The sequence below is a fragment of the Burkholderia reimsis genome, from assembly GCF_003294055.1.
GTDB lineage: Bacteria > Pseudomonadota > Gammaproteobacteria > Burkholderiales > Burkholderiaceae > Burkholderia > Burkholderia cepacia.
The window spans coordinates 57,672-115,342 of the sequence record NZ_QMFZ01000011.1; the positions used below are offsets into that span (position 1 = coordinate 57,672).

46 protein-coding genes and 1 pseudogene (2 of these 47 cut by a window edge) are annotated in these 57,671 nt (G+C 67.2%); 35 read left to right on the forward strand and 12 right to left on the reverse strand.

Going from position 1 to position 57,671, the window contains the following annotated elements; all coding sequences use genetic code 11:
• Positions 1-486 carry the 5' end (the start) of a cation:proton antiporter gene (locus DPV79_RS15095; RefSeq protein ID WP_113045781.1) on the reverse strand. 1,095 nt of this gene lie to the left of the window's left edge, so 486 of the gene's 1,581 nt are visible here — the first part of the coding sequence; it begins with the start codon at positions 484-486; its stop codon lies beyond the left edge, outside the window.
• A 10-nt stretch (positions 487-496) separates the two neighbouring features.
• A complete protein-coding gene (locus DPV79_RS15100; RefSeq protein ID WP_069253404.1) occupies positions 497-757 on the reverse strand; it encodes a DUF1427 family protein in 261 nt (86 codons plus the stop codon).
• Here DPV79_RS15100 and DPV79_RS42070 point away from each other — a divergent pair.
• Together DPV79_RS42070 and DPV79_RS15105 are read left to right on the forward strand one after the other, a co-directional pair.
• Complete coding sequence (locus tag DPV79_RS42070; RefSeq protein WP_133295647.1) at positions 756-1,031, forward strand: hypothetical protein; 276 nt, start codon at positions 756-758, stop codon at positions 1,029-1,031. The genes DPV79_RS15100 and DPV79_RS42070 overlap by 2 nt on opposite strands.
• Before the next feature lie 8 nt (positions 1,032-1,039).
• Positions 1,040-1,726, forward strand: a complete 687-nt coding sequence (locus DPV79_RS15105) for a hydrolase (protein ID WP_021160828.1) — start codon at positions 1,040-1,042, stop codon at positions 1,724-1,726.
• 22 nt (positions 1,727-1,748) lie between these two features.
• Here DPV79_RS15105 and DPV79_RS15110 read toward each other — a convergent pair whose 3' ends face one another.
• Complete coding sequence (locus DPV79_RS15110; RefSeq protein ID WP_113045782.1) at positions 1,749-2,672, reverse strand: LysR family transcriptional regulator; 924 nt, start codon at positions 2,670-2,672, stop codon at positions 1,749-1,751.
• Between the two features lie 118 nt (positions 2,673-2,790).
• Here DPV79_RS15110 and DPV79_RS15115 point away from each other — a divergent pair, with 118 nt between their 5' ends.
• The 5 genes and pseudogenes from DPV79_RS15115 to DPV79_RS43645 all read left to right on the forward strand — a co-directional run bounded on the left by DPV79_RS15115 (position 2,791) and on the right by DPV79_RS43645 (position 5,136).
• On the forward strand, positions 2,791-2,958 hold the full coding sequence (locus DPV79_RS15115) for a DUF1427 family protein (protein ID WP_021160826.1): 168 nt from the start codon (positions 2,791-2,793) through the stop codon (positions 2,956-2,958).
• A 19-nt stretch (positions 2,959-2,977) separates the two neighbouring features.
• Positions 2,978-3,178 (forward strand): annotated as a pseudogene (locus tag DPV79_RS15120) (hypothetical protein); the annotation flags it as partial.
• A gap of 227 nt (positions 3,179-3,405) precedes the next feature.
• The gene (locus DPV79_RS15130) at positions 3,406-4,320 is read left to right on the forward strand and encodes a VOC family protein (protein WP_113045783.1); all 915 of its coding nucleotides are present in this window, start codon (positions 3,406-3,408) and stop codon (positions 4,318-4,320) included.
• On the forward strand, positions 4,317-5,012 hold the full coding sequence (locus DPV79_RS15135) for a YoaK family protein (RefSeq protein WP_048025922.1): 696 nt from the start codon (positions 4,317-4,319) through the stop codon (positions 5,010-5,012). Before DPV79_RS15130 ends, DPV79_RS15135 begins: the two co-directional genes overlap by 4 nt.
• Positions 5,005-5,136: a hypothetical protein gene (locus DPV79_RS43645; RefSeq protein ID WP_279636563.1), complete on the forward strand. Its 132-nt coding sequence runs from the start codon at positions 5,005-5,007 to the stop codon at positions 5,134-5,136. The genes DPV79_RS15135 and DPV79_RS43645 overlap by 8 nt, the downstream gene beginning before the upstream one ends.
• 91 nt (positions 5,137-5,227) lie before the next feature.
• Here the strand turns inward: DPV79_RS43645 and DPV79_RS15140 are convergent, their stop codons facing one another.
• Positions 5,228-6,814: an acid phosphatase gene (locus tag DPV79_RS15140; RefSeq protein WP_060218203.1), complete on the reverse strand. Its 1,587-nt coding sequence runs from the start codon at positions 6,812-6,814 to the stop codon at positions 5,228-5,230.
• 224 nt (positions 6,815-7,038) lie between these two features.
• Here DPV79_RS15140 and DPV79_RS15145 point away from each other — a divergent pair, with 224 nt between their 5' ends.
• The 8 genes from DPV79_RS15145 to DPV79_RS15180 all read left to right on the forward strand — a co-directional run bounded on the left by DPV79_RS15145 (position 7,039) and on the right by DPV79_RS15180 (position 16,975).
• A complete protein-coding gene (locus DPV79_RS15145) occupies positions 7,039-8,424 on the forward strand; it encodes a cytochrome-c peroxidase (RefSeq protein ID WP_113045784.1) in 1,386 nt (461 codons plus the stop codon).
• A 128-nt stretch (positions 8,425-8,552) separates the two neighbouring features.
• Complete coding sequence (locus DPV79_RS15150) at positions 8,553-8,939, forward strand: hypothetical protein (protein WP_113045785.1); 387 nt, start codon at positions 8,553-8,555, stop codon at positions 8,937-8,939.
• A gap of 11 nt (positions 8,940-8,950) precedes the next feature.
• Entirely contained in the window at positions 8,951-9,421 is a 471-nt protein-coding gene (locus tag DPV79_RS15155) for an NUDIX domain-containing protein (protein WP_027787759.1), read from the forward strand.
• A gap of 468 nt (positions 9,422-9,889) precedes the next feature.
• A complete protein-coding gene (locus DPV79_RS15160; protein ID WP_113045786.1) occupies positions 9,890-11,995 on the forward strand; it encodes a type VI secretion system Vgr family protein in 2,106 nt (701 codons plus the stop codon).
• Entirely contained in the window at positions 11,992-12,867 is an 876-nt protein-coding gene (locus tag DPV79_RS15165; RefSeq protein ID WP_113045787.1) for a DUF4123 domain-containing protein, read from the forward strand. Before DPV79_RS15160 ends, DPV79_RS15165 begins: the two co-directional genes overlap by 4 nt.
• A 21-nt stretch (positions 12,868-12,888) precedes the next feature.
• Entirely contained in the window at positions 12,889-15,537 is a 2,649-nt protein-coding gene (locus tag DPV79_RS15170; protein ID WP_133295648.1) for a T6SS effector BTH_I2691 family protein, read from the forward strand.
• Entirely contained in the window at positions 15,538-16,707 is a 1,170-nt protein-coding gene (locus DPV79_RS15175) for a DUF6708 domain-containing protein (protein ID WP_113045789.1), read from the forward strand.
• 4 nt (positions 16,708-16,711) lie between these two features.
• Complete coding sequence (locus DPV79_RS15180; protein WP_081052722.1) at positions 16,712-16,975, forward strand: PAAR domain-containing protein; 264 nt, start codon at positions 16,712-16,714, stop codon at positions 16,973-16,975.
• 281 nt (positions 16,976-17,256) lie between these two features.
• On the opposite strand, the gene DPV79_RS15185 is transcribed toward DPV79_RS15180, so the two are convergent.
• Positions 17,257-18,966, reverse strand: coding sequence for a glutamine--tRNA ligase/YqeY domain fusion protein (locus DPV79_RS15185; protein WP_113045790.1), 1,710 nt, complete (start codon positions 18,964-18,966; stop codon positions 17,257-17,259).
• A gap of 244 nt (positions 18,967-19,210) precedes the next feature.
• On the opposite strand from DPV79_RS15185, the gene DPV79_RS15190 reads away from it, so the two are divergent.
• Positions 19,211-19,420: an ornithine acetyltransferase gene (locus tag DPV79_RS15190; protein WP_011351716.1), complete on the forward strand. Its 210-nt coding sequence runs from the start codon at positions 19,211-19,213 to the stop codon at positions 19,418-19,420.
• 178 nt (positions 19,421-19,598) lie between these two features.
• Positions 19,599-20,153: an RBBP9/YdeN family alpha/beta hydrolase gene (locus DPV79_RS15195; RefSeq protein ID WP_059486866.1), complete on the forward strand. Its 555-nt coding sequence runs from the start codon at positions 19,599-19,601 to the stop codon at positions 20,151-20,153.
• A gap of 84 nt (positions 20,154-20,237) precedes the next feature.
• On the opposite strand, the gene DPV79_RS15200 is transcribed toward DPV79_RS15195, so the two are convergent.
• The gene (locus DPV79_RS15200) at positions 20,238-21,458 is read right to left on the reverse strand and encodes a CaiB/BaiF CoA transferase family protein (RefSeq protein WP_059687267.1); all 1,221 of its coding nucleotides are present in this window, start codon (positions 21,456-21,458) and stop codon (positions 20,238-20,240) included.
• Between the two features lie 249 nt (positions 21,459-21,707).
• On the opposite strand from DPV79_RS15200, the gene alaS reads away from it, so the two are divergent.
• Positions 21,708-24,332: an alanine--tRNA ligase gene (alaS, locus tag DPV79_RS15210; protein WP_059816000.1), complete on the forward strand. Its 2,625-nt coding sequence runs from the start codon at positions 21,708-21,710 to the stop codon at positions 24,330-24,332.
• 232 nt (positions 24,333-24,564) lie between these two features.
• On the opposite strand, the gene DPV79_RS15215 is transcribed toward alaS, so the two are convergent.
• Entirely contained in the window at positions 24,565-25,479 is a 915-nt protein-coding gene (locus DPV79_RS15215) for a LysR family transcriptional regulator (RefSeq protein WP_059816003.1), read from the reverse strand.
• Between the two features lie 124 nt (positions 25,480-25,603).
• Here DPV79_RS15215 and DPV79_RS15220 point away from each other — a divergent pair, with 124 nt between their 5' ends.
• From DPV79_RS15220 to DPV79_RS15275, 12 genes are all read left to right on the forward strand, one after another.
• The gene (locus DPV79_RS15220) at positions 25,604-26,854 is read left to right on the forward strand and encodes a YbfB/YjiJ family MFS transporter (protein ID WP_113045791.1); all 1,251 of its coding nucleotides are present in this window, start codon (positions 25,604-25,606) and stop codon (positions 26,852-26,854) included.
• Between the two features lie 377 nt (positions 26,855-27,231).
• A complete protein-coding gene (locus DPV79_RS15225) occupies positions 27,232-28,896 on the forward strand; it encodes a ShlB/FhaC/HecB family hemolysin secretion/activation protein (protein WP_341867604.1) in 1,665 nt (554 codons plus the stop codon).
• 64 nt (positions 28,897-28,960) lie between these two features.
• The gene (locus tag DPV79_RS15230; protein ID WP_113045792.1) at positions 28,961-32,107 is read left to right on the forward strand and encodes a two-partner secretion domain-containing protein; all 3,147 of its coding nucleotides are present in this window, start codon (positions 28,961-28,963) and stop codon (positions 32,105-32,107) included.
• Positions 32,108-32,388: 281 nt separating this feature from the next.
• Entirely contained in the window at positions 32,389-35,547 is a 3,159-nt protein-coding gene (locus DPV79_RS15235; protein WP_113045793.1) for a two-partner secretion domain-containing protein, read from the forward strand.
• Between the two features lie 395 nt (positions 35,548-35,942).
• The gene (locus DPV79_RS15240; RefSeq protein WP_113045794.1) at positions 35,943-39,392 is read left to right on the forward strand and encodes a two-partner secretion domain-containing protein; all 3,450 of its coding nucleotides are present in this window, start codon (positions 35,943-35,945) and stop codon (positions 39,390-39,392) included.
• 349 nt (positions 39,393-39,741) lie between these two features.
• Positions 39,742-40,278, forward strand: a complete 537-nt coding sequence (locus tag DPV79_RS15245) for an NUDIX domain-containing protein (RefSeq protein ID WP_059620638.1) — start codon at positions 39,742-39,744, stop codon at positions 40,276-40,278.
• A gap of 139 nt (positions 40,279-40,417) precedes the next feature.
• Positions 40,418-40,855, forward strand: coding sequence for an acyl-CoA thioesterase (locus tag DPV79_RS15250; protein ID WP_021157113.1), 438 nt, complete (start codon positions 40,418-40,420; stop codon positions 40,853-40,855).
• A 9-nt stretch (positions 40,856-40,864) separates the two neighbouring features.
• On the forward strand, positions 40,865-41,800 hold the full coding sequence (locus DPV79_RS15255) for a branched-chain amino acid ABC transporter permease (protein WP_113045795.1): 936 nt from the start codon (positions 40,865-40,867) through the stop codon (positions 41,798-41,800).
• Complete coding sequence (locus tag DPV79_RS15260) at positions 41,793-43,022, forward strand: branched-chain amino acid ABC transporter permease (RefSeq protein ID WP_113045796.1); 1,230 nt, start codon at positions 41,793-41,795, stop codon at positions 43,020-43,022. The genes DPV79_RS15255 and DPV79_RS15260 overlap by 8 nt, the downstream gene beginning before the upstream one ends.
• Complete coding sequence (locus DPV79_RS15265) at positions 43,019-43,771, forward strand: ABC transporter ATP-binding protein (RefSeq protein ID WP_048025936.1); 753 nt, start codon at positions 43,019-43,021, stop codon at positions 43,769-43,771. Before DPV79_RS15260 ends, DPV79_RS15265 begins: the two co-directional genes overlap by 4 nt.
• On the forward strand, positions 43,768-44,472 hold the full coding sequence (locus DPV79_RS15270; RefSeq protein ID WP_113045797.1) for an ABC transporter ATP-binding protein: 705 nt from the start codon (positions 43,768-43,770) through the stop codon (positions 44,470-44,472). Before DPV79_RS15265 ends, DPV79_RS15270 begins: the two co-directional genes overlap by 4 nt.
• Before the next feature lie 184 nt (positions 44,473-44,656).
• Positions 44,657-45,403: a glucose 1-dehydrogenase gene (locus DPV79_RS15275; protein ID WP_021162382.1), complete on the forward strand. Its 747-nt coding sequence runs from the start codon at positions 44,657-44,659 to the stop codon at positions 45,401-45,403.
• Between the two features lie 52 nt (positions 45,404-45,455).
• Here DPV79_RS15275 and DPV79_RS15280 read toward each other — a convergent pair whose 3' ends face one another.
• The 5 genes from DPV79_RS15280 to DPV79_RS15300 all read right to left on the reverse strand — a co-directional run bounded on the left by DPV79_RS15280 (position 45,456) and on the right by DPV79_RS15300 (position 51,803).
• Positions 45,456-45,950, reverse strand: coding sequence for a heme-degrading domain-containing protein (locus DPV79_RS15280; RefSeq protein ID WP_059497814.1), 495 nt, complete (start codon positions 45,948-45,950; stop codon positions 45,456-45,458).
• An 82-nt stretch (positions 45,951-46,032) separates the two neighbouring features.
• A complete protein-coding gene (gene iolB / locus DPV79_RS15285; RefSeq protein WP_048025939.1) occupies positions 46,033-46,851 on the reverse strand; it encodes a 5-deoxy-glucuronate isomerase in 819 nt (272 codons plus the stop codon).
• 43 nt (positions 46,852-46,894) lie between these two features.
• Positions 46,895-47,824 carry a myo-inosose-2 dehydratase gene (gene iolE, locus DPV79_RS15290; protein WP_113045798.1) on the reverse strand — a complete coding sequence of 310 codons (930 nt, stop codon included), beginning with the start codon at positions 47,822-47,824 and terminating at the stop codon, positions 46,895-46,897.
• Positions 47,825-47,885: 61 nt separating this feature from the next.
• Positions 47,886-49,769 (reverse strand): 3D-(3,5/4)-trihydroxycyclohexane-1,2-dione acylhydrolase (decyclizing), encoded by a 1,884-nt coding sequence (gene iolD, locus DPV79_RS15295; RefSeq protein ID WP_113045799.1) that lies wholly within the window; start codon positions 49,767-49,769, stop codon positions 47,886-47,888.
• A 75-nt stretch (positions 49,770-49,844) separates the two neighbouring features.
• On the reverse strand, positions 49,845-51,803 hold the full coding sequence (locus DPV79_RS15300) for a bifunctional 5-dehydro-2-deoxygluconokinase/5-dehydro-2-deoxyphosphogluconate aldolase (protein ID WP_113045800.1): 1,959 nt from the start codon (positions 51,801-51,803) through the stop codon (positions 49,845-49,847).
• 316 nt (positions 51,804-52,119) lie between these two features.
• Here DPV79_RS15300 and DPV79_RS15305 point away from each other — a divergent pair, with 316 nt between their 5' ends.
• The 5 genes from DPV79_RS15305 to iolG all read left to right on the forward strand — a co-directional run.
• On the forward strand, positions 52,120-53,046 hold the full coding sequence (locus tag DPV79_RS15305; RefSeq protein WP_113045801.1) for a sugar ABC transporter substrate-binding protein: 927 nt from the start codon (positions 52,120-52,122) through the stop codon (positions 53,044-53,046).
• Positions 53,047-53,114: 68 nt separating this feature from the next.
• Positions 53,115-54,698 (forward strand): sugar ABC transporter ATP-binding protein, encoded by a 1,584-nt coding sequence (locus tag DPV79_RS15310; RefSeq protein WP_113045802.1) that lies wholly within the window; start codon positions 53,115-53,117, stop codon positions 54,696-54,698.
• A 27-nt stretch (positions 54,699-54,725) separates the two neighbouring features.
• A complete protein-coding gene (locus DPV79_RS15315) occupies positions 54,726-55,751 on the forward strand; it encodes an ABC transporter permease (protein ID WP_021162374.1) in 1,026 nt (341 codons plus the stop codon).
• Between the two features lie 75 nt (positions 55,752-55,826).
• On the forward strand, positions 55,827-56,738 hold the full coding sequence (locus DPV79_RS15320) for a sugar phosphate isomerase/epimerase family protein (RefSeq protein ID WP_059484328.1): 912 nt from the start codon (positions 55,827-55,829) through the stop codon (positions 56,736-56,738).
• 59 nt (positions 56,739-56,797) lie between these two features.
• Positions 56,798-57,671 carry the 5' portion of a bifunctional inositol 2-dehydrogenase/D-chiro-inositol 1-dehydrogenase gene (iolG, locus tag DPV79_RS15325; RefSeq protein WP_113045803.1) on the forward strand. Its footprint extends 140 nt past the window's final position, so only the first 874 of its 1,014 coding nucleotides appear in the window; its start codon is at positions 56,798-56,800; its stop codon lies off the right edge, out of view.

The window sequence follows — 57,671 nt, forward strand, 5'->3', positions numbered from 1 at the left end:
CAGCAGGAGGCCCGACGCATCGTTGACGAGGCTCTCGCCTTCGAGCACCGCGACGAGCCGCGCGGGCAGCGGGTGGCGCTGCAGGATCACCTTCGCGGCGACCGCGTCGGGCGGCGACACGATCGCGCCGAGCGTGAAGCAGGCGGCCCACGGCAGCGCCGGGTTCACGGCATGCACGGCGAGCGCGACCGCGACGGTGGTGAACACCACCGCGCCGAGCGCGAGCGACGCGATCGATGCGAGCTCCTGCCGGAATTCCTTCCACGCGGTGTAGAACCCGCTCGACATCAGCAGCGGCGGCAGCACGGCCGCGAGCAGCAGCGCCGGGTCCATGTCGGGTACACGCTTGCCGGCGACCGCGACCACGCAGCCGCCGAGCAGCAGCACGACGGCCGGCGGAATCGAGATGCGTTCGGCGAGCCATGTGAGCGCGCCCGCGCCGCAGATCAACAGCAGCAGGTAATGAAACAGTTCGACGTTGGTCATGAGCCTGGCGTCACGACGGCTTGCGGTCGTTGGCGCCGCCGCCCGGCAGCGTACCGAACATGTGCTGGCCGCATTGTGCGTCGCGCCATGCGGTATTGAGCCGGTAGCCGGACAGCATCCGGCGCGCGAGCGGGAGGATCTGCTCGCCGGCCAGCATGCCGAGCAGGCCGAGGAGCGCGATGATCGGCGGCGCCGGCGAATTCACGCCGAGCGCGCCGTAGATGACACCGGCGAGGATGCCGGCGAACAGCGACAGAAAATACGGTTTCATGATGAAAACCTCTCGTGACAGGCTGGTCGGGCGCGAACGCGGCGCCTTCAATGTGCTGGAAGCGTATCGGTTTTACGTGCGGAAAAAAAGGGCGGACAGCCTTCGGAGCCCCCCTCTTTCGGAATTCGATCGATTCCATTTCTTGGATGTTCGGGCCGCGACTTTTCCGATTAAATGGCTGCAACCGGAACACGCCGCTCCGGGGCGACGCACAGCCGGCTCCTCCGCCATCCCGGTCGAGGCAAGCCTTGAACGTTTCCAGACCAAAGGATGATTCGCGCCATGAGCAACGCCAAGCTTGAAGTCCTCACTCCCCACAATAGCCAGATCATCTTCATCGACCAGCAGCCGCAGATGGCGTTCGGTGTGCAGTCGATCGATCGCCAGACGCTGAAGAACAACGTCGTCGGGCTCGCCAAGGCCGCGAAGGCATTCAACATTCCCACCACGATCACGACGGTCGAAAGCGACAGCTTCTCCGGTTACACCTACCCTGAACTGCTCGACGTGTTTCCGAACCAGAAGACGCTCGAGCGCACGTCGATGAACTCGTGGGACGACCAGAAGGTGCGTGACGCGCTGGCCGCGAACGGCCGCAAGAAGGTGGTCGTGTCCGGCCTGTGGACGGAGGTCTGCAACACGACGTTCGCGCTCTGCGCGATGCTCGAAGGCGGCTACGAGATCTACATGGTCGCCGATGCGTCAGGCGGCACGTCGAAGGACGCGCACGACTACGCGATGCAGCGGATGATCCAGGCCGGCGTCGTGCCGGTCACCTGGCAGCAGGTCGCGCTCGAATGGCAGCGCGACTGGGCGCGCCGCGACACCTACGACGCGGTGATGGCGATCGCGAAGGAACACTCGGGCGCGTACGGGATGGGCGTCGACTACGCATACACGATGGTCCACAAGGCCGCCCAGCGCACCGCGACGCCGCACGAGTCGATTCCGGCCGTGCCGGCGAAGTAACCGGCCGCGTGCTGCCGCGCGGTCAGACGGGCGGCAGCGCCCACGGCGCGTGCGACAGGTGTTCGACGAGAAAGTCGAGCAACGCCGTCACGCGCGCGGCGCGCAGCATGCCGGGCGGCGTGACGAGGTTGACGTTGATATCGGGAATTTTCCAGTCATGCATCACTTCCTCGAGCGCGCCGCTTTGCAACTCGTCCCACACCAGGAACGACGGCTGCAGCGCAAGGCCCTGGCCGGCGATCAGCGCGGGGCGGAGCACGTCGGCGTTGTTCGCGCGAATGCGGCCGCGCACCGGCACGCCGAATTCCTCGCCCGACGTCTTGTGGCGGAAGCGCCAGAATTCGGGCGTCGGGCTGTTCGTGTAGGTCAGGCATACGTGCTGGTCGAGTTCGCCCGGATGAGTCGGCCGGCCGTGCCGGTCGAGATACGCGGGCGACGCGACGAGCGGCCGGCGCACCGCGCACAGGCGGCGCGCACGCAGCGACGAATCGTTCAGTTCGGCAATCCGGATCGCGACGTCGAAGCCGCCGGACACGATGTCGACGAAGTGGTCGGTCAGCACGAGGTCGACGTCGACGCGCGGATAGCGTTCGAGAAACGCGGGCAACAGCGGCGCGAGATTGCACAGGCCGTAGGACATCGGCGCGTTCACGCGCAAGAGGCCGTGCGGTTCGAGCGCATGCGCGGAGGCTTCGCCTTCGATCAGTTCGGCATCGGCGAGCAGCCGGATCGCGCGATCGCGCAGCAGCTCGCCGGTCGGCGTGAGCGACAGCTTGCGCGACGTGCGGTACAACAGCATCGCGCCGAGGCGTTTTTCGAGGCGGGCGATCGCTTTCGACACGGTCGGTTGCGATACGCCGAGCAGGTCGGCGGCCTTGGCGAACGAACCGGTCTCGGCGACGCGCGCGAAGATGGCCCAGGCTTCGAGATCGGGAAGGTGTTGCATGGCTGGAAGGCGTGGCAGGCAAGCGAAGCGGGTGGGGCGGCAGCGGATCGCGCCGCGAGCGCATGGCGCCCGTGCGGGCGGAAATGCGGGGTCATTCTAATCCAGTCGTGAGGAGCGTATGGAATCGTATGTCGTTTCATTGGGTGCCGGCATGCTGGTCGGCGTCATGTACAGCGTGGTCAAGGTGCGTTCGCCCGCACCGCCGCTGATTGCCCTGGTCGGGCTGGCCGGCATGCTGGCCGGCGTCGCGGCCGTCGCACCGGTCCGTCACTGGCTCGGTTTCTGACTGGATCGAAGGCACATTGATGAACGCACCCGCCACTCGACCGGATCTGATCCTTCACAACGGAAGGTTCACGACCCTCGACCGCGCGAACCCGTCGCTCGCGCTTGCAATGGGCATGCTCGAGCGGCAGGTGGCGATCGCGCGTGCGCCGCAATGGGTGCGCGTGGCCGGCGGTTTCACCGAGCCCCCGTTCGCCGGGAAGCGCCTGCCGACGATCGACGTGGCGCGGCGACGGCGGCCCCGGCATGCCGACGCTCGTCGCGATGGCGGTGGCGCACGACTTCCGGAACCGGACGGGCGCTGCGCATTTCGTGGCGCTCGACAGCGTCTTCTAGCATCTCGGGCTGATCGCGGCATGCGTGCTCGCGACGCGGCTCGCCGATGCGAAGTATCCGGCCGGCAACGGCCGTGCCACTCGATGACGATCAACAACAAGGACATCCAGTCATGAAAACGATTCGTTCCGCCTTGCTCGCGCTGGCGATCGCCGCCGGCCTCGTCGCGGCGCCGGCCGTGTACGCGAAGCCGCCCGTCCTGCCGGCGGCCACGCCGACGCTCGCCGTCGGGCCGCAATACGACACGACGCACGTGTATGTGGCGCCGGAGGATTTCGATCGCTTCACCGACAGCTTCGTCGCGACGTTCGGCGGCAGCAAGTCGAAGCAGGGCGTGTTCCAGGTCACGCCGACACCGAGCCGGACGATGTCGCAGCTCGTGTTCACGCCGGCCGGCACGATCTCCGTGTTCGGCTTCAAGACGCCGACTCCCTGGCCGTTCGGCGCGGAGCGCACGGGGTATCTCGTCACCGACATGGACGCGGCGATGAAGGTGGCGCGCGAGCACGGCGCGGAAGTGATCGTCGACACGTTCCCCGATCCGATCGGCCGCGATGCGGTGATCGCGTGGACGGGCGGCGTGAAGATGCAGCTCTACTGGCACACGCAGGCGCCGAAGTACGACCCGCTGCAGACGGTGCCGGAAAACCGCGTGTACGTGTCGCCGCAGAGCGTGCGCAAGTTCGTGCACGACTTCGTCAAGTTCTCGAACGGCAAGGTGGTGTCCGACGATCTGAAGGCGCCCGGCGTCGAGATCGGCCGCCCGGACGACACCTATCGCCGCATTCGCATCACGTCGGGCTTCGGCAAGATGACGGTGTTCGTGACGGACGGCCACCTGCCTTATCCGTACGGGCACGAGACGACGGGCTACGAGGTGCCCGACCTGGCCGCAACGCTGGAGAAAGCCAGGGCGGCCGGCGTCGACGTGCTCGTGCCGCCGTACACGGCGGACGGGCGCGACGCGGCGCTGGTCCGGTTCCCCGGCGGTTATGTCGCCGAGATCCACGCGGGGGCGGCGCGATGAAGCACGAGGACACGATTCTTGCCGCGGTGGCCGGCTTCGTCGACACGCTGAGCTTCGTCGCGCTGTTCGGGCTGTTCACCGCGCACGTGACCGGCAACTTCGTGCTGATCGGCGCGGGGGCCGCCGGGTTCGGCCAGGGCATCCTGCTGAAGCTGAGCGTGTTTCCCGCGTTCGTGTGCGGTGTCGTCGCGAGCAGCCTGATCGCACGCGCGTTTTCCGGGCGGCCCGCGTGGCAGGGTACGCGGGCGCTGCATGCGGTCCAGGCCGTGCTGCTGCTCGGCTTCTGCGCGGCCGGCGTGTGGGCGTCGCCCGTCACGCAATCCGACAGCCTGCCGGTGCTGCTGGCCGGCATCGTCGGCACGTTCGCGATGGGCATCCAGAACGCGCATCCGCGCGTGATCGCGCGCGCCGGCGTGCCGAACACGGTGATGACCGGCAACGTCACGCAGGCAATTCTCGACGTCGTCGACCTGCTGTCGGCCGGCACGCCCGACAGCGTGCGCACGGCGGCACGCGCGCGCTTCGCGAAGATGTGGCCGGCGATCGTCGCGTTCGCGCTCGGCGCGACGGCCGGCGCGCTGGGTTTTCGCTATCTCGGGTTCTGGGCGCTGCTGGCTCCGGCCGTCGCGCTTGCGGGACTGGCGGCGTGCGCGGGAATGTCGGCCGGCACCGCCGCGCGGGAGCATGCGTGATCGGGCCGCGCATGCGCAGCAGGTCGATGCGGCGTCGGGCGACCGGCATCCGCACGACGGCCGTGTCGAGGCAGGCGGGCACAACGCGGACCATGTCGGGGTCGAGCTGAAGTACGGCGGGTGACGCGTGCGTTCCGATGAAAAAAGGGCGGCCGGGAGGCCGCCCTTCGTGCGTTCGGGCCGGCGATGACACCGGCCCGCCTGTCGCGATGCCGTTACAGGTTCGGCGACAGTTGCAGCGCGTTCGTCAGGTCGCCCATCGGCTGCCCGCCGTTGGCCTTCAGCGCGTCGTCGCGCTGTTGCAGGCCGGCGAGGCGCGGCAGCGAGAAGCGGCGCGTGATGAAGCGCAGGATCGACGCGGTGTCGTACTGCGTGTGGTCGACGAAACCCTTCTTCGAGAACGGCGACACGATCAGCGCCGGAATGCGCGTGCCCGGGCCCCAGCGGTCGCCCTTCGGCGGCGACACGTGATCCCAGAAGCCGCCGTTTTCGTCGTACGTGACGACCACGACCATGTTCTTCCACTGCGGGCTCGCCTGCAGGTGCGCGAGCACGTTCGCGATGTGCTGGTCGCCGCTCGCGACGTCCGTGTAACCCGGGTGCTCGTTCAGGTTGCCCTGCGGCTTGTAGAACGCGACCTGCGGCAGCGTGCCCGCGTCGATCGCCTTGATGAACTCGCTGCCGTCGGTGCCGCCGTCGAGCAAGTGCTGCGCGCGGCTCGTGCTGCCCGGCGCCTGGTTCGCGTAGTAGTTGAACGGCTGGTGGTGCGGCTGGAAGTTCGGCGCCGTCATGTTCGGGCCGTAGATCACGTTCGCCGTGCCGCTTTGCGCGGCCTGCAGTGCCTGGTTCCACGCACCGCCGTACCACGCCCACGACACGCCCGCGTTGGTCAGCAGGTCGCCGATGTTCTGTTGCGACTGCGGCGGCAGCGTCGTCGCGGCCGACGGGTCGGCGAGGTTCGGATCGCCGCCCGAAGCCGCCTTGTTGCCGCTCGGCTGGTACGGCGGCTGCATCGTGTTGATCGCGTAGAAGTCGGGCGTCAGGTTGCCCGAGTTCACGAACTTCGGCGCGCCGTCGAGCGCGGAAGCGGGCGAGTTGCTCGCGAGCTGCAGCGACTTGCCGTCGGCGGCGACGGCCGAGATCGAACCGGCGGCCGGGCTCTTGTCCGCGTTCGCGTAGAACGGCGCGCACGCGCAGATCAGGTACTGGTGGTTCAGGAACGAACCGCCGAACGCGCCCATGAAGAAGTTGTCGGCCAGCGTGAACTGCTGCGCGATCTTCCACAGCGGCAGCTTCGTCGCGTCGGGCGTGTAGTGGCCCATCACGAGGCCGCCCGAGTCGGCCCATGCGGCGAACATGTCGTTCTTGCCGCCGTTGATCTGCATCTGGTTCTCGTAGAAGCGGTGATACAGGTCGCGCGTCGTCACGCTCATCGGCGTGTTGAAGCCGTTCGGGTCGTCGATCGCGAACGGCGCGTTCGGCAGGTTGGCCGTCATCGCCTCGGTCACGGCCGGCGTCACGCCCTTCGCGGTCAGGCCGCCCCAGGTCTTCGGCAGCGTCGCGAGCGGCTGGCCGTTGCGGTCCTTCTGCTGTGCGCTGGCCGCGGTCACGTTCTGCAGGCCGTTCGCGCCGGGGAAGTTGCCGTACAGGTTGTCGAAGCTGCGGTTTTCCGCGTAGATCACGACGACGTTCTTGACCGTCGACAGGCCCTGCTGCTGCACGTCGTCGCCGCCGCAGGCGGTGAGGGCGGCGGCCGCGGCAACGGCGATCGGTGTAAAGCGAATCCAGGCGTGGTTTTTCATCCGTTGTACTCTCTATCTCTCTCTTGTCGCGTGGGGAACCGGCGCATTCGTGTACCGCCGGTTCGCGAGGTGACCGTGGCATGTCCGGCTGCACGCATTTTGAGGGTGCGATTTGACAGGCGGGTGTAGGCGTCCTTTCGATTGGCTGTCGATGAGTCGTCATGTAACGGTCATGCGGCTGACATAAACTCCGGCCGCTCCTGAACCTACTTTCCGACGAATCGATGAAGCCTCGCCAACCGACAGCCGGCGCATTCGCGCATTCGTGGCTGCATCTCGCCGGCGCATTCGCGCTGGCCGCCACGCTCGTCACCGTTGCCGGCTGTGACGGACAGCCCGGTGCCGGTACGCCGTCCGCGCGGGCCGCGAGCGCGGCGGGCGCGCCGGACGGTGCGCATCCGGTTGCGTCCGCAACGGTTGCCGCGACCGGCGCCGTGGTCGCGACGAACCAGCCGCAGACGCGCGCACAAGTTTACGAAGGCGTGCGCCGGATGACGGCCCTCGGCAAGCAACTTTTCTTCGACCCTACGCTGTCAGGTTCCGGCAAGCTCGCGTGCGCGTCGTGTCACAGCCCCGATCACGCATTCGGGCCGCCCAATGCGCTGGACGTGCAGTTAGGCGGCGACGACATGAAGCATCCGGGCTTTCGTGCGGTGCCGTCGCTCAAGTACCTGCAGGGCGTGCCGCAGTTCACCGAGCACTTCCACGATTCCGACGACGAAGGCGACGAGAGCGTCGATGCCGGCCCGACGGGCGGCCTCACGTGGGACGGCCGCGTCGACACGGGCGCCGAGCAGGCGCGCATTCCGCTCACGTCGCCGTTCGAGATGAACAGCTCGCCGGCGAAGGTCGCGCAGGCCGTGAAGGCCGCGCCGTACGCGCAGGAGTTCCGCGCGGTGTTCGGCGTGAAGGTGCTCGACGACGATGCGGCCACGTTCAAGGCCGTGCTGCGCGCGCTCGAAACCTTCGAGCAGACGCCCGAATTGTTCTCGCCATACACGAGCAAGTACGACGCGTATCTCGCGGGCCATGCGCAGCTCACGCCGGCCGAAATGCGCGGGCTGCAATTGTTCAACGACGAGAAGAAGGGCAACTGCGCGAGCTGCCACATCAGCCAGCGCGCGCTCGACGGCACGCCGCCGCAGTTCAGCGATTTCGGGCTGATCGCGATCGCGGTGCCGCGCAATCGCGCGCTGCCGGTCAATCGCGACCCGCGCTTCCACGACCTCGGCGCGTGCGGCCCCGAGCGTACCGACCTGAAGGGCCGCGACGAATTCTGCGGGCTGTTCCGCACGCCGTCGCTGCGCAACGTCGCGCTGCGCAAGACGTTCTTCCACAACGGCGTGTATCACACGCTCGAGGACGTGATGCGCTTCTACGTCGAGCGCGACATTCATCCGGAGAAGTTCTATCCGGTCGTGCACGGCAAGGTGCAGATCTACGACGATCTGCCGAAACGCTACTGGCCGAACATCAACCGCGAAGCGCCGTTCGACCGCAAGCGCGGCGAGCAGCCGGCGCTGAACGCGGCCGAGATCAAGGACGTGATCGCCTTCCTCGGCACGCTGACTGACGGATATCGGCAAACGGCCGCGCCGGCCGGCCACTAGAAGGCGGTGCGGGCGGCACGCATGCTATCCTCGCTCGCTGACAGGCGCAGTGTGCGTGCCGGAGGGCCGGCCTCCGGTTCGCCGGCATGCGCGTTGCGCCGTTTGATCGAACATCCAAGGAGAACAACATGTCGATGCGTGCATCCCTTTCCGTCGTCACGCGCGTGCTGGCCGGCGCCGCGTGCGCAGCCGCGATGCTGCCCGCCCATGCGCAGAACAACCTGAACTTCCTGAACGACACGCCGATCAGCTATTTCAGCAAGGCCGACCGTGCGTCGCTCACGAAGGCGGTTGTGCAAGTACGCGATGAAGGCAAGGACGGCGAGGCCACGACGTGGCAGAGCAGCGGCCGCGGCACGCAGATCGATGCGAAGCTCACGCCGACCACGACCGAGACGGACGGCAAGACCTGCCGCGAAATCGCCACCGAAATCACCGCGAAGGGCCAGACGATGACGCTCAAGCCCGTCTATTGCAAGACCGACGCGGGCAAGTGGCAGTTGCAGAAGCGCTGAGCACGCGTGTGATGAAGCGGGGCGACGCGCCGCGCACGGTGTCGTGCGGCGTCGTGATCCTCGATGCGGCCGGCCGCGTGTTCCTCGCGCACGCGACGGACACCACGCACTGGGACATCCCGAAGGGGCAGGGCGAGCCGGGTGAATCGCCGGCCGACGCCGCGCTGCGCGAACTGCTCGAGGAAACCGGCATCGCGCTGGCGCCGGCCCGGTTGCTCGATCTCGGCCGCTTCGCGTACCGGCACGACAAGGATCTGCACCTGTTCGCGGTGCAGGTGGCCGAAGGCGAGATCGATCCCGCGCAGTGCACGTGCACGTCGCTGTTTCCGAGCCGTCGCGACGGCTCGATGATTCCCGAGATGGATGCGTATCGCTGGACCGTGCCGGCCGACATCGACGCGTATGCGAGCCGCAGCCTCGCGCGGCTGTTTCGCACGAAGCTGTCGCTGGTGGATCTGCATCGGCGGTTGACGGGCGCGTGAGCGGCGCGTGTTCGCCGCTGCTGTGACCTTGCGCGATCAACCGACGACGAATTTTCGTGAAGGGCAGCAGGCAGTCGGTAACGCGACCTGTCGGTCGTTGCTGCACGTTCTTGGTTCGTGAGTCGACGCCGTAATCGAGCCGGTCAGACTCGCGCCGCAATCGGAATTGGTCGCGCGACGGTGGTCTTCTTCCATGATGACGCTGACTAACGGCGGGGTTCGGCAGTCGAGGTGCTCCCTGTAGCGCCTGCAAACCGTCGAATGCTGGCCTGCGCCAGTGATCGCTATCTCGCGCGGATCCTCGGATGGGAGCCCGGTGCTCCGGGCTCAAACGTGAATTCCAGGTAACGTTTCATGCGAAAGCCCTGAAATAAAATCGCAAGACACTCTATTTTCGGATTCGTCCAATAGACATCGATTTCGCAATAGTCAATCGTTGCTGCATGGCATTCAGCGAGCAGCCCGACTATGGCTATCCAATCCGATCTGCGCTTTACCTTTGCTGTTGGCGACGAGTCGTTCGAGGTCGTCGAGTTCACCCTGCATGAGGGGTTGTCCGAGACCTTCCTGTTGGAGGTCGAACTGGCCAGCGGCAACGCCGCGATCGACTTCGGTCAGGTGCTCGACCACAACGGCTTGCTGACGATCTGGCAAGGCGCCCGGCCGGTGCGCTACGTGCATGGCACGGTGTCGTCGTTCGAGCAGGGTGACACGGGGTTTCGGCGCACGCGCTATTCGGCCGTGATCGAGCCGCGTCTGGCGCGCTTGAAGCTCTCGTCGGACTGGCGCATTTTCCAGACGCTCAACGTCACCGAGATTGCCAGCGCGGTGCTCAAGGCTCACGGCCTGACGTTGGACTATGAGCAACGCATCACCAACGCGCACTTGCCGCGCGAGTATTGCGTACAGGCCGGTGACACCGACTACGATTTCGTTGAACGAATCCTGCGCGAGGAGGGCTTCCTCTATGCGTTCCAGCATCGCGCCGACGGTCATCGCCTGATTCATAGCGACCGCTTGTTCATCCTGGAGCGGCTGACGGGCGAGCCGGTGCTGTACAACCCCACGCCGGGCGGTGATCAGCCGCAGCCCAGCCTGCATACCTTCGCTTATACCGAGAATGTGCGCACCGCGCGTCAGGTGCAGCGCGACTACACGTTCAAGAATCCACGCTTCAATTACGAGTATCCACGCGTGGGGGCCGATCTCGATCATCAAGGTCGCGGCTACACGCGCTATGACTACCCGGGCCGCTACAAGCACGAAGGCAGCGGCAATGCCTTTACCCAGGACCGTCTGCGCGGCCACCGGCGCGATGCGCGTATCGCACGTGTGAGCGGCGACGACGCGCGCCTGCAACCGGGCATCGCGTTCGAACTCACCGGCCATCCGCGCGAGGACATGAATCGTAGCTGGCGCCCGGTCAATATGGTCCACCACGGCAAGCAGTTCACGAGCCAGGCCGAGGACAGCGCCGACGCGCAGCAGGGCACGTACTACCGTTACGAGGCCGTGCTGGTCCCGGATGACACCGAATGGCGCGCCGAGCCGTTGCCGCGCCCGCGTATCGACGGTCCGCAGCCGGCCACCGTTGTTGGGCCGGAAGGCGAAGAGATCTACACCGATGAATATGGCCGCGTGAAGGTGCAGTTTCCGTGGGATCGTCAGGGCCGGTACGACGAACACAGCTCATGCTGGATTCAGGTTGCGCAGAACTGGGCGGGTGCGCTGTGGGGGCATATAGCGATCCCGCGCATCGGACAGGAAGTCATCGTCGGCTATCTGGATGGCGACGTGGACCAGCCGTTCATCCTGGGGAGGGCATACAACCGCCTGCAACTGCCACCGTACGAGTTGCCCAGGCACAAGACGCGAATGACGATCAAGAGTCAGACGCACAAGGGAGACGGGTTCAACGAACTGCGCTTCGAGGATGAGGCCGGCCAGGAAGAAATCTACGTCCACGCGCAGCGTGACCAGAACATCCACGTCAATCATGACGAAACCACGTTTGTCGGCAATGACCGTAGCGAGAACATCACACACGACGAACTCCTCAAGGTCGGCAATAACCGCCACGACACGATCGCCAACGATGACCGTACCGACATCGGGCACGACCAACTGACCACCGTCGGCAACGACCAGACTCTGGTCATCGAACGCACCCAGCAAATCTCGATTACGCGGGATCGCATCGAGGAAATCGGCAACAGCCGTGTTGACAGGATCGCCGCCAACCACACGGCCAGCGTAGGCGGGCACGTCGAAGTGTCTGTACAGGGGCATCACCAGCTACAGGCAACGGAGGCCATCCGGAATCACACGAAGCACTACGAGTGTTTCGCCGACTCCATTTGCTGGAGCACACCGGGCGGCGTTCTCACACTCGATGCGAGCGGCCTCAAATTCAACGGTGCCGCGGTCAACTACAAAGCCGGCGCGATCGACCTGTCCACCGGAGGCGGCGGTACACCGCTGGCCCTGGCGGGTGTTCCGAATGCCGGCGAGCCCATCTGCGTTGGTTGCTGGCTGAAGGCGGCTGCCGAACATCGGGCACTGGTGAAGCTATGAGAGTACTTGACGACCAACTCCTCGAAGAAGTGCACGCGATCGGGCCCACGGCGCGTCTGCTGGCCGTGAGCGACATGGCGGAACTCGATGACGAACTACGGAGTGCCGTGCATGAGCGGTTCGCGGGAAATATCTATCCGTTGCTGCGAGGCCCGGCCTGGCACGCGCTACGCCCCTACAGCCCCCTCCTGCTTGCGACGGACGCCGCCGACCGTCAAAGGCACTACAAGTTCGCCGGGGCCCTCAGTACCCGGCTTCGAAACGCACTTCACGGCTGGATAGTCAGCACCGTGCCACCCGAACGGCTTGTCGAGCATCTGGCCCATGCCACCATTGCTCACGGCCCGGATGGCGCGACCTATCTATTGCGCTATTACGATCCCTGGGTACTGCCAGTGCTATACCAGCGAGCGCCACCGAACTGGTGGCGTGAATTCATCGCCCCTATCTCGTCGTGGTGGGTTCCGCGGGCCGACATGCGGGTTCAGCGCTGGGGACGGATTCCCGGTCTCGCGGTTGCACACGCCAACCCGCCGTCCCCCCTGATGATCGACGAAGCGCTCTGGCAGGCCCTGATGGGCGACCCGCTGCCGCACCGTCTGCTCCAGGCGGTGGAAGCCCGAACACCGGAACTGCTCGACAACCCGTGCCGAGGAGTACGACTGGCCCGTATCGAAGCGCTGCTTGCCAGCGCGCGCAAAGCGGGCCTGTCCGAACACGACGATCTGCATGACTACGTTTTCATCGCACTGGCTCAGAGCCCGGACCGCCTGAAGGCTGACCACTGCTGGCAGCATGCGATTCGCGTTGCGGTGGCCGGAAAAGGTCGTCTTGGCGATCTGTATCTCGCCTATCGCCGCCAGCAAGCGTAGCCCGACCACGAGAGAACATCGATGTCCCAACCGACCTATTCCCTGACTGATCTGCTCGGCATCAGTCGCGATGCGGCGAATCGAACGCGCAGCAACGAAGCACCGAGCCCGTGCGTGAGTTGCAAGCGCACGTTGACCATTCTGCCGCTGCGCTATGGCGTGATAGCGGATGACGACAAAGCCGGAGTCGAACAACTGGCGTCATCGTTGCCGGCGCACCTGGGCAAGAAGCTCAACGTCAAGCTCTCCGACAGTCGATATGCGGTGCGCAGCGTGCGCGAAGGCTATATCTACCTGTTCGTACAGCGCCGTGGCAAGGCGTACGCTTGTGAGGCCACCTATCGAGTCTGCGACAGCGGGCTGCTTCAGCCGGTCTGGTCCTATGATCCGGGCGTGCCCGTGGGCGGCATAGAGAACCTCGGTAGCTGGACCCTGAGCGTGGGCGACCCCGAGGACATCGACGAAGCGAGAATTCTCTTCACGCCCGACCCGTTAAGCCCCGCGAAGGTTGACCGCTACCGCGACGTTGCTTTGTATCGCAATCGTCTGCAAAAGTTTGATTTGCGCACGCTTGCGCGGAGCTGCACGAATGTCGAGGATGTGGTCGACCCGCACCAGCTCGACGCCACCGTAGCGGAATTGCGTGCGGGCAACCATGTCCGCGCGAAGGCCGTTCTGGAGAGACAGGCATTCCCGCCATTTCGCAGCGCGTTGAAGCCGGGGAGCGCCGCCGAGGAAGTCACCGCGATCTACAAGAGCACGCGAGATACGCTGAAAAGTGCCGGCGTAGCTGTGGTGCTGTATGACCCTATCGGGGTGGTTCAGGAGTTGAACGCGTGGCGTAACGATGCGATCGAAATCAACCGCGCGTGGTTGCAAGTGGCGGACAGCCAGGGCATCACCAACGAGCGTCGGCATGCCGTGGCCGAAGCGCTGGACAATATCAAGGAGGCCATGCAGCGGGGTTACATCGAAAGCGCGGGGATGGATGCGCAAGCGAAGCTGCGCTATGCGAGGGACAGTGACTTGCGCATGAAAGCGCGCTTTGGGTTCATTCCTCAAAACCTCGAGGAATTGGAGAAGCGCTACGACCCTGCAGAGGCGCGCCAGCGTGCGGAAAAGGACGCCCAGCACGCGTTCGACCGCTATCAGGTGCTCTTGGATTGGGACGGAGCCAAAGCCAGCGTTCAGAAGGAATTCTCTCGTCGCGACAAGCAGGCACAGCAGGAGATGGACAAGCGCGAACCGGACCATCTGGACTGGTTGCATAGTGAACTGTTGGCCGAGGCGCTCGATCTCTACGATCGTCGCGACCCGGTTTGGGGGCAAGCCTTTGCCGAACAGGTCGTGCTGTGCGTGGTCGGCATGAACGGCTGCGCTAGCGGTGCGGCCAAGCTGGGTTACTGGTGGTCGGATATTGCGATCGGCAAGGGCAACTTCGCCTGGCGGGCGCTGACGCGAAACCAGGTGGAGATCGAGGAAGCCGCCAAGCTAGCTTTGGCTGAGGCCAAGGCACAGGCCGGCGACGGAATGACGTTGGCGAACATGACGGCCATGTTGAGCGCCCAGAATGAGCGCTTCAAAAACGTAGCCGATCTGCTGGGCAAGGCTGATGCCGCTGTCGACGCCGCGGTGGTGGCGGGCACGCACCGATGGTTCGACGCGGCCCGGTTGAGCCGTTCGCTGACGCTGTTCGCGCAGGCGCATCAGTACCTGTTCAAGCTCCTGCCGCACAACGCGGCCGACCGCAATCTGCTGGTTCCGATGTTGGGCTTCATCCACGCGAACCTGGGCAGAAGCGTTACGCGCCTGCGTCTGGAAGAACTGGCGGCGGCAGGGCGAAGCGCCAGCGAAGCGCGGGTAGCCGGTCAGGTGAACGCCCACATCGCCCGGGTGCGCAATACCTTGACCCAGGAATTCCAGAACCGTGGGAACGGCCAGTTCTATAAGGTTCGTGCCGGCGTGATCGTTGCGCTTGTGGAGTCGATCGCCTTGCTGACCAAAGCGGCCGGTTCTGACAAGGGAACCAAGGAGTATGCGGAGTTGACTGCGGCGGGATTGGTCACTGCGGCAGCGGGGTTCGAGTTGGCGGCAACGGGAATCGAGTCGGTCGCTGCCCGGTATGCGCCTTCTACTGTTTTGGGACGGGGGGCTTCGATTGCGTTGGGTGGGCTGAAGTTGTTTGGTGGATTGCTGGCTACGGTGGGGGGTGGCATCAGTGCAGCTATTGCGCTGGTTGATGCGGCAGGTGCATTCCGCGAAGATCGGCGTGTCCTTGGCTACGCATATTTAGGACAAGCTATGCTTTCTACGGCAATTACAGCGTTGGCCTCAGTGCTGTCGCTGTCTGCCTCTGGCCCCTATTTGCGGTGGCTCCTACAGAATACGGAACGCACACTCTTGCGTTTGATACTGCCCCCGCTAATTCGCTGGTCGGCGGCATTAGCCGTTCCGGAAGTGACCGCCATGCTCGGGTTGGCACTTGGTTGGGCAACCGCTATCGGCGTGGTCGTGGCGGTGGTGATTTGGGCCATCCTGCCAGACGAACTGGAAAGTTGGTGTACACACAGTTGCTTGGGCAAACGAGATCCAAGCAGCTTTTGGAAGCCATTCAAAAGCGAAGAAAAAGAACTGGTTAGCCTATACGAAGCTTTTGGTGCGCTGAAATAAATGTACTTCATAGAACGTGGAATCTGGGCGATACAGAACGACCCCGAGGAGCGAGGAGAGCTAGAAGCCAATATGGCTCGCGCGCTCAAAAAGGAAAAATTGAAGCGAGAGAGGGGGGAGAAGCCACTCCCTGGTATTCACGCTCGAGTGAGCGAGCATCCGTGTGCGGATGGTTCTATTTACGCCTTCAATGACACTTATATTGAAATTTATGCGGGCGCACTGCAAGAGCGGCGTGGGGTACTCACTGTTTTTACGCTCCTTGTAGGATTCGTTATTTGGACGCTTGGTTCATTGAGTTTTGAAATGGGATCGGTGTGGGTTACTAATAAGCATTTCGGAACGCTAAGAGAGGCAAAAACAATCGACTACATAGATCCAGTAATTATCGGACTGATCGCACTAGGAGTTTGCTTTGCAGTGTACAAATTCCTCTGGCGCTTCATCCGACTGGAGAATTTCGTCCAACGTCGCCTGCTTATCCGTTTCAATCGCGTGACCCGGCAGGTGTATCTGCATCGTCCCGGCTATGCCGGCGGCCTGGCCACTTTGGCCTGGGAGCAAGTCTCCCCGGAGGCGGCGGTGGGCCTTCCTGAATGGCGAGGGACCGGCACGCAACTAATGCTGGCCTGGACCAACGATATGACGGGCCTGCCGTATTTCCATATCATGCTCGTCGGCAAGGTGGCGAATGGCACGAGCGATATCGTCAACCTGTGGGAATTCATCCGCCGCTACATGGAGGAAGGCCCGCAATCGGTGCCACGGCCGAAGAAGTTGCTCGGCAAGGTGCCATGGCCCTGGTTGTCGCTGCAAGCGCCGTGGACCTTCTTCAAACCGTTATGGCGCGGAGGGTTGAAGCGTGGCGTGCTGCTGTGGACCGTGCTGCTTTCGCCCGTGATACTTCTCCACGCCACCTTGCATTGGATTTCACTGCTGCTGGGCTGGGAGCCGCGCTGGCCACGGATCATTCGCGAGGCGGGGTTGCCTGGAAAACCCGTGCCGCCGCTGTCCACCGCGGTTGACTGGCCACCACCCCCGGTGCCGAAGCCAAAGCCCCGCCGTCCGCGCAAGCCACGCAACAAGGTGTTGCCGCCCGACGCGAAGAGTGATGCTTCGAAAACACGCGATGACCAAACACCCGACAGCTCCAGGAATCACATAGGATAGCGCGATGACTCGCTCCTTGATTGTCTTAGGCAACACCAGCACCCACGGCGGTGCCGTGCAAACGGCAACGACCGGTTTAATGGTGAATGGCATTCCTGTCGCGGGGCACGGCGACATTTTGCAATGCCCGATGCACGGCCCGGTTGCGCTTCAGGCGTCCGGAAGCGGCATGCAGTCCAACGGGAAGGCACCGATCCGCGATGGCGATACAGCCGCGTGTGGTGCAACGTTGATTGCGTCGCGGAGCCGGGTCACTTGGGCAGGCTAGGTGAGGGGTGGCAGCAGTGTGACGACGACGAACGAACACGCGTGCAGAAGGGAATTCGAGAGGCGCCCCTCCGTTCTCGATGACGACGGCTTGAGCTACTCGACTACGCTCTGCGCCGGCGCGAGTATGTTGCGAGTGCACCAGCACAAGGTGTGGCCCTGACCACCGTGTGCGGCGCCGCCCGCGTGTTGCTTTTCCGCCGGAGCGGGCAATTTCTCGTGCGCAAAACAAAGAGCCGACCTTGATGGTCGGCTCTTTTGGGCACCTCGCGGAGAAAGCCGTCAGGCCGGCTTGCCCCAGCTGTCGCGCAGCCCGACGATCCGGTTGAACACGGGCTTGCCCGGCTTCGAATCGACACGATCGGCCACGAAGTAGCCGTGACGCTCGAACTGCACGCGCGTTTCCGGCGCGATGTCGCTGTTGCCCGGCTCGACGTACGCCTGGACGATCTTCTTCGAATCGGGATTCAGCGCCTCGAGGAAGTTCGCGCCGCCCGCGTCCGGATGCGGCTCCTTGAACAGGCGGTCGTAGATTCGCACTTCGGCCGGCTGCGCATGCTTCGCGCTGACCCAGTGGATGTTGCCCTTGACCTTGTAGTTGTTCGCGCCTTCGGTGCCCGACTTGCTGTCCGGGAAGTAGTTGCAGTGCACGGCCGTCGCGTTGCCGTCGGCGTCCTTGTCGAAGCCCGTGCACTCGATCACGTAGCCGTAGCGCAGGCGCACCTTGTTGCCCGGGAACAGGCGGAAATAGCCCTTCGGCGGGTTCTCGACGAAATCCTCGCGCTCGATCCACAGCTCGCGCGAGATCGGGAACGTGCGCACGCCGCGATCCGGATGGTGCGGATGCACGGGCGCCGTGCACGCTTCCTCGAGGTCTTCCGGGTAGTTGTCGATCACGAGCTTCAGCGGATCGAGCACGGCGACCGTGCGCGCGGCCTTGTCGTCGAGGTCGTCGCGCAGCGCGCCTTCGAAGATGCTCATGTCGATCCACGAATCGATCTTCGTCACGCCGATCCGCTCGCAGAACAGGTGGATGCTCTCCGGCGTGAAGCCGCGGCGGCGCACGCCGACGATCGTCGGCATCCGCGGGTCGTCCCAGCCGTCGACGTGGCCTTCGGTGACGAGCTGCAGCAGCTTGCGCTTGCTGGTGATCGCGTACGTGAGGTTCAGCCGCGAGAATTCGATCTGTTGCGGCAGCGGGCGCGTGAACATGCCGGCTTCCGCGAGTTCGTTCAGAACCCAGTCGTACAGCGGGCGATGATCCTCGAATTCGAGCGTGCACAGCGAATGCGTGATGCCTTCGAGCGCATCCGAGATGCAGTGCGTGTAGTCGTACATCGGGTACACGCACCACGCGTCGCCGGTGCGGTAGTGATGCGCGTAGCGGATCCGGTAGATCACCGGGTCGCGCATGTTCATGTTCGGCGAAGCCATGTCGATCTTCGCGCGCAGCACGTGCTCGCCTTCCTTGAACTCGCCGGCCTTCATTCGGCGGAACAGGTCGAGGTTTTCTTCCGGCGTGCGGTTGCGGAACGGCGACGGCTTGCCGCCTTCGGTCAGCGAGCCGCGGTTCGCGCGCATTTCTTCCGCGCTCTGGCTGTCGACGTATGCCTTGCCGCGCTGGATCAGCAGCTCGGCGAATTCGTACAGCTTGTCGTAGTAGTCGCTCGCGAAGTACTGGTGATCGACCGCGTCCTTGCGCCAGTCGAAGCCGAGCCAGCGCACCGCGTCGACGATCGAGTCGACGTACTCGACGCTTTCCTTTTCCGGGTTCGTATCGTCGAAGCGCAGGTGGCACACGCCGCCGTAGTCGCGTGCGACGCTGAAGTTCAGGCAGATGCTCTTGGCATGGCCGATGTGCAGGTAGCCGTTCGGCTCGGGCGGGAAGCGTGTTTCGACGCGGCCGCCCCATTTGCCGGTGCGGTTGTCGTCGTCGATGATGTTGCGGATGAAATTGGAAGCCGCGGGGGCGTCGTTGCGTTCGGTGCTCATGCGGATGGCGTCAGGTTGTGTCGGCGCGTCGCGCCGGTTTAATCCCGTGATTCTACCTGACCGGGGTCCGTCCCGCGCGGCTGGCGGCGCGGCAGGCGCGGGTTTCGACGGATTATCTCGATATTGTGTCGGCTGTAACACGACGTAAATCGGATTGCCCGGGCCGTTTGGCGTTGCCTATGATGGCTTCACCGATTCAATGCCGCCGCTCGCATGACCGCGCGGCGAGAGGACACCAACAATCATGATGAAGAAGACCACGTTTATCGTTCGTACCGCCGTGATCGTCGCGGCCCTGTCGCAACTCGGCGCGTGCGCCATGACGCATACGCAGCGCAATGCCGGCATCGGCGCGGCCGCGGGCGGCGCGCTCGGCTACCTGGTGACGGGCGGCCCGCTCGGCACGGTCGCCGGCGCCGCGGCGGGCGGTATCGTCGGCGCGAACGTGCGCTGATCGACGACATGACGCGAGCCGCGTGCCACGCGGCTCGTCGTCCGGTCGCGACGCCGTCCCGCACGCGTCCCGGCCCCATGCACATCCTTCCGGTTTCAGACAGGCAGCATCAGGGAGGAACGGGTGTGCGACACTGCGTCGACGCCATATAACGATTTCACCCGTCGACGCACCTTCCATGAGCTCATTCCCCGTTCTCGTCCTGCCGGGTTACGCCAATTCGGGCCCGCTTCACTGGCAGAGCCGCTGGGAGCGTGCCGATGCACGTTTCTCGCGCGTCGCGATGCCCGACTGGGACCGTGCGTTCCGCAACGGCTGGTGTCTCGCGCTCGATCGCGCGGTCGAAGCCGCGCGCGGGCCGGTACTGATCGCCGGCCACAGTCTCGGCACGCTCACCACCGCGTGGTGGGCGACCCGCTATGCGCGCCCGGCCGCCCTCGCGAAGGTGCGCGGCGCGCTGCTCGTCGCGTTGCCCGACCCGGGCGGCCCCGCGTTTCCGGCCGATGCGCACGGCTTCGGGCCCGTGCCGCTCGAACGGCTGCCGTTTCCGACCTGCGTCGTCGCCAGCAGCGACGATCCGTACGGCTCGTCCGCGTTCGCGCGCCGTTGCGCGAACGCATGGGGCAGCGCCTTCCACGATATCGGCCCGCGTGGCCACATCAATGCGGACAGCGGGCTCGGCGACTGGCCCGAGGCGCGCGGCTGGCTCGACGCGCTCGCCCGCCGCGGCTGACGGCGCGCGGCGGGGCGGCAGCGGCAACTGCGGCAGCCGCCTGCCCGCCGGCACCGGCGCCGGGCGCCGTGCGCGGATCGCCTCTCAGATCGCCTGTTTCGCGCGCAGCCGGGCGATCTTCGCGTCGTCGTAGCCGAGCATGTCGCGCAGCACGTCGTCGGTCTGCGCGCCGAGCAGCGGCGGGGCGGTACGCGCGTCGGGCGGCGTCGCGCTCATCCGGATCGGGTTGCGCACGAGCTTCGCGTCCGCGCCGCTCGGGTGCGGCAGCGACACCTGCATCCCGCGCGCGACGACCTGCTCGTTGTCGAACACCTCGTCGAGATCGTTGATCGGCCCGCACGGCACGCCGGCCGCTTCGAGCACGTCGATCCAGTCGGCCTTGCCGCGTGCCTTCACCATTTCCGCGAGGATCGGCACCAGCGTGTCGCGGTGACGCACGCGCGACGGATTCGTCGCGAAACGCTCGTCGTCGGCCAGCTCGGGCCGGCCGCCCGCCTCGACGAACTTGCGGAACTGCCCGTCGTTGCCGACCGCGACGATGATCCACCCGTCGCTCGTCTGGAACGTCTGGTACGGGACGATGTTCGGATGCGCGTTGCCCCAGCGCACCGGCGGCTTGCCGCTCGCGAGGAAGTTGGTGTTCATGTTCGCGAGCAGCGCGACCTGCACGTCGAGCAGCGCCATGTCGATGTACTGGCCTTCGCCCGTCCGGTCGCGGTGGGTGAGGGCGGCGAGCACCGCGATCGTCGAGTAGAGGCCGGTCGCGAGGTCGGCGATCGCGACGCCGGCCTTCTGCGGGCCGCCGCCCGGCTCGCCGTCGCGTTCGCCGGTGATGCTCATGAAGCCGCCGATCCCCTGGACGATGAAGTCGTAGCCGGCACGGTGCGCGTACGGGCCCGTCTGGCCGAAGCCGGTGACCGAGCAGTAGACGAGGTCGGGCTTCACCGCGCGCAGCGATTCGTAATCGAGCCCGTATTTCTTCAACTGGCCGACCTTGTAGTTCTCGAGCACGACGTCGCTTTGCGCGGCGAGTTCGCGCACGATCTGCTGGCCCTCGGGCGTCGCGATGTCGACCGTCACCGAGCGCTTGTTGCGGTTCGCCGCCAGGTAGTATGCGGCCTCGGCGGTATCCGCGCCGTCCGCGTCCTTCAGGTACGGCGGCCCCCAGTGGCGCGTGTCGTCGCCGGCGCCCGGGCGCTCGACCTTGATCACGTCCGCGCCGAAATCGGCAAGCGTCTGCGCGCACCACGGGCCCGCGAGCACGCGGGTGAGGTCCAGCACGCGGATATGGCTCAGGGCACCCATCGTCGAATCGTCTCCTTTCATGGCTGGCCTTGGCGGGCAAGGCGAATTGGCATGCCGAGCATCTTAAGGCGAATCGGCGTCGCGAGTGGCCCAGCCGGGCCGGCAGGAGGGCCGAGCCGCTTTGCCGGCGCTTTGCCCGGAAGCCGGCCCCGATCCCGTATAATCGATCGTTTCCGAATCCATGCCGCCGCGCGCCGCCCAAGGGCGCCGGCGTTTGAAGCCGTCTTTGCCAGACTGTCCCCGCACGCCATGAAAGCTGCCGAAATCCGCGAGAAATTTCTCAAATTCTTCGAATCGAAGGGCCACACGATCGTCCGCTCGTCGAGCCTCGTGCCCGGTAACGACCCCACGCTGATGTTCACGAACTCGGGCATGGTCCAGTTCAAGGACGTGTTCCTCGGCACGGACCCGCGTCCGTACTCGCGCGCCACGACGGCGCAGCGCAGCGTGCGCGCGGGCGGCAAGCACAACGACCTCGAGAACGTCGGCTACACGGCGCGCCACCACACGTTCTTCGAGATGCTCGGCAACTTCTCGTTCGGCGACTACTTCAAGCACGACGCGATCAAGTTCGCGTGGGAACTGCTGACCACGGTCTACCAGCTGCCGAAGGACAAGCTGTGGGTGACCGTGTACCAGGAAGACGACGAAGCCTACGACATCTGGGCAAAGGAAGTCGGCGTGCCGACCGAGCGCATCATCCGCATCGGCGACAACAAGGGCGCGCGCTACGCGTCGGACAACTTCTGGACGATGGGCGACACCGGCCCGTGCGGCCCGTGTACCGAAATCTTCTACGACCACGGCCCGGACGTGTGGGGTGGGCCGCCGGGGTCGCCTGAAGAAGACGGCGATCGCTACATCGAGATCTGGAACCTCGTGTTCATGCAGTTCAACCGCGACGCGCAGGGCAACATGACGCGCCTGCCGAAGCAGTCGGTCGACACCGGCATGGGCCTCGAGCGTCTCGCCGCGGTGCTGCAGCACGTGCACAGCAACTACGAGATCGACCTGTTCCAGAACCTGATCAAGGCCGCCGCGCGCGTGACCGAGATCAGCGACCTCACGAACAACTCGCTGAAGGTGATCGCCGATCACATCCGCGCGTGCTCGTTCCTGATCGTCGACGGCGTGATCCCCGGCAACGAAGGCCGCGGCTACGTGCTGCGCCGCATCGTGCGCCGCGCGATCCGCCACGGCTACAAGCTCGGCCGCAAGGGCGCGTTCTTCCACAAGCTGGTGGCCGACCTCGTCGCCGAGATGGGCGTTGCCTATCCGGAGCTGAAGGAAGCCGAGCAACGCGTGACCGACGTGCTGCGCCAGGAAGAAGAGCGCTTCTTCGAGACGATCGAGCATGGCATGTCGATCCTCGAAGCCGCGCTGGCGGATGTCGAAGCGAAGGGCGGCAAGGTGCTCGACGGCGAACTCGCGTTCAAGCTGCACGACACCTACGGTTTCCCGCTCGACCTCACGGCCGACGTGTGCCGCGAACGCGGGATGACGGTCGACGAGCCGGCATTCGACGACGCGATGGCGCGCCAGCGCGAGCAGGCGCGCGCGGCCGGCAAGTTCAAGGCGACGCAGGGCCTCGAATACACGGGCGCGAAGACCACGTTCCACGGTTACGAGGAAATCGCGTTCGACGACGCGAAGGTCGTCGCGCTGTACGTCGACGGTTCGGCCGTCAACGAAGTGAAGGCCGGCCAGGATGCGGTCGTCGTGCTCGACCACACGCCGTTCTACGCGGAATCGGGCGGCCAGGTCGGCGACCAGGGCGTGCTCGCGAACGCCGCGACGCGCTTCGCGGTGGCCGATACGCTGAAGGTGCAGGCCGACGTGATCGGCCATCACGGCACGCTGGAACAAGGCACGCTGAAGGTCGGCGACGTGCTGCGCGCGGAGATCGACGCGCACCGTCGTGCGCGCACGCAGCGCAACCACTCGGCCACCCACCTGATGCACAAGGCGCTGCGCGAAGTGCTCGGCGCGCACGTGCAGCAGAAGGGTTCGCTGGTCGACGCGGAAAAGACCCGTTTCGACTTCGCGCACAACGCGCCGATGACCGACGACGAAATCCGTCGCGTCGAGCAGATCGTCAACAACGAAATCCTCGCGAACGCGCCGGGCATCGTGCGCGTGATGCCGTACGACGAAGCGGTGAAGGGCGGCGCGATGGCGCTGTTCGGCGAGAAGTACGGCGATGAAGTGCGCGTGCTCGACCTCGGCTTCTCGCGCGAACTGTGCGGCGGCACGCACGTGCACCGCACCGGCGACATCGGCCTGTTCAAGATCGTTGTCGAAGGCGGTGTCGCGGCCGGCATCCGCCGCGTCGAGGCGATCACCGGCGACAACGCGCTGCGCTACGTGCAGGAACTCGACGCGCGTGTGAACGAAGCGGCAGCGGCGCTGAAGGCGCAGCCGTCGGAACTGACGCAGCGGATCGCGCAGGTGCAGGACCAGGTGAAGTCGCTCGAGAAGGAGCTGGGCGCGCTGAAGTCGAAGCTCGCCTCGAGCCAGGGCGACGAGCTCGCGCAGCAGGCCGTCGAAATCGGCGGCGTGTACGTGCTGGCGGCGACGCTCGACGGCGCGGACGCGAAGACGCTGCGCGAAACGGTCGACAAGCTGAAGGACAAGCTGAAGAACGCGGCGATCGTTCTGGCGGCCGTCGAAGGCGGCAAGGTCAGCCTGATCGCAGGCGTCACGCCGGACGCGAGCAAGAAGGTCAAGGCCGGCGAGCTCGTGAACTTCGTCGCGCAGCAGGTCGGCGGCAAGGGCGGCGGCCGTCCGGACATGGCGCAGGCGGGCGGCACCGAGCCGGCGAACCTGCCGGGCGCGCTCGCGGGCGTGAAGGGCTGGGTCGAAGAGCGCCTCTGATCGGCCTGGCCGGCGCGGCGCCCGCAAGGGCGGAGCGCCGGCCCGCACCGCGCGATTCTTTCGACGGAATCGCATGAAACGACCCGATCGGCATCGGTGCCGGTCGGGTCGTTTTGCGTTTACCCGCCGTGTGTGGGGCCGATCCGCCATCGTGCCTGACGCACGAACGGTTGCCCGGTACGCAAACGGACGGTGCGTGAGTGCGCCGTCGCGCGTCCGTTGGCGGATCGCTTCAGGCCGGCAGCGCCACGTGCGCTTTCTGTACGGCGTCCTGCTGCCGCTCGGCTTCCCCAAGCGCATCGCGCAGCGCGGCGAGCGCCGCCGATGCATAACCCTGCCGCCACGCGAGCAGCGTGTCGATGCCCTCCAGCTCGGGGATCACGTGTGCGGCGATGTTGCCGGTCTCGGGCTGCAGGTCGAGCACCGAACGCGGCGCGACCGCGACGCCCGCGCCGGCCGCGACACACGCGACGATCGCGTGATACGAGCCGAGTTCGAGCACGCGCGCCGGTTTCACGCCGTGCGTCACATACCATTGCTCGACGTATTTCCGGTACGTGCAGCCGCGCTCGAACGCGATCAGCGTCGGCAGGATCACGTCGCGCGGCGTGCGCACCGGTGGATGGCCGCGCGGCGTGAGCAGCACGAGATCCTCGCGGAAGATCGGCACCGTCTCGAACGTGTCGGGCAGCGTGTCCGGCGCCGGCGGGCGCGCGAACAGCGCGGCGTCGATCTCGAAGTCGCGCACGCGCTCGATCAGCCAGCCCGTCGTGCCCGTCACCAGTTCGAGCGACACGTCGGGCCAGGCGTGGTGATAGCGCGCGAGCACGGCCGGCAGCCGGCTCGCGGCCGTGCTTTCCATCGTGCCGAGCCGCAGCCGCCCGCGTGGCGTGTCCTCGCGCACCGCGTCGCGCGCCTCGTCGGCGAGCGCGAGCAGGCGCTCCGCATACGGCAGCAGCGTGTGCCCGGCCGGCGTCAGCACGAGCCGGCGGCCGTCGCGCACGAACAGCGCCGCGCCGAGTTCTTCCTCGAGCTGCTTGATACGCGTCGTCACGTTCGACTGCACGCGATTGAGCTTGGCCGCCGCGCGCGTCACGCCGTTCTCGCGCACCACGGCCCGGAATATCGCCAGTGCCGCCAGATCCATGATTCTCTCCGAGCGATGAATGGATTCTCAATTATTCATTTTTCGAGAACGTTTGGTCAAGCTACGATGGAAACGTTCCGATTTCCGATCCGGCCGGCGCGTTCCGCGCGCGGCCCATGCCGCCATGTCCCGTTCCGATGCCCCGAGCGCCGCCGCCGGCGCGCCTTCCGTCGACGATACCGACCGCCGCGCCCGCACGGTCGCGCTGGCCTGCATGGTCGGCCTCGCGGTCGTGCTCGGTGTCGGCCGCTTCGCGTTCACGCCGCTGCTGCCGCTGATGCTCGCCGACGGCTCGATCGGCCTGAAGGCCGGCGGCTGGCTCGCGTCGGCGAACTACGCGGGTTACTTCGTCGGTGCCGTCAGTTGCGCCGCGCTGCGGGTGGCGCCCGCGCGCATGGTGCGCGTCGGGCTCGTGGCCACCGTGTTGCTCACCGCCGCGATGGGTGTTGGCCACCTGCTGCCCGTGTGGCTCGCGGTGCGCTTCGTCGCGGGCGTCGTCAGCGCATGGACCTTCGTCTTCATGTCGCAATGGGGGCTGCGGCGGCTGGCCGAACTGGTCGCGCCGGAGTGGAGCGGGGTGATCTACGCGGGGCCCGGCGTGGGCATCGTGGTGACGGGGCTGATCGGCAGCGCGCTGGCCGGTCAGCGCGCGGCGTCGGGCTGGCTCGGTTTCGCGGCGCTGTCGGCCGTGCTGTCGATCGCGATCTGGCGCACGTTCGGCAATGCGCCGGTGTCGGCAGCCATGCCGCCGGCCGTGACTGCCCGGCATGCGGCGACGGTCGCGGCGCCGCACGACGCGCGGCGCCATCGTGCGGACGCCGCTTGGCTCGTCGTGCTGTACGGCATGCCGGGCTTCGGCTACATCATCACCGCGACGTTCCTGCCCGTGATCGCGCGCGCCGCGCTGCCGGCCGGGTCGCCGTGGCCCGACCTGTTCTGGCCGATGTTCGGCGCGGCGCTGATCGTCGGCGCGGTCTCCGCTTCGCGGCTGCCCGGCCACTGGGACAACCGGCTGCTGCTCGCGGCCGGTTGCGCGACGCAGGCGCTCGGCATCGCGGCCGGGATCGTGTGGCCGAACGCGGCCGGTTTCTCGGTCGGCAGCCTGTTGCTCGGCCTGCCGTTCACCGCGATCACGCTGTTTGCGATGCGCGAGGCGCGGCGCCTGCATGGCGAACGCGCGGCCGGGCTGATGGGCTATGCGACCGCGTCGTACGGCGTCGGGCAGATTGCGGGGCCGCTCGTCGCGGCGCCGCTGGTGGCGCGATACGGGTCGTTCACGCCCGCGCTGTGGGTCGCGGCCGTGGCGCTGCTGGCCGGGGCGGCGGGGTTCGTGGCGATGACGGCGGTTGCCGGTGCGCATCGGCGCCGCGCGTGACACCGACGGGCGATGCCGTCGGCGCGCGCGGGCAACGTGTCGATTGCCCGGGGGCGATGTCGTTTCGATCGGGGTAAATTAATAGGATTACTATTTTTCCCGGAAGCGGATTAGTACGCGACTGATTTTTAACGACGATTGCTGCGCAAATTTCGTACCTGATCTACATACATCCGGAATGCCTGTCTGTAGCATCCGCCGAATAAATTGATCGCCGGAGGGGTCTGGCGATTGCACTTCGGATGCAGTGGCGCATGTGGGTAGATCAACGAAGAATTATCGTCCGTTGCCGTAACGACATCGGTTGTTTCGTCATCGCGGGCGCAAGTACAGCCGGTTCACCGCCCGGGGTGGTTGCCGACAGTGGTGTGCCGCGCGTGCTTCGGGGCGCCGGCAGCATGCTGTGCCTGTCGTTGCTGTGGGGCGCGGGCGTGGCGGGCGTGCCCGGGCAGGCACACGCACAGGTGCCGAACGCCGGAGCGACGATGCGCGACGTCGAAACGTCGCGTCCGGCGCTGCCGCCGAAAACCGCGCCCGATCTCGAGATCGTTCCGTCCGAAAGCGCCCCGCAACCGCAACCGGATGCCGGGCCGCGCATCGCCGTGCGCGCGTTCCAGATCGGCGGCAACACCGTATTCGACACCGCAACGCTGCAGGCGCTCGTCGCCGGGCTGGCGGGCGACGCGCTCACGTTTGCCGACCTGCAAGGCGCGGCCGAGCGGATCACCGCCTACTATCGCGAGCGCGGTTACGTGCTCGCGCGTGCCTACTTGCCGAAGCAGGACATCGAAGACGGTGTCGTGCGCATCGAAGTCGCTGAAGGGCGCTACGGCAAGATTCAGATCCACAATCATTCCCGCGCACTCGACGCCGTGCTGCGGCAGCCGCTTGCCGCGCTGCATCCGGGCGACGTCGTCCGCGGCTCCAGCCTCGAGCGGAGCCTGCTGCTGCTCGACGATCTGGCGGGCGTCGGTGCGCGCGGCACGCTGCGCCCCGGCGAGGTGCCGGGCACCACCGATCTCGTCGTCGATGCCGAACGCGGGCCGCCCGCATCCGGGTCGCTCGAATTCGACAACTTCGGCGGGGTGTCGACGGGGCGCTACCGCGTCGGCGGCAGCGTCGACGTCAATGCGCCGTTGCGGCTCGGCGATCGCCTGAGCCTGCGCGGGCTCGTCAGCGACGAACGGCAACGCTATTACCGCGCCGCCTATCAGGTGCCGGTCGGGCCGGCCTCCACGCGGGTCGGCGTCGCGTATTCGTCGTTGCGCTACCGGGTCGCGGGGCGGTTTTCCGATCTCGAGATGAGCGGGCGCGCCAGCGTCCAGACCGTCTATGTCGCGCAACCGCTCGCGCGTGCGCGCGATTTGAGCGTCACCGCGCAGGTGCAATACGAGAACAAGAACCTGCACGACACCTACGGCACTTTCTCGCGCCAGAACGACAAGAACGTCGGCCTGTGGACCTTCGGGCTCAGCGGCAACAGCCAGGACGGCTGGCTGGGCGGCGGCCGCAACGGCTTCTCGGTGATGTTCGGCGTCGGGCGTTTGCGCAGCAACGATGTGTTCGAGTCGAATCCGCTGACGAAGTCGATCGGCGGTTTCAAGAAGCTCAACGTGGACGCGCAGCGGATCCAGGCGCTGGGCGGCCGTTTCCAGCTGTACGGGCAGGTCAGCGCGCAGTTCGCGTCGCGCAATCTCGATTCGTCCGAGAAATTCAGCCTCGGCGGCCCATACGGCGTGCGGGCGTACGCGCTCGGCGAAGGCAGCGGCGACCAGGGCTGGCAGGCCAGCGCGGAACTGCGTTATCTCGCCGCGCCGGGGTGGCAGGTCAGCATGTTCGTCGACGCGGGCGCGGTGCAGCTCAACCGGCATCCGTGGACGAGCGAACGGAATACGCAACACATGCAGGCGGCGGGTATCGGCGCGACCTGGTTCGGCGCGAAGCGCCAGGTGTCGCTGACGGCCGCATTGCCGCTTGGTCGGGGTGGCGATTCGCCGACCCGCGCACCGAGCGTATGGGTTCAGGCCGCTCAGTATTTCTGAGTTGGCGTGATCAACTGCTCGGTTGTTTCACGAGCATTCAAAAACTACATAAATAGGATTCCAAATGAACAAGGCATATTCATTGGTATGGAACGACGTGCAGGGCGGCTGGTGCGCGGTGAGCGAGACCGCGCGTCGCCGCGGCAAGACGGGTAGCGGCAAGCGCCTGCTGGCGGCCGGGGTGTCGCTGCTGGGCCTGGTGGCGACGAGCGCGTATGCGCTGCCGACGGGTGGTGCGGTGGCCTCCGGGAAGGCGGATATCGCGACGTCTGCGGACGGCAAGACGATGTCGATCAACCAGCACACGGACAAGCTGATCACGAACTGGCAGGACTTCAGCGTGGCCGGCGGTGAGCGTGTGTCGTTCAAGCAGCCGGACGTCAAGTCGATTGCGCTGAACCGCGTGATCGGCACGAACGGCAGCCAGATCCACGGGCAGATCGACGCAAACGGGAAGGTGTTCGTGGTGAACCCGAACGGGGTGGTGTTCGGTGCGGGTGCGCAGGTGAATGTGGGTGGTCTGGTGGCGTCGACGAAGGACATCTCGGACAAGGATTTCCTCGCAGGCACCTACCGGTTCTCGGGCACATCGGGCCAGTCGGTGGAGAACGCGGGGACGATCGCGGCGACCGAGGGCGGTAGTGTGGCGCTGCTGGGTGCGCGGGTGTCGAACACGGGCGTGATCCGTGCGAAGGCCGGCCGAGTGGCGTTGGGCGCGGGTAACGCGTTCACCGTGAACTTCGATGGCAACGGCCTGCTGAACCTGCAGGTGGAAGGCGGCGCGATGGACGCGCAGGCGCACAACGGTGGTCTGCTGAGCGCGGAAGGCGGCGAGGTGCTGATGACGGCGCGCGCGGCGAACGGCCTGCTGAACGCGGTGGTGAACAACAGCGGGACGATCGAGGCGCAGGGTTTGAAAGAGCGCAACGGGAAGATCGTGCTGGACGGCGGCCTGGTGCAGGTCGCGGGCAAGCTGAACGCGGCGGGCGGTGACGTGACGACGCGCGGCGAACAGGTGAAGGTGGCGGGCGACGCGCAGGTCGACACGCGCAGCACGTCGGGCCGCACGGGTACGTGGACGATCGAGTCGGCGAACGCGAGCGTCGCGAATGCAGACGCCGCACTGGACGCGGCAACGCTGTCACGCGCGCTGGGCGCGACGAACGTCGCATTGACGAACACGTCGGGCGACTTGACGGTGAATGGCGCGGTGAACTGGACGAGCGACCATACGCTGGCGCTGACGTCGCAAAAGGGCGACGTGGCGCTGAAGCGGGCGGTGACGGCGAGCGGCGCGAAGGCGAGCGTCAAGGCGAACGCCGCAGGTGAAATCCGTGTGGACGACAAGCTTGCGCTGACGGGCGACCAGGCGCATCTGGAACTGAACGCGAAGAAGGGCTATCGGTTCACGCAAGACAAGGCGTCGGTCACGCTGTCGGGCCGCAACGCATCGTTCTCGTCGAACGGCGAAGGGTATCAGGTGATTCACGACGTCGCGGGCCTGCGCAACGTGGACCGCGACCTGAACGGCCGCTACGTGCTGGGCAACGCGATCGACGGCAAGGGTGTGGCGTTCCAGAGCATCGGTGCGAACAGCGCATTCGGCGGCGTATTCGACGGCCTCGGCAACACGGTGTCCCGACTGAACGTTGCCGGGTTCGCTCCTTCCGTCGGCCTGTTTTCCGAGAACGACGGGCGTATTGCCAATCTCGCGCTCGATTCGCTGACCGTGAACAATCCGGCTAACGGGCGCATCTCACAGGTCGGCGGCCTGGCCGGCGCCAATCGCGGGACGATCTCGAATGTCCGCGCGACGGGGATGACAGTCGCGTCCACATCCCCCAGCCGGGGCGAGAGCGTGGTAGGGGGGCTCGTCGGCGTCAACGATCACGGCGTGATCGATGGCGCGCGCTTCCAGGGCCGTATCAGCGGTAACGAAAAGGCGACGACGATCGGCGGGATTGCCGGTAATAACTTTGGCGGCGCGCGTATCGCGAACAGCCACGCCGACGCCGAGATCACGAGCAAGGACGCATCGGCGACCGGTTTGTATATGTTGGGTGGCCTGGTCGGCATGAACTGGGAGTCGACCGTGTCGAACTCGTCGAGCGGCGGCAAGCTTTCGGCGGGCGTCAACGCGGTCGCGGGCGGTCTGGTCGGTTACTCGGCCGGCGGCGCGATCGACCACTCGACGTCGTCGATGGCCGTGTCGGCCGGCAAGGACGCCGCTGTCGGCGGTGCGGTCGGCTGGAACGCCGGTGCGGATCTGTCGAACGTGTCGGCGATCGGCAACGTCAGCGCGACGTCGGGGGCCACGATCGGCGGTCTGGTCGGCGGCAACGAAGGCAACGTTCGCGATTCATGGGCAAGCGGCACCGTCACCGCGGCAGCAGGCAGCACGATCGGCGGCTTCGTCGGCAGCAACGACAACGGCGCGATCAGCGGGTCGCACGCGTCCGGCAACGTCAGCGGAAACGGCGCGGCCGCAGTAGGCGGCTTCGCGGGTAACAACGCCGGAGGCGTCCTCGCGGACGTGTCTTCGAAGGGGCGCGTGACCGGTGCCGCGAGCGAGCGGGTCGGCGGCCTCGCGGGCGCGAACACTGGAACGATCCGACAGGCGGTGGCGGCCGGCGACGTGAGCGCCGGCAACGCGAGCAAGGTCGGCGGGCTCGTGGCCGTCAACGACGGGAAGATCGAAGGTTCGCGCTCGAGCGGCATCGTGCGCGGCGGGCTGGACAACACGATCGGCGGTCTGGTCGGCGAGAACAACGGCACGATCGCATCGTCGAGCTCGACGTCGAACGTTGCCGCGGGGAGCGGCAGCTACGTGGGCGGCCTGGTCGGTTTCAACAAGGGAATCGACGCCGTGGTGAGTGGCTCGAAGGCCTTCGGCAACGTCACGGTCGCCAACGGGCTTGCCATTGGCGGGTTCGTCGGCTGGAACTACGGGACGATCGCCGATTCGGAATCGTCGGGAACGGTGACGAGCACCGCCACGATCGGCGGCGGCTTCGCGGGCGGCAACTCCGGCACGATCCGGTTGTCTGGCACGAGTTCGAAGTTCGATTACCCGGCGCAGGCGCGGCCGTCGTTTTACGGCGGTTTCGTCGGGATCAATACGGGAAGCATCAAGTCGAGTGAGACGACGGGTGCCGCAGTGAGTGAACGGTTCGTCGGCATGAACCGCGGCATCGTCGAAGCCAAGCGGTAATTCGTGTCGGTGCGGGGGAGGGGGCAGCGTATGGCGCCGACGCATTCGCGCCGTCGCGGCGCCGTCCCCCGTTCCCGATCGTCATGCGACTCCTTCGTCAAGTGGTATGCAAGGTACCGGCAGCGGCCAGTCGACTCGAGGGCACGATCGCTCGGCACCGTGCATGGTCAGCGCTTGGCCGGGCGCATGTATGCGTTCAGGCCTGTGCGGAATTTCCGGGCAGGCATGACCGGTCGCTCGCTTCTCGCGAGCATTCAAAATCCAGATAAAGAGGATTCCAAATGAACAAGGCCTATTCACTGGTATGGAACGAAGCGCAGGGCGGTTGGTGCGCGGTAAGCGAGACCGCGCGTCGCCGCGGCAAGACGGGTAGCGGCAAGCGCCTGCTGGCGGCCGGGGTATCGCTGCTGGGCCTGGCGGCGACGAGCGCGTATGCGTTGCCGACGGGTGGCGCGGTGGCCTCCGGGAAGGCGGATATCGCGACGTCTGCGGACGGCAAGACGATGTCGATCAACCAGCACACGGACAAGCTGATCACGAACTGGCAGGACTTCAGCGTGGCCGGCGGCGAGCGTGTGTCGTTCCAGCAGCCGGACGTCAAGTCGATTGCGCTGAACCGCGTGATCGGCACGAACGGCAGCCAGATCCACGGGCAGATCGACGCAAACGGGAAGGTGTTTGTGGTGAACCCGAACGGGGTGGTGTTCGGAGCGGGCGCACAGGTGAATGTGGGCGGTCTGGTGGCGTCGACGAAGGACATCTCGGACAAGGATTTCCTCGCAGGCACCTACCGGTTCTCGGGCACATCGGGCCAGTCGGTGGAGAACGCCGGGACGATCGAGGCGGCGGAAGGCGGTAGCGTCGCGCTGCTGGGCGCACGGGTGTCGAACACGGGCGTGATCCGTGCGAAGGCAGGTCGCGTGGCGTTGGGCGCGGGTAACGCGTTCACCGTGAACTTCGACGGCAACGGCCTGCTGAACCTGCAGGTGGAAGGCGGCGCGATGGACGCGCAGGCGCACAACGGGGGGCTGCTGAGCGCGGAAGGCGGCGAGGTGCTGATGACGGCGCGCGCGGCGAACGGCCTGCTGAACGCGGTGGTGAACAACAGCGGGACGATCGAGGCACAGGGCTTGAAAGAGCGCGAAGGGAAGATCGTGCTGGACGGTGGCCTGGTGCAGGTCGCGGGCAAGTTGAACGCGGCGGGCGGTGACGTGACGACGCGTGGCGAACAGGTGAAGGTGGCGGTCGACACGCAGGTCGACACGCGTTCATCGTCGGGCCGCACGGGTACGTGGACGATCGAGTCGGCGAACGCGAACGTCGACGGCGCGGACGCTGCGATCGGCGCAGCAACGCTGTCACGCGCGCTGGGCACGACGAACGTCGCATTGATGAACACGTCGGGCGACCTGACGGTGGATGGCGCGGTGAACTGGACGAGCGACCATACGCTGGCGCTGACGTCGCAAAAGGGCGACGTGGCGCTGAAGCAGGCGGTGACGGCGAGCGGCGCGAAAGCGAGCGTCAAGGCGGACGCCGCAGGAGAAATCCGCATCGACGACAAACTTGCGCTGACGGGCGACCAGGCACATCTTGAGCTGAACGCGAAGAAGGGTCACCGGTTCACGCAGGACAACGCATCGGCCACGCTGTCGGGCCGCAACGCATCGTTCTCGTCGAACGGCGAAGGGTATCAGGTGATCCACGACGTGGCGGACCTGCGTAACGTGGACCTCGACCTGAATGGCCGCTACGTGCTGGGCAACGCGATCGACGGCAGGGGCGCGGCGTTCCGGAGCATCGGTGCGAACAGCGCATTCGAAGGCGTATTCGACGGTCTCGGCAACACGGTGTCCAGGCTGAAAGTCAATAACAGCGGCTCGTCGGTCGGCCTGTTCGCCGAGAACCGCGGGCGCATCGCCAACCTCGCGCTCGACTCGATCGCGGTGAACGGCGCGAGCACGTCGATCAAGAGCAGCATGACGATCGGTGGCCTGGCCGGCGCCAATCGTGGCGGGACGATTTCGAACGTCCGCGCAACGCGGATGAGCATTTCGTCGTCCGGCACCGGCTATAGCGTCGCAGGCGGTCTCGTCGGAGAGAACAACGCCGGGGTGATCGACGGTGCGCGCTTCCAGGGCTCGATCACCGGTAACGACAGGACGGTCAACATCGGCGGTATCGCCGGGACGAACGCCAGCTCGCGCATCGCGAACAGCCGTGCCGACGCCGAGATCAGGAACGTGCGGTCGCCGTCGTCGACCATGACGAATCTGGTGGGCGGCATCGCCGGCCTGAGCTGGGATTCGACCATCTCGGATTCGTCGAGCGCGGGCCGGATCGCCGTGGGCAACGCGATGTACGCGGGCGGCCTTGTCGGCCACGCGGTCGGCGGCGCCATCGATCGTTCGAATTCGTCGATGGCCGTCTCGGCCGGCCAGGCAGGCATGGTTGGCGGGGCGGTCGGTTCGAACGTCTATACCGCGCTGTCGAACGTATCGGCGAGCGGCAACGTGAGCGCGACCTCCGGGGCCGACGTCGGCGGTCTCGTCGGCCGCAGCGATTACGCGACGATCCTCGCTTCGTCGGCAAGCGGCAATGTCAGCGCGACGGCGGGCAGCCGGGTAGGCGGTTTCATCGGCACGAATGCCAACAGCAGGATCAGCCAGTCGCACGCGACCGGCAACGTGACCGGCAACGGGTCGGCGGCGACCGGCGGTTTTGCAGGCGTGAACGACGGCGGCAGCATGCTCGCGGACGTGTCGGCGAAAGGGCGCACGGCGGATGCCGGACGCGGCATCGTCGGCGGTCTGGTCGGCCAGAATGCCGGCGCGATTCTGCTCGGCAACGCGTACGGCGACGTGAGCGCGGGCGATGCGAGCAGCATCGGCGGGCTCGTGGCCGTGAACGACGGATCGATCGATCATGCCGAGTCGAGCGGCGCGGTGCGCGGCGGCCAGGACAGCAGCATCGGCGGTCTGGTCGGCACGAATCGCGGCAGGGTGGTGTCGTCGAGTTCGACGTCGAACGTGGTTTCGTTGCGCGGCAGCTACGCCGGTGGCTTGATCGGCGAAAACCGCGGCAAGCAGGCCGTCGTGAGCGGATCGACGGCAGGTGGCACGGTGACGGCTACCGGTGGACAGTACGCCGGCGGGTTCGTCGGGGCGAACGACGGCTTGATCGACGGTTCGGAATCGTCGGGCACGGTCTACGCGGCGGGTGCGTATGTCGGCGGCTTTGCGGGCCAGAACTACGGCACGATCCGTTCGTCGCGTACGAGCTCGAAGATCGATTACCCGGCGCAGGCACGGCCAGTGTTCACGGGCGGTTTTGCCGGACTCAATACAGGCAGCATCGAATCGAGCCAGGCGACGGGCGCCGCATCGAAGGAGCCGTTCGTCGCATTCAACATCGGCATGATCGACGGCAAGTCGTGGTAACGCACGTCGGCGCGGGATGATGCACCGTGCATGTCACGGGGCGGCAATCGCGCCGCCCCGTGACGATGGCCGCCCATCCCGATCGTTTGGGGCGGCATTCGACGCAGGGCCGGATTTTTCGTGTCTCCGTCGGCGTGGATAGCAGGCGCCGGGTCGACATCCGTGGTGCAGACCGCGAATCGCTTTTGGTTTGTCATTCCGATTTTTGTATAGGAATGCGAATCGATGATTGTCGATCGCAAGTCGATTCGAATGCGATCCCACGCGACGGGCTGAAGGGACACAAGGCTTGCTTGTCGAACGTAAGGGTTCACGCTGTCCGGCTTTGGCGGGCGGCGCGATCGGAGGTCCGTCGAAGATGGACCAGTTGAAATGTGGAAATAAGAGGAATTCAGATGAATAAAGCCTACTCGCTGGTATGGAATGAAGCGCAAGGCGGCTGGTGCGCGGTGAGCGAGACCGCGCGTCGCCGCGGCAAGACGGGCGGCGGCAAGCGCCTGCTGGCGGCCGGGGTGTCGCTGCTGGGCCTGGCGGCGACGAGCGCGTATGCGTTGCCGACGGGTGGCGCGGTGGCCTCCGGGAAGGCGGACATCGCGACGTCTGCGGACGGCAAGACGATGTCGATCAACCAGCACACGGACAAGCTGATCACGAACTGGCAGGACTTCAGCGTGGCCGGCGGTGAGCGTGTGTCGTTCAAGCAGCCGGACGTCAAGTCGATTGCGCTGAACCGCGTGATCGGCACGAACGGCAGCCAGATCCACGGGCAGATCGATGCGAACGGGAAGGTGTTCGTGGTGAACCCGAACGGGGTGGTGTTTGGCTCGGGTGCGCAGGTGAATGTGGGCGGTCTTGTGGCGTCGACGAAGGACATCTCGGACAAGGATTTCCTCGCAGGCACCTACCGGTTCTCGGGCACATCGGGGCACTCGGTGGAGAACGCGGGGACGATCGCGGCGACCGAGGGCGGTAGTGTGGCGCTGCTGGGTGCGCGGGTGTCGAACACGGGCGTGATCCGTGCGAAGGCCGGCCGAGTGGCGTTGGGCGCGGGGAACGCGTTCACCGTGAACTTCGACGGTAACGGCCTGCTGAACCTGCAGGTGGAAGGTGGCGTGATGGACGCGCAGGCGCACAACGGCGGTCTGCTGAGCGCGGAAGGCGGCGAGGTGCTGATGACGGCGCGCGCGGCGAACGGCCTGCTGAACGCAGTGGTAAACAACAGCGGGACGATCGAGGCGCAGGGCTTGAAAGAGCGCGACGGGAAGATCGTGCTGGACGGCGGCCTGGTGCAGGTCGCGGGCCAGCTGAACGCGGCGGGCGGTGACGTGACGACGCGTGGCGAACAGGTGAAGGTGGCGGTCGACACGCAGGTCGACACGCGTTCATCGTCGGGCCGCACGGGTACGTGGACGATCGAGTCGGCGAACGCGAACGTCGACAATTCGAATACGAACGGCACGCAGCGCGGCCTGACGATCGATGGCGCGAATTCGAACGTCGCGCATGCAGACGCCGCACTGGACGCGGCGACGCTGTCACGCGCGCTGGGCACGACGAACGTCGCATTGACGAACACGTCGGGCGACCTGACGGTGAATGGCGCGGTGAACTGGGCGAGCGACCATACGCTGGCGCTGACGTCGCAAAAGGGCGACGTGGCGCTGAAGCAGGCAGTGGCGGCGAGCGGCGCGAAGGCGAGCGTCAAGGCGGACGCCGCAGGCGAAATCCGCATCGACGACAAACTTGCGCTGACGGGCGACCAGGCGCATCTGGAGCTGAACGCGAAGAAAGGCCACCGGTTCACGCAGGACAACGCATCGGCCACGCTGTCGGGCCGCAACGCATCGTTTTCGTCGAACGGCGAAGGGTATCAGGTGATTCACGACGTGGCGGGCCTGCGCAACGTGGACCGCGACCTGAACGGCCGTTACGTGCTGGGCAACGCGATCGACGGCAAGGGCGCGGCGTTCCGGAGCATCGGCGCGAGACGCGCGTTCGAAGGCGTGTTCGACGGTCTCGGCAACACCATCGGCGATCTGTCGATCTCCAATCCGGGCAGTAACGCCGTCGGCCTTTTCGAGGCCAACGGCGGGCGTATCGCCAACCTCGGGCTCGACAGGATCTCGACGCGCGCGGTCGTGCCTTATGGCCGCACACCGGCCAGCGTCGGCACGCTCGCGGGCTACAACTTCGGCACGATCTCGGACGTGAAGGCGACGAACGTCGCGGTGAGCAGCGAAGGCATGGCGATTGTCGGCGGTCTCGTCGGCAGCAACTACGGCGGATCGATCGAGCGTGCATCCGTGCTGGGTTTCGTCAACGGCGGCAACGATGCGCTGCATGTCGGCGGGCTGGCCGGTGAAAACATCTCGTTCGTCTCGCCCGGTGCCGACGACGCGCTGATCCGCGACAGCCGTGCCGACGTCCAGGTCGTCAGTGCGTCGAACGGCAGCGCAGGCGGGCTCGTCGGGGACAACCACGGTGTCGTCGACAGGTCGACGGCGACCGGCATCGTCAACGCACGCGGCAGCGGCGCGCGCGTCGGCGGGCTGGTGGGCGTCAACAATGGCGGCGTGATCAACGCGTCGACGGCCGCCGGCGATGTGCGGGGCGCCCGCAACGCGTCTGTGGGCGGCCTCGTTGGCCACAATGCGGGCCGGGTGGACGCATCGACGTTCAAGGGCATCGTCGCGGCGACCGACGGCGCGCGTGTGGGTGGCCTCGTCGGCGAAAACCGTGGCGTCGTGCATGCGTCGACGGCAGTCGGCAGGGTAACGGGCGGCGCGTCGAACGTCGGCGGCCTCGTCGGCGCCAACTTCGCGAGCGTGAGCGACTCGACGGCCAGCGTCAACGTCGACGCCGGCATGGCAGGTGTGGCGGGCGGGCTGGTCGGCTACAACGCAGGCAGGATCGACGCGTCGAGCACCGACGGCTACGTTACGGCAGCGGCGAGCGGCATCGCAGGCGGGCTGGTCGGCCGCAATGCGGCGACCGGCGAAGTGCTTGCGTCGTCGGCCGCTGGCGACGTGATCGCGGGCGACTTCGCAACGGCAGGCGGTCTGGCCGGCGTGAACGACGGCGCGATCCACAGTTCGTCGTCGAAGGGGGCCGTGATGGCCGGCATGATGGCGCAGGCCGGCGGTCTGGTCGGCGTCAATGCGGGCACCGTGCAGGCGTCCGCATCGACGGGTTCGGTCGTCAGCGATTTCGAGAGCGTCGTCGGCGGCCTCGTGGCGTCCAACAGCGGCGTGATCGACGGATCGTCCGCGTCGGGCGACGTCCGGGTCGGGTTCGGCAGCATCGCCGGCGGGCTCGTCGGCCGCAACACGGGTACGGTGCGTGACGCCGGCGCGAAGGGCACGGTCGCCGTGACGGGGACGGGCAAGGCCGGCGGGCTGGTCGGCTTCAACGCCGGCCGCGTGTCGTCGTCGAGCGCAAGCGGCGACGTGCTGGCCGACCGGGGCAGTTCGGTCGGCGGCCTGATCGGCGAGAACGCCATTGGCGCGTCGGTCGAGCACTCGAGCGCGACCGGTTCGGCGGCCGGCAGCCACGACAGCTACGTCGGCGGCCTGGTCGGCTTCAACAGCGGCATGGTCGCATCGTCGTCGGCGGCCGGCACGGTTTCGGGTGGCTACTATGCGCGGCTCGGCGGCCTGGCCGGCGCGAACTTCGGCACGTTCGACAACGCGACGACGGCAACCCGTGTTGCGCTGACGCCGGGTTACCGCCAGCAAGCCGGCGCGTTCGCGGCCCTGAACTTCGGCCTTTTCAAGGGCAGCAGCGCAACTGGTGCCGCAGCGGGGATGCCGCTCGCCAACCTCAACTACGGCCAGATCCGCGACTGACCGGTGCCGACCATGCCGGCGGCCCGGCCCGGCCCGGTCTGACCTGACCTGACCTGACCGGATCGCCGGCAAGCCTGCCGCACGCGGCGGCCCGCGCAGGAACGGGCCGCCGCGTGCAAGCGGGACGCACCTCGCCGGGCATGCACGCGCATGCCCGGTGCGCGAACCGGCCGGGCGCGAACGCAGGCCGGGCGTCGGCGGATGGCATCGCCCGCGCGATTCCGGCCGGTTCGTCCGGCCGTCGCGGAAATCCTCGGCGCCGCGCAAACTCGCTAGAATCGAGACTTTCCCGCGCCGAGCGCGACCGGCGCCGCCGTTGCAGGCGGCCCCGGTCGCCCCGTCTCCATCGATGACCACTGCCGATTACCGCTTTTGCCCGCGCTGCGCGAGCCCGCTCACCGAGCGTGCCGATCCCGACCACGAAGGCGGCCGCATCCGCCAGGCCTGCCCCGACGGCACCTGTGGTTACGTGCACTGGAACAACCCGCTGCCCGTCGTCGCCGCGATCGTCGAACTCGACGGCAAGATCCTGCTCGCGCGCAACGCGGCCTGGCCCGAAGGCATGTTCGCGCTGATCACCGGCTTCCTCGAGAACGGCGAAACGCCCGAGGACGGCATCGCGCGCGAGGTGTTCGAGGAAACGGGCCTGAAGGCCGAGCACGTGTCGCTCGTCGGCGTCTACGAATTCATCCGCAAGAACGAACTGATCATCGCGTATCACGTGCGCGCGTCGGGTACGGTCGCGCTGTCGCCCGAACTGCTCGAATACAAACTCGTCGATCCGCCGCTGCTGCGCCCGTGGCGCGCCGGTACCGGTGTCGCGCTCGCCGACTGGATGCGCGCGCGCGGCCTCGATTTCGAGTTCGTCGACCGGCCGGGGCAGTGACGGGCCGGCCCGTGCACAGGGTTTTCTCCGCCGTGCCGCGTGCGATCGCGACGCGGCGCTTCACCCGTTGCCGGCGCGCCGTGCCCTGCGGCCGCCGTGCTTCGTCTGCATCGCTTCCCACGTCCTGACCGCCATCGCCATGTCCGACAAGCCGCAACCGCGCCCGCGCGACGCCTACCGCCACTTCCTGCCGATCACGACCCGCTGGATGGACAACGACGTCTACGGGCACGTGAACAACGTCGTCTACTACAGCTACTTCGACACCGTCGTGAACGAGTACCTGATCCGCGCGGGCGTGCTTGACGTCGAGCACGGGCAGACGATCGGGCTGGTCGTCGAGACGCAGTGCAACTACTTCGCGCCGCTCGTGTTCCCGCAATCGGTCGATGCGGGGCTGCGTGTCGTGAAGCTCGGCACGTCGAGCGTGCGCTACGAGGTCGGGCTGTTCGCGCAAGGCGATGCCGCGCCCGCCGCGCAGGGGCATTTCGTGCACGTGTACGTCGATCGCGGGACACGCCGTCCCGTGCCGTTGCCCGACGCGTTGCGCGCCGCGCTCGAGCCGCTCACTGCCTGACGGCTCGCGGTGCACGCGCTCGCGCTCCAGGTCTTCAACGGCCTCAGCTACGGCTTGCTGCTGTTCATGCTGTCGGCCGGCCTCACGCTGATCTTCAGCGTGCAGGGCGTGCTCAACTTCGCGCATGCGAGCTTCTACATGCTCGGCGCGTATGTCGGCTACAGCATCGCGGCCCATGCGGGCTTCTGGCCGGCGCTCGTGCTCGCGCCGCTTGCGGTCGGGCTGCTCGGCGCCGGTTGCGAACGCACGTTGCTGCGCCGCGTGCAGGCGCACGGCCATACGAACGAACTGCTGCTGACCTTCGGTCTCGCTTACCTGATCGGCGAGGGCGCGAAACTCGTCTGGGGCCTCGCGCCGTTGCCGGCGCCCGTGCCGCCGCTGTTCGACGGTGCGCCCTTGAGCGTGTTCGGCCTCGCGTTGCCGCGCTACCGGCTGTTCATGATGGCGATGTCCGCGACGATGCTGGTCGCGCTCGGCGCGCTGCTGCGCGTGTCGCGCATCGGGCTCGTCGTGCGTGCGGCGCTCACGCATCGTGCGGCCGTCGAGGCGCTCGGCTACGACGTGCCGCGCGTGATGACGGGCCTGTTCGGCGCCGGCACCGCGCTCGCGGCGCTGGCCGGCGTGATCGGCGCGCCGCTGGCGGTGATCGAACCCGCACTGGCCGAGACCGTCGGGTCGGTCGTGTTCGCGGTCGTCGTGATCGGCGGGCTCGGCTCGCTCGGCGGCGCGTTCGTCGCGTCGCTCGCGGTCGGCTTCGCGCAGACCTTCGCGGCCGCGAGCGACACGTCGCTGCGCGACTTCGCGTCATGGGCCGGCATCGCGTTGCCCGACAGCGTGGCCGCGGTGTCGATCGCGCAACTCGCGCCGCTGGTGCCGTACCTGCTGCTCGTCGCGGTGCTGGTTGCGCGGCCGCGCGGGCTGTTCGGAGAACGGGTCGATGCGTAGTCGCGTGCTCGCCGGATGCACGCGCTGGGCGCTGTTCGCCGCGTGCTTCGTGCTGCCCGCGTGGCTGTGGCCGCATGGCGCGGTGCTCGGCTATCTTGCGCAGACGGCTGCGCTCGTCGTGCTCGCACTGTCGTACAACCTGCAGCTCGGCACGACCGGGCTGCTGTCGTTCGGGCATGCGGCGTTCGCGGGCCTCGGCGCGTTCGCGGCCGCGCACTGGTTCAACCATATGGGCGGCCCGCTGCCGTTGTTGCCGCTCGTCGGCGGCGTGGCCGGCGCGGGATTCGGATTCGTTGCCGGGTTGCTCGCGACACGCCGTTCCGGCACCGCCTTCGCGATGATTACACTCGGGCTCGGCGAATGCGTCGCGGCCGCCGCGTGGAGCGTGCCGGCATGGTTCGGCGGTCTCGGCGGCGTGCCGATCGACCGCGCGGGCGGCTCGACGTGGGGCGGCTGGCAGTTCGGCGCGCCGGCGCATGCGTACGCGGTGATCGCTGCGTGGTGCGTCGCGTCGGCATGGGCGATGCACGCGCTGACGCACACGCCGCTCGCGCGGCTCGCGAACGCGGTGCGCGACAACCCGGCGCGCGTCGCCGCGCTCGGCACCGACCCGCGCCGCGTGCGGCTCGCGATGGTCACCTGCGCGTCGTTCTTCGCGGGTATCGCCGGCACACTGACGTTGATCGACGTCGAGCTCGCGACGCCCGACAGCGTGTCGATGGCACGCTCCGCGACCGTGCTGATCGCGACCGTGATCGGCGGCACCGGCGCGTTCTTCGGGCCGGCGGCCGGGGCCGCCGTGCTGACCGCGCTGAGCGTCGTCGTCGCGGGCGTGTCGCGCGCGTGGGCGCTGTATCTCGGCGTGCTATTTGTCGTGATCGTCGTGGCCGCGCCGCGCGGGATCGCCGGTATCGCGCAAGCGGTCGCGCACGCGTTGCGGCGCGGCGCGCCGGGGGCCGAGCGGTGGCGCCTGCTGTGCGGCATCGGCGCGTGCGTGTTCTGGGGCGTCGCGGTCGTGTGCGCGGCCGAGCTCGGTTATGCATGGCGCTTCGCGCAGGACGACGGCTCGGGCCTCGCGTTCGGTGCGTGGGGCATCGATGCCGATACGCCGGCCGGCTGGGCCGTCGCGTGTTCGGCGGCGGGCATCGGTGCGCTGCTGTGGGGCTGGCGCGCGCGCTTCGCGCAGGGTGCACGGCCTGGCAAGCGGGAGGACCGGCGATGAACGGCAACGCGATCGCGCTGCATGGCGTCGTGCAGCGCTTCGGTGCGCAGACCGTGCTCGACGGCGTCGAGCTGAGTATCGCGGCCGGCGAGCGCCATGCGCTGATCGGGCCGAACGGCGCGGGCAAGTCGACGCTGTTCGGCGTGATCGCGGGCGCGACGCGGCCGACGCGCGGGCGGGTCGTGCTGCACGGCGTCGACCTGCGCGGGCGCGGGCCGGTCGTCGCGAGCCGCCTCGGCATCGGCCGCAGTTTCCAGCAGACGAGCGCGTTCGCGCGGCTGACCGTATTCGACAACCTGCGCTGCGCGGCGCTGCATGCGCCCGCCGAACGGCGGCGCTGGTGGAACCGGCTGCGCGAATCGGCGTCGGTCGATCTCGCAGCCGCGCGCGTGTTGCACGACATCGGGCTTGATGCGCGGCGCGGCGCGCTGGCCGCCGAACTGAGCTATGCGGAACAGCGCGCGCTCGATCTCGGGATCGCGCTCGCGAGCGGCGCGCGCACGCTGCTGCTCGACGAACCGACGGCCGGCATGAGCCGCGAGCAGGCGGCGCGGATGATCGCGCTGATCCGCGCGACGACGCAGGGCCGCACGGTGCTGATGATCGAGCACGACATGGACGCGGTGTTCGGCTTCGCCGAACGCATCACGGTGCTCGTGCGCGGCGCGGTGGTCGCGACCGGCGCGCCCGATGCAATCCGTGCCGATTCGCGCGTGCGCGCCGCGTATCTGGGCGAGGGGCGCGCATGAGCGCACTGCTCGACATTCGCGGCCTGCGCGCGTGGTACGGATTGCAGCCCGTGCTCGACGGCGTCGATCTTGCGCTGGCACCGGGCGAGACGCTTGCGCTGCTCGGCCGCAACGGCTCGGGGCGCTCGACGCTCGCGAAGGCCGTGCTGGGGCTCGTGCGCACGACCGGCTCGGTGCGCATCGCCGGCGCCGAATGCGCGGGCGCGCGCACGTTCGAGGTCGCGCGGCGCGGTGTCGCTTACGTTGCCGAAAGCCGCGACGTGTTCCCGCTGCTGACGGTGCGCGACAACCTGCGGCTCGGGCTGCGCGGTGCCGGCGGTGCGGCCGAACGCGCGGCGCTCGAACGCCTGTTCGACCGTTTCCCGCTGCTGGCCGCGCGTGCGGACGTGAAAGCCGGGCGGCTGTCGGGCGGCGAACAGCAGGTGCTCGCGCTGGTGCGTGCGCTGGCCGGCCGCCCGCGCGTGCTGATCGCCGACGAGCCGGCCGAAGGGCTCGCGCCGCTCGCGGTCGACGAAGTCGGCGCTTGCCTCGCCGCGCTGCAGGCCGACGGCGTCGCGATCCTGCTGATCGAGCAGCGGCTGCAGTTCGCGCCGCGGCTCGCACGGCGCGTCGCGGTGATGGGGCGCGGACGGATCGTCTACGACGGCGCGCTCGACGGCCTGGACGGCGAGGTCGCCGATGCGTGGCTGAGCGCCGGCTGACGGCGCGCGATCGATTGTTCGGCAAACTCCGCCAGTCAATTCGTGTCGAGCCGCTTTATCGCTGCGGTGCCGCACCGTACATTGCCAGTCAGGCCGGTCGTCATCACAACGCGTCGACGCGTCAACGCATCGTCGCGGCAACCGGCGCCATCCATCGAAGGTCTTTTGACTGAGGAATGAAATCATGAGCAAGCTGGCAGGCAAGGTCGCGATCGTCACGGGCGGATCGAAGGGCATCGGCGCGGCAATCGCGAAGGCACTGGCCGCCGAAGGCGCGTCGGTCGTCGTCAACTATGCGAGCAGCAAGGCGGGTGCCGACGCGGTCGTTGGCGCGATCGTCGAAGCGGGCGGCCGCGCGGTCGCGGTGGGCGGCGACGTGTCGAAGGCAGCCGACGCGCAGCGCATCGTCGATACGGCGATCGACACGTACGGCCGTCTCGACGTGCTCGTCAACAATTCCGGCGTGTACGAATTCGCGCCGATCGAGGCGATCACCGAAGAGCACTATCGCCGTCAATTCGACACGAACGTGTTCGGCGTGCTGCTGACGACGCAGGCAGCCGTCAAGCATCTCGGCGAAGGCGCGAGCATCATCAACATCAGCTCGGTGGTGACCAGCATCACGCCGCCCGCCAGCGCCGTCTACAGCGGCACCAAGGGCGCGGTCGACGCGATCACCGGCGTGCTCGCGCTCGAACTCGGCCCGCGCAAGATTCGTGTGAACGCGATCAACCCGGGGATGATCGTGACCGAGGGCACGCACAGCGCGGGCATCATCGGTTCGGATCTCGACAAGCAGGTGCGCAGCGAGACGCCGCTCGGCCGCCTCGGCGAGCCGGACGACATCGCGTCGGTGGCCGTGTTCCTCGCGTCGGACGATGCACGCTGGATGACCGGCGAGCATCTCGTCGTGAGCGGCGGGTTGAACTGATCGTGCGGGGCGGCGCATCGGCGCGCTTGCGCCGGTCGTGCCGCCCTTGTCGTTACGCGTGCGGCGCGAGCGCGTAACGGCCGACGTGCCACTGCAGGCTCTCGACGACGAGCGCGTGATTGTGTTCCGAGTCGAGCCCCGCGATCGTCATCGCGCCGACGATGCCGGCCCCGGCGACACGCAACGGCACGCCGCCGCCGTCGAGCGCATAGTCGTCATCCGACAGCCCCTGCGACTGCAGCGACCAGCCGGCGCGACGAAAGCGCTCGCCGACCGCGAGTGAGCTGAGACCGAAGCGCAACACCGTGTTCTGTCGGCGGCGGATCGCGTCGCTGTCGTTCGCGTGGCTGCCGTCGAGCGCGCAGTAGAACAGCGGCGCCTGCTCGCCGACGATGCTCACCGCGATCGGCAGCCCGCGGCGCGACGCGAGGTTGACCGCGATCTCGCCCATCCGGCGGGCGAGCGCCGCATCGAAGCGCGGCAGCGCCGGGTTCGACGCGTCGTCGTCGAACGGGTGGGGATCGAGGCGAAAGAGGGTCGTCACCATGGTGGCTCCGTGGCGTTCCCGGCGCTGGGTGCGCGTGCCGGGCATCGCATCGTCACGGGCCGCGCGCGGGCCCGTTTTCCATTCAGCGCTTCGGCGCCGCGTCGAGCATCCATTCGTGCGCGGGATCATTCCTGAACGCCCACGCGCGGCTCGGTCCGGCCATCACGTTCAGGTAGTACAGGTTGTAGCCGTGCGGCGCGACCACCGGATGGTAGCCGCGCGGCACCATCACGACGTCGTGGTTCTCGACCGCGCACGCTTCGTCGAGGCTGCGGTCGTCCGTGTACACGCGCTGGAACGCGAAACCCTGCGGCGGATCGATCCGGTGGTAGTAGGTTTCCTCGAGCGAGGTTTCGTCGGGCGCCGCATCGCGGTCATGCTTGTGCGGCGGATAGCTGCTCGAATGGCTGGCCGGCGTGACGACCTCGACGACGAGGAGGCGCTCGGCCGCCGGGTTGTCGCCCATCAGGATGTCGCACACGTAACGCGTATTGGTGCCTTGCCCGCGTACCGAGCGGCGCATCCGTTCGCCGTCGAGGCGTTGCACGGGCTTGTCGCCGCTCGCATACGGCGCGGTGCACAGCGCGATTTCCGCATCGCGCGTCGCGACCAGCGTGACCGTCTTGCCGCCCGGCACGTACAGCGCATCGGGCGATACGTCCTCGAATACGCTGTCGCGCTTGCCGAGCGCATCGTGGGTCGTGCCGTCGACCTCCGCGCGCACCGTGCCCGTGAGCACGACGACGCACAGTTCCCGCGTGCCCGTGTCGAGCGTTTCGGTGTCGCCGGCTTTCAGGCGCAGCGCGCGAAAGCCGACATGTTTCCAGCCGGCCGATTCCGGCGTGACGTTGCAGATTTCGCGGTCAGCAGAGGCTTTGACCAGCAGGGGAGAAATCGTCATGGGGTGGGGCTCCGCAATGGGGTGACAGCGGGGGTGACGGGGCTCATGCGCTCAACCGGTCGACGATCGCGCGCAGCGATTCGTAGCCCTTCTTCGCATACGCATAACTCGGCGCGACGGCCGGATCCTGCTCGGCCTCGACGACGAGCCAGCCTTCGTAGCCGGCATCCTTCAGCGTGCGCAGCGTCGCCTCGTAGTCGAGCGCGCCGTCGCCGGGCACCGTGAAGGTGCCGTTGATCACGCCGCTCAGGAAGCTCCAGCCGCTGTTGCGCGCCTGCGTGACGACCTGCGGCCGCACGTCCTTGCAATGCACGTGGACCACGCGCGATACGTGTTTCTTCAACAGCGTCACCGGGTCGGCCGCGCCGCCGAAATACGCGTGGCCGGTATCGAACAGCAGGAACACCTTCGCCGGATCGGTCAGCGCCATCAGCCGGTCGACGTCGTCGGGCGATTCGACGTATGCGCCCATGTGGTGATGGTAGGCGAGCTTGATGCCGTACGTGTCGAGCAGGTGCGCGCCGAATGCGTCGAGGCGGGCCGCGTAGCGCCGCCATGCGTCTTCGTCGACGAAGCGAGGCCGCTTCGCGACCGGCGTGTCGATATTGCCCTGGATCGTGCCCGCGCATTCGCCGTACACGACCACGTTCACGTCGTTGTATTGCAGCTTCGTCATGTGCGCGCGGCAGCGCTCGATCTCCGCGGCGACCGCATCGGCGTCGCTCGTGCCCGGCGCGACCTCCGCAAGGAAACCCGAATACCAGCCCGACACGCACACGAGCCCGAACCCGGCGAGTTTCGCCTTCAGCTCGGGGCCCGTCTTCGGAAACTTGTTGCCGAGCTCGAAGCCCGCATAGCCGATTTCGGCGCCTTCCTTCAGCGCCGTTTCGAGCGGCGTCTCGCCGCCGAGCGACGGCAGGTCGTCGTTCATCCACGACAGGGGATTGATACCGATGCGGACGTTCCAGCTCATGACGGGCTTCCTTGGTTCGAATGTGTTTTTCGCGGGGAGGGTGCGTGGGCAGCGTGCGTCATCAGCGCCGCTGCCGGGTCTTCGCGTCGAGATACGCGCGGTGCGCGTCCTCGACGCCGGCGCGTTCGGACACTTGCGGCACGGCGACTTCCCACCATGCGCCGCCGTCGTCGGTCGTGCGCCGGTGCGTGGTGTCGATCACGAGCACCTGGCTCTTCTTCGCCGCGCGGGCGCGCTTCATTTCGCTGCGCAGTTCGCCGATGTCGCGCACGTGCACGGCTTCGGCGCCCATCGCGCGCGCGTGCATCGCGAAGTCGATCGTCGAGCGTTCGCCGCCTTCGGGCACGCAGTCGTCGAGCATGTTGTTGAAGCTCGCGCCGCCGCAGTTCAGCTGCAGCCGCTCGATGCAGCCGTAGCCGCGGTTGTCGAGGATCACGACGACGATCTTGCGGCCGAGCATCACGGACGTCGCGAGTTCCGCGTTGAGCATCATGTACGAGCCGTCGCCGACGATCACGATCACTTCGCGCTCGGGCCGCGCGAGCTTCGCGCCGAGGCCGCCCGCGACCTCGTAGCCCATGCACGAGTACGCGTAGTCCATGTGATAGTTGCCCGGCACGCCGCTGCGCCACAGCTTGTGCAGTTCGGCCGGCAGCGTGCCGGCCGCGCACACCACGAGGTCGTCGCGCGCGCTGTCGCGCCCCGCGTCGGCCGCGGAGTCGCGCACCGCGCCGATCACTTCCGCGTCGTACGGCAGCGTGTCGTTCGGCACGTGCGTCGTGAGTTCGGTCACGCGCGCGTTCCATGCGGCGGCCTGGTCGCGGTTGCTGGCCGTCCATGCCGGATCGGCGTGCCAGCCGGCCAGCGCGGCCGACAGCTGGCCGAGGCCCGTGCGCGCGTCGGCGACGAGTTGCCGGCCGCGTTTCTTGCCCGCGTCGAACGGCTGCACGTTCAGGCTCAGCAGCGTCGCGTTGCCGTAGAGCGCATGCGAGCCGGTCGTGAAATCCTGCAGCCGCGTGCCGACCGCGAACACCACGTCGGCCTGCGCGGCCGCGCGGTTCGCGGCGGGCGAGCCCGTCACGCCGATCGAGCCGAGGTTCAGCGGGTGGTCCCACGCGAGGCTGCCCTTGCCGGCCTGCGATTCCGCGACCGGCACGCCATGCGTATCGGCGAACGCACGCAGCGCGTCCCACGCCTGGCTGTACAGCACGCCGCCACCCGCGACGATCAGCGGCTTCTTCGCGGCCTTCAGCACGTCGAGCGCATCGGCAAGCTCGAGCGCGTCGGCCGGCGGCCGGCGCATCCGGATCACCGGCGGCGCGAAGAAGTCCTCGGGCCAGTCGTACGCGAAGGTCTGCACGTCCTGCGGCAGCGCGAGGCACACGGGGCCGCACTGCGCGGGGTCGGTCATCACCTGGATCGCACGCGGCAGCGCGACGAGCAGCTGCTCGGGCGACGTGATCCGGTCGAAGTAGCGCGTCACCGGCCGGAAGCAGTCGTTCGCGCTGATGTCGCCCTGTTCGAAATCCTCGACCTGCTGCAGCACGGGGTCGGGCAGGCGCGACACGAACACGTCGCCGGGCAGCAGCAGCAGCGGCAGGCGGCCGACGTGCGCGAGCGCGGCGGAGGTCAGCATGTTGGTCGCGCCCGGGCCGATGCTCGACGTCGCGGCCATCATCCGCTGGCGGAAGTTCGCTTTCGCGAACGCGATCGCGGCGTTCGCCATCCCTTGCTCGTTGTGTGCGCGGAACGTCGGCAGCCGGTCTTTTTCCGCATGCAGCGCCTCGCCGAGCCCGGCCACGTTGCCGTGGCCGAAGATCGCGAACACGCCGCCGCAGTAGGGCAGGATCTCGACGCGGCCGTCGGGCTGGACGACTTCGGCGCGCAGGGCGGCCAGGTAGCGCACGAGCGCCTGGCTGACGGTCAGTCTTACGGTAGAGGTCATGTCGGTCGGTGAAGAGGATTCGGGTGGATCATCGCGGGCGTCGCTTCGTGTTGTGTCACGTTACGTCACGTCATGTCACGCCGCGGCGGCGCGGGCGGCCGCCGCACGGCGGCCGAGCCACGCATCCACGAGCTGCGCGAAGTTGCCGGCCACTTCATCGATCAGCGCCTGGTCGTCGATCCGGCCGGCGAACCAGTTCAGCGACGCATCGGCCCACAGCGTGCGCCCGACCATGAAGCCCTTGACGATCGGGTTGGTCGCCGAGCGGAAGCTGTCGACGAGGTATTGCAGCGGCTGGTTCAGCCCGAGGATCACCGCGCCCCGGCAGTGCGGGTCGCGCTCGGCGATCAGCGCGGCGAGCCGTGCCCAGCCGTCGGCGCTCAGCGGCGTGAGCTTCCACCATTCGGGTTTCACGCCGAGGTTGTAGAAGCGCGCGATCGTGCGCAGCACCGCGTCGTCCTCGGTGCCGGCCGGCGTGACCGCGCGCGGCGGAATCATTTCGAGCAGCAGTTCGTTGCCGCTGGCGCGCGTGGCTTCCCACAGTTCCAGCACGCGCTGCTCCTGTTCGACGCGCAGGTCGACCTGGTCGTCCGGATGATAGTGAACGAGGCACTTCACGACCTGTTCGGTCGGCCAGTGCGTGAGCGACGAGCCGACCGAGCGCGTTTCGTCGAAGCGCAGCGGCCGCGAGCCCGGCAGTTCGACCGGGCGGCCGACCCACCAGCCGCGCCCGGTGGCCGACGCCAGCGCGTCGCTGCCGTAGCCGCCGCCGTCGATCAGCACGCCGACATGGCCTTCGATATGACGATCGCGCTCGACCTGCTCGACCGCGCGCACGAGCAGGCGCTTGAGCGTCCTGATCCGCGCTTCGTCGGCGCCTGCCTGCACCGCGAGTTCGTAGAACTGGCTGCGATGATCGAACGCCATCACGCACAGGTCGTCCCATTCGCGGCGCGGCACCGTCACGCGATGCAGGTGCGCGAGCGTGTGATCGGCATCGACCACCGGATTGCGGCTGCCGTCGAACCAGTGCGCAAGCTCGGCCGGCGTCGGCATTGCCGCGGAGCACGCGTGGCGCGATACGACGATCGCGCCGCACGCGTTCGCGATGCGCGTCGATTCGGCCCAGTCGCGGCCGCGCAGCAGCCCCGACAGCAGGCCCGACAGGAACGCGTCGCCCGCGCCGAGTACGTTCAGCACTTCGACGCGTTCGCCGAGAAAGGTCGGCGCATCGTCGATGCTGGCCGGAATGCCGCTTTCGATCACGCAGCAGCCGAGCGCGCCGCGCTTGACGACCAGCGTCGCGTTCGTGAGGGCGCGCACTGCCTGCAACGACGCGATCAGGTCATGCGGCACGCCGCCCGCGATCAGGAATTCCTCCTCGGTGCCGACAAGCAGGTCGAATTCGCCGAGCACTTGCTGCAGTTGTCGCGTCACCTGCGCGTCGGGCACGTAGCGGTTTTCGCCGGCGCCGCGCGCGGTCAGCCCCCACAGCACCGGCCGGTAGTCGATATCGAGGATGCGCACGGCGCCGTGGCGGCGCGCATACGTCAACGCGGTCAGCGACGCCTCGCGCGTGCCCGGCGTCGACAGATGCGTGCCGGTGATCGCGAGCGCGCGGCAGCCGGCGATGAAGTCCTCGCTGATCTCGTCGGCGCGCACGGCCATGTCCGCGCAGTTCTCGCGCACGAACAGCAGCGGGAACGTGTCGCGATCCTTCAGCCCGAGCAGCACCAGCGCGGTGAGGCGTTCGCGGTCGGTCTGCAGCTGGCTCGTGTCGCAGCCTTCGCGCTCGAGCGTCTCGCGCAGGAAGCGGCCCATCTGCTCGTCGCCGACGCGCGAGATCATCGCGGTCTTCAGCCCGAGCCGCGCCACGCCGAACGCGACGTTGCCGGACGAGCCGCCGAGATACATCTGGAAGCTGCGCGCGTCTTCGAGGCGGCTGCCGTACTGCTGCGCATAGAGATCCACGGCCACGCGGCCGAGGCAGGCGAGATCGATGGGGCGGTCACTCGGAAAGTTCAGCAGGCTCATATCACGTGTCACGCTCGCGGCCGGCGTTCGGCAATGCCGGCGGATTAGGGGACCGATCCGGTCGCGACCGTCCGCACCGTGTATTGCACGACGCGGGACTGCCTGCCGCCAGGAATCGGGCTACGGACGCAGTCTAGACTTTTTGGAAATCCAGTTCCCTAGGTGAAATCACGTAGAAATAAATTTCCAAATTTTCGAGGAAGTGATCTACAGTTTCATCCGGATGCTTCAGTCCGTATCGGATTCGATCGGACTCGGCCCGGCGGCGCGCAACGCGCCGTCTTCCGCCCCCCGGAGATGAGGAGACAGATTGATCATGAAGACCAAGCTGATGGCCGTCGCGGCCGCCGCGATCCTGGCTGCGCCGCTCGCGCATGCCGAGAAGATCGGCGTGACGATGGCGTCGTTCGACGACACGTTCCTGACCATCCTGCGCAACAGCATCGCCGATTCGGCGAAGAAGGACGGCGCGACGGTACAGATCGAGGACGGCGGCAACGACGTCGGCAAGCAGTTGAGCCAGGTCCAGAACATGATTGCGCAGAAGGTCGACGCGATCATCGTGAACGCGGTCGATACCGACGCGACGCCGAAGATCACGAAGATGGTGACGGCCGCGAAGATCCCGCTCGTCTACGTGAACCGCAAGCCGGTCGACTTCGACAAGCTGCCGGCCGGCGTCGCGGTCGTCGCGTCCGACGAGAAGCAGTCGGGCACGCTGCAGGCGCGCCAGGTGTGCAAGCTGCTCGGCGGCAAGGGCGACCTCCTCGTGCTGATGGGCGAGCTGTCCAACGAATCGGCGCGCGCCCGCACGAAAGACATCGAGGACGTGATCGCGACGAAGGATTGCGCGGGCATGAAGATCGTCGACAAGCGCGAGGGCAAGTGGAGCCGCACGCAGGGCCAGGACATCACGATGAACTGGCTGAGCTCCGGCACGAAGTACGACGCGATCATCTCCAACAACGACGAGATGGCGATCGGCGCGATCAATGCGCTGAAGGCCGCGCGCAAGTGGACGCCGAAGACGATCGTCGCCGGCATCGACGCGACGCCGGACGGGCTCGCCTCGATGAAGAGCGGCGAGCTGAAGGTGTCGGTGTACCAGAACGCGTCCGGGCAGGGGCAGCAGTCCGTCGCGGCCGCGCTCAAGCTCGCGAAGAAGCAGCCCGTCGACCGCTACGTGAACGTGCCGTTCGAGCTCGTGACGCCCGAGAACATGAGCCAGTACGCGAAGCACTGACCGGTGATCCGTTGAACTGCGCGTGCCCGGCATGACCGGGCACGCGCGCGACTCGTCGAGGAACGTCCATGTTTACAGCCAGGATCGCGCGCCCGATGGCCGGCGACGATGCGTCGGCCGGTGCGTCGGGTTTGTCCGGCGCGTCGGCCCCGCCGGCTTCTTCCGCGGCCGACTGCGTGCTCGAGGTGCGCGGTGTCGGCAAGTCCTTCCCGGGCGTCGTCGCGCTCGACGGCGTGCAGTTCCGCGTGCGTCGCGGCACCGTCCATGCACTGATGGGCGAGAACGGCGCGGGCAAGTCGACGCTGATGAAGATCATCGCGGGCGTCTACACGCCCGACGAGGGCGAAATCCTGATCAACGGCGAGCCGGTCGTGCTGAACGGCCCGCTCGATGCGCTCGACCGCGGCATCGCGATGATTCACCAGGAACTCAACCTGATGCCGTACATGACGGTCGCGGAGAACATCTGGATCCGCCGCGAACCGAAGAACCGCTTCGGCCTGATCGATCACGCGGCGCTGCGCCGCCAGACGGCCGCGCTGTTCGAGCGGCTGTCGATCGACATCGATCCGGAAACCGACGTGCGCACGCTGACGGTCGCGAGCCGCCAGATGGTCGAGATCGCGAAGGCCGTGTCGTTCGACTCGGACGTGCTGATCATGGACGAGCCGACTTCCGCGCTGACCGACAAGGAAGTCACGCACCTGTTCCGGATCATTCGCCAGCTGCGCGAGCAGGGCAAGGGCATCGTCTACATCACGCACAAGATGAACGAGCTGTTCGAGATCGCCGACGAGTTCTCGGTGTTCCGCGACGGCAAGTACATCGGCACGCATGCGTCGAGCGACGTCACGCGCGACGACATCATCCGCATGATGGTCGGGCGCGAGATCACGCAGATGTTCCCGAAGGAGGAGGTGCCGATCGGCGACGTCGTGCTGTCGGTGAAGAACCTCGGCGTCGAGGGCGTGTTCCGCGACGTGAGCTTCGAGCTGCGCGCGGGCGAGATCCTCGGCGTGGCCGGCCTCGTCGGCTCGGGGCGCTCGAACGTCGCGGAGGCGCTGTTCGGCGTCGTGCCGGCCACGTCGGGCGAGATCCGGATCGACGGCAAGCCGGTGCGGATCGCGACACCCGCGCAGGCGATGAAGCACGGGATGGCCTTCCTCACCGAGGATCGCAAGGACACCGGCTGCTTCCTGAGTCTCGACCTGCTCGCGAACATGGAAGCGGCGGTGCTCAGCAACCGCTACGTGAAGTTCAATTTCGTGCGGCAGTCGCAGCTGAAGCGCGATTGCGAGGAAATGAGCCGGATGCTGCGCGTGAAGTCGCCCGGGCTGCACGAGGAGATCCAGAACCTGTCGGGCGGCAACCAGCAGAAGGTGCTGATCGGCAGGTGGCTGCTCACGCAGCCGCGCATCCTGATCCTCGACGAACCGACGCGCGGCATCGACGTCGGCGCGAAGGCCGAGATTCACCGGCTCGTCAGCGCGCTCGCCGGCAAGGGCGTCGCGGTGCTGATGATCTCGTCGGAAATGCCGGAAGTGCTGGGAATGAGCGATCGCGTGATGGTGATGCACGAAGGGCGCATGACCGGCATCGTCGATCGCAAGGACGCCGACCAGGTCCGCATCATGGATCTCGCGTCGCGCTGAGCCGAAACAAGACTGGAGACAAACGAAATGGGCAACCTGAACCCGGCTGCGGATGCGCAGACCATGACGATCAAGGCGCGGCACATGAAGTGGCCGCCCGAACTGAGCATCTTCCTCGTGCTCGTCGGCATCAGCCTGTTCTTCGAGATCGTCGGCTGGATCGTCGTCGGCCAGAGCTTCCTGTTCAATACCGAGCGGCTCGAGATCATCGTGCTGCAGATGGCCGTGATCGGCATCATCGCGGTCGGCGTGAACCTCGTGATCATCACCAGCGGGATCGACCTGTCGTCGGGCTCGGTCGTGGCTGCCGCGGCGGTCGTGTCGGCAAGCCTCGCGCAGGTGTCCGACTTCCCGCGCGCGGTGTTTCCGCACCTGACCGACCTGCCGATCATCTGGCCCGTGCTGGCCGGCGTGTGCGTCGGGCTGCTGGTCGGCCTGCTGAACGGCTCGCTGATCGCGATGACCGGCATCCCGCCGTTCATCGCGACGCTCGGCACGATGGTGGCCGCGCGCGGGTTCGCGAAGTGGTTCACCAACGGGATGCCCGTGTCGATGCTGACCGACCAGTTCGCGGCCATCGGCGCGGGCGCCAATCCGGTGATCATCTTCCTCGTGATCGCCGCGATCTTCCACGTCGTGCTGCGCTACACGCGCTTCGGCAAGTACACCTACGCGATCGGCGCGAACCGTCACGCGGCCGTCGTGTCGGGCATCAACGTCACGCGCCACCTGATCTTCGTCTACGCGATCGCGGGCCTGCTGAGCGGGATCGCCGGCACCGTGACCGCCGCGCGCGCGATCTCGGGCCAGTCGGGCATGGGCGTGATGTACGAACTCGATGCGATCGCGGCCGTCGTGATCGGCGGCACGTCGCTGTCGGGCGGGCTCGGACGCGTGACGGGCACCGTGATCGGCGTGCTGATCCTCGGCGTGATGACGTCGGGCTTCACGTTCATCCGCATCGACGCGTATTACCAGGAGATGGTCAAGGGCGCGATCATCGTCGCGGCCGTGATCGCCGACCAGTACCGCAACAAGAAGAAGCGCCGCTGACCGTCATGCATCGCCGGACGAGGGCGGCACGTGCCGCCGCGTTCGTCCGTAACCCACTGTCGCCGAGGACTTTCGATGAAGATCGCGCTGGACCCCTACATGATTCGCCACCTGCCGCTCGACCGCCTGCCGCACGCGGTGGCCGAGCTCGGCTACGACCAGATCGAGCTGTCGCCGCGCAGCGACTTTCTCGACTGGTGGGTGATGCCGCGCGCGACGCGCGAGCGGATGGCCGCTTTCCGGCAGGCGATGCGCGCGAGCGGCGTCGGCCTCGCGTCGCTGCAGCCGATGTACCGCTGGGCGAGCCCGTTCGAGGACGAGCGGTTATGGGCCGTGCGCTGCTGGAAGAAGGCGATCGAGGTGGCGGTCGAGATGGAGTGCGCGCTGATGGTGTCGGAGTTCGGACGCGGCGCGTCGCCCGAGCGCTCGGTCGGCGAACGGCCGGGCGCGAACCCGAAGGAGCTGTGCGAAGCCGCGTGGTTCCGTTCGATGGACGAGCTGCTGCCGATCCTCGAGCGCGAACGCATCGTGCTGTCGGTCGAGCCGCATCCGGAGGACTGGATCGAACAGCTTCAGCCGGCGATCGACATCGTCACGAACATCGGCTCGCCGTCGCTGAAGCTGTCGTACATCGCGCCGCACACGTTCTACTACGGCGACGACATGGCCGCGATGATCGCGCAGGCCGCGCCGATCCTCGCGCACGTGCGCGTGGCCGACACCTTCGACCACCGCAAGAGCAGCCAGCTGCGCTACATCGTGAACCCGCCCGGCTCGAACCAGATCCGCGTGCACCAGCATCTCGACATCGGGCAGGGCGAGATCGACTGGGACGTGTTCTTTCGCGCGCTCGGCGCGGCAGGCTTCGACGGCGTGATGTCGTCGTGCGTGTTCGCGTGGGAGGACCGCGCGGAAGCGTCGTCACGCTACATGCGCGAGACGATCCAGCGCTACGTCGATCGTTTTTTCGATCGGACCGCGCGCTGACCTATTGCCGACCGGTGCGACGGGTGTCGCACCGCAGATGAACGACTGGAGACTGTTAGATGACCTTGCAAATCGGCGTGATCGGCTGCGGCGCGATCGGCCAGGACCACATCCGCAGACTGACCCGCACGCTGTCCGGCGCGCGTGTCGTGGCCGTCAACGACATCGATCCGCGGCAGGCGCGCGACGCGGTGACGAAGTACGGGCTCGATGCCGAGATCTACGCCGACGGCCACGAGGTGGTCGCGGCTGCGGACGTGCAGGCCGTGCTCGTCACGTCGTGGGGCCCGACGCACGAAGCGTTCGTGCTCGACGCGATCGCGCACGGCAAGCCCGTGTTCTGCGAGAAGCCGCTCGCCGTCACGGCGGAAGGCTGCATGCGGATCGTCGAAGCGGAAGTCGCGCACGGCAAGCGGCTGGTGCAGGTCGGCTTCATGCGTCCGTACGACGAAGGTTACCGCGCGCTCAAGCGCGTGATCGACAGCGGCGAGATCGGCGCGCCTTTGATGCTGCATTGCGCGCACCGCAACCAGTCGGTCGGCGAGCGCTACACGACCGACATGGCGATCACCGACACGCTGATTCACGAACTCGACGTGCTGCGCTGGCTGCTCGGCGAGGACTACGTGAGCACGCAGGTCGTCTATCCGAAGAAGACGCGCCATGCATCGTCGCATCTCGCCGATCCGCAGATCGTGTTGCTGGAAACCGCGAGCGGCGTGCGCATCGACGTCGAGATCTTCGTGAACTGCCAGTACGGCTACGACATCCAGTGCGAGGTGGTCGGCGAGCAGGGCATCGCGAAGCTGCCCGATCCGCCGGCGGTGGGGCTCAAGCATGCGGCGCGGCAGTCGGTCGAGATCATGACCGACTGGAAGGAGCGTTTCATCGCATCGTACGACGTCGAGCTGCAGGCGTTCATCGACGGCGTGC

What these genes read in the sequence shown, in the direction of transcription:
- DPV79_RS15300 (WP_113045800.1), bottom strand. Translation starts at nt 51,803, where the DNA reads ATGAGCCTGCTGAACTTTCCGAGTGACCGCCCCATCGATCTCGCCTGC.
- DPV79_RS15115 (WP_021160826.1), top strand. Translation starts at nt 2,791, where the DNA reads ATGGAATCGTATGTCGTTTCATTGGGTGCCGGCATGCTGGTCGGCGTC.
- alaS (WP_059816000.1), top strand. Translation starts at nt 21,708, where the DNA reads ATGAAAGCTGCCGAAATCCGCGAGAAATTTCTCAAATTCTTCGAATCG.
- DPV79_RS15170 (WP_133295648.1), top strand. Translation starts at nt 12,889, where the DNA reads ATGTCCCAACCGACCTATTCCCTGACTGATCTGCTCGGCATCAGTCGC.
- DPV79_RS15130 (WP_113045783.1), top strand. Translation starts at nt 3,406, where the DNA reads ATGAAAACGATTCGTTCCGCCTTGCTCGCGCTGGCGATCGCCGCCGGC.
- DPV79_RS15305 (WP_113045801.1), top strand. Translation starts at nt 52,120, where the DNA reads ATGAAGACCAAGCTGATGGCCGTCGCGGCCGCCGCGATCCTGGCTGCG.
- DPV79_RS15220 (WP_113045791.1), top strand. Translation starts at nt 25,604, where the DNA reads ATGTCCCGTTCCGATGCCCCGAGCGCCGCCGCCGGCGCGCCTTCCGTC.
- DPV79_RS15140 (WP_060218203.1), bottom strand. Translation starts at nt 6,814, where the DNA reads ATGAAAAACCACGCCTGGATTCGCTTTACACCGATCGCCGTTGCCGCG.
- DPV79_RS15240 (WP_113045794.1), top strand. Translation starts at nt 35,943, where the DNA reads ATGAATAAAGCCTACTCGCTGGTATGGAATGAAGCGCAAGGCGGCTGG.
- DPV79_RS15175 (WP_113045789.1), top strand. Translation starts at nt 15,538, where the DNA reads ATGTACTTCATAGAACGTGGAATCTGGGCGATACAGAACGACCCCGAG.
- DPV79_RS15105 (WP_021160828.1), top strand. Translation starts at nt 1,040, where the DNA reads ATGAGCAACGCCAAGCTTGAAGTCCTCACTCCCCACAATAGCCAGATC.
- DPV79_RS15185 (WP_113045790.1), bottom strand. Translation starts at nt 18,966, where the DNA reads ATGAGCACCGAACGCAACGACGCCCCCGCGGCTTCCAATTTCATCCGC.
- DPV79_RS15145 (WP_113045784.1), top strand. Translation starts at nt 7,039, where the DNA reads ATGAAGCCTCGCCAACCGACAGCCGGCGCATTCGCGCATTCGTGGCTG.
- DPV79_RS15320 (WP_059484328.1), top strand. Translation starts at nt 55,827, where the DNA reads ATGAAGATCGCGCTGGACCCCTACATGATTCGCCACCTGCCGCTCGAC.
- iolD (WP_113045799.1), bottom strand. Translation starts at nt 49,769, where the DNA reads ATGACCTCTACCGTAAGACTGACCGTCAGCCAGGCGCTCGTGCGCTAC.
- DPV79_RS15190 (WP_011351716.1), top strand. Translation starts at nt 19,211, where the DNA reads ATGATGAAGAAGACCACGTTTATCGTTCGTACCGCCGTGATCGTCGCG.
- DPV79_RS15230 (WP_113045792.1), top strand. Translation starts at nt 28,961, where the DNA reads ATGAACAAGGCATATTCATTGGTATGGAACGACGTGCAGGGCGGCTGG.
- DPV79_RS15160 (WP_113045786.1), top strand. Translation starts at nt 9,890, where the DNA reads ATGGCTATCCAATCCGATCTGCGCTTTACCTTTGCTGTTGGCGACGAG.
- DPV79_RS15260 (WP_113045796.1), top strand. Translation starts at nt 41,793, where the DNA reads ATGCGTAGTCGCGTGCTCGCCGGATGCACGCGCTGGGCGCTGTTCGCC.
- DPV79_RS15135 (WP_048025922.1), top strand. Translation starts at nt 4,317, where the DNA reads ATGAAGCACGAGGACACGATTCTTGCCGCGGTGGCCGGCTTCGTCGAC.
- iolE (WP_113045798.1), bottom strand. Translation starts at nt 47,824, where the DNA reads ATGAGCTGGAACGTCCGCATCGGTATCAATCCCCTGTCGTGGATGAAC.
- DPV79_RS15250 (WP_021157113.1), top strand. Translation starts at nt 40,418, where the DNA reads ATGTCCGACAAGCCGCAACCGCGCCCGCGCGACGCCTACCGCCACTTC.
- DPV79_RS15180 (WP_081052722.1), top strand. Translation starts at nt 16,712, where the DNA reads ATGACTCGCTCCTTGATTGTCTTAGGCAACACCAGCACCCACGGCGGT.
- DPV79_RS15150 (WP_113045785.1), top strand. Translation starts at nt 8,553, where the DNA reads ATGTCGATGCGTGCATCCCTTTCCGTCGTCACGCGCGTGCTGGCCGGC.
- DPV79_RS15280 (WP_059497814.1), bottom strand. Translation starts at nt 45,950, where the DNA reads ATGGTGACGACCCTCTTTCGCCTCGATCCCCACCCGTTCGACGACGAC.
- DPV79_RS15275 (WP_021162382.1), top strand. Translation starts at nt 44,657, where the DNA reads ATGAGCAAGCTGGCAGGCAAGGTCGCGATCGTCACGGGCGGATCGAAG.
- DPV79_RS15310 (WP_113045802.1), top strand. Translation starts at nt 53,115, where the DNA reads ATGTTTACAGCCAGGATCGCGCGCCCGATGGCCGGCGACGATGCGTCG.
- DPV79_RS15165 (WP_113045787.1), top strand. Translation starts at nt 11,992, where the DNA reads ATGAGAGTACTTGACGACCAACTCCTCGAAGAAGTGCACGCGATCGGG.
- DPV79_RS15265 (WP_048025936.1), top strand. Translation starts at nt 43,019, where the DNA reads ATGAACGGCAACGCGATCGCGCTGCATGGCGTCGTGCAGCGCTTCGGT.
- DPV79_RS15200 (WP_059687267.1), bottom strand. Translation starts at nt 21,458, where the DNA reads ATGGGTGCCCTGAGCCATATCCGCGTGCTGGACCTCACCCGCGTGCTC.
- DPV79_RS15245 (WP_059620638.1), top strand. Translation starts at nt 39,742, where the DNA reads ATGACCACTGCCGATTACCGCTTTTGCCCGCGCTGCGCGAGCCCGCTC.
- DPV79_RS15195 (WP_059486866.1), top strand. Translation starts at nt 19,599, where the DNA reads ATGAGCTCATTCCCCGTTCTCGTCCTGCCGGGTTACGCCAATTCGGGC.
- DPV79_RS15110 (WP_113045782.1), bottom strand. Translation starts at nt 2,672, where the DNA reads ATGCAACACCTTCCCGATCTCGAAGCCTGGGCCATCTTCGCGCGCGTC.
- DPV79_RS15270 (WP_113045797.1), top strand. Translation starts at nt 43,768, where the DNA reads ATGAGCGCACTGCTCGACATTCGCGGCCTGCGCGCGTGGTACGGATTG.
- DPV79_RS15315 (WP_021162374.1), top strand. Translation starts at nt 54,726, where the DNA reads ATGGGCAACCTGAACCCGGCTGCGGATGCGCAGACCATGACGATCAAG.
- DPV79_RS15100 (WP_069253404.1), bottom strand. Translation starts at nt 757, where the DNA reads ATGAAACCGTATTTTCTGTCGCTGTTCGCCGGCATCCTCGCCGGTGTC.
- DPV79_RS42070 (WP_133295647.1), top strand. Translation starts at nt 756, where the DNA reads ATGATGAAAACCTCTCGTGACAGGCTGGTCGGGCGCGAACGCGGCGCC.
- DPV79_RS15155 (WP_027787759.1), top strand. Translation starts at nt 8,951, where the DNA reads ATGAAGCGGGGCGACGCGCCGCGCACGGTGTCGTGCGGCGTCGTGATC.
- DPV79_RS15235 (WP_113045793.1), top strand. Translation starts at nt 32,389, where the DNA reads ATGAACAAGGCCTATTCACTGGTATGGAACGAAGCGCAGGGCGGTTGG.
- DPV79_RS15215 (WP_059816003.1), bottom strand. Translation starts at nt 25,479, where the DNA reads ATGGATCTGGCGGCACTGGCGATATTCCGGGCCGTGGTGCGCGAGAAC.
- DPV79_RS43645 (WP_279636563.1), top strand. Translation starts at nt 5,005, where the DNA reads ATGCGTGATCGGGCCGCGCATGCGCAGCAGGTCGATGCGGCGTCGGGC.
- iolB (WP_048025939.1), bottom strand. Translation starts at nt 46,851, where the DNA reads ATGACGATTTCTCCCCTGCTGGTCAAAGCCTCTGCTGACCGCGAAATC.